56 protein-coding genes and 1 pseudogene (2 of these 57 only partly in view) are annotated in these 54,223 nt (G+C 62.6%); 30 read left to right on the top strand and 27 right to left on the bottom strand.

All coding sequences use genetic code 11. The features are described 5' to 3' along the window. Nucleotides 1-133, top strand: partial view of an ArsR/SmtB family transcription factor gene (locus ACZ9EJ_RS04465; protein ID WP_046631233.1) — the final stretch only. 188 nt of this gene lie to the left of the window's left edge; only the last 133 of its 321 coding nucleotides appear in the window; its start codon lies beyond the left edge, outside the window; its stop codon occupies nt 131-133. Nucleotides 134-268: 135 nt separating this feature from the next. Here the strand turns inward: ACZ9EJ_RS04465 and ACZ9EJ_RS04460 are convergent, their stop codons facing one another. Further along, a complete protein-coding gene (locus ACZ9EJ_RS04460) occupies nt 269-649 on the bottom strand; it encodes a response regulator (protein WP_046638967.1) in 381 nt (126 codons plus the stop codon). 4 nt (nt 650-653) lie between these two features. After that, nucleotides 654-2,657 carry a GAF domain-containing protein gene (locus tag ACZ9EJ_RS04455; RefSeq protein WP_052764523.1) on the bottom strand — a complete coding sequence of 668 codons (2,004 nt, stop codon included), beginning with the start codon at nt 2,655-2,657 and terminating at the stop codon, nt 654-656. 341 nt (nt 2,658-2,998) lie between these two features. Here ACZ9EJ_RS04455 and aptA point away from each other — a divergent pair, with 341 nt between their 5' ends. Then, nucleotides 2,999-4,327, top strand: coding sequence for an omega-aminotransferase AptA (aptA, locus tag ACZ9EJ_RS04450; RefSeq protein ID WP_037078034.1), 1,329 nt, complete (start codon nt 2,999-3,001; stop codon nt 4,325-4,327). 238 nt (nt 4,328-4,565) lie between these two features. On the opposite strand, the gene ACZ9EJ_RS04445 is transcribed toward aptA, so the two are convergent. After that, the gene (locus tag ACZ9EJ_RS04445) at nt 4,566-5,405 is read right to left on the bottom strand and encodes an alpha/beta fold hydrolase (protein ID WP_046638966.1); all 840 of its coding nucleotides are present in this window, start codon (nt 5,403-5,405) and stop codon (nt 4,566-4,568) included. A gap of 273 nt (nt 5,406-5,678) precedes the next feature. Between ACZ9EJ_RS04445 and ACZ9EJ_RS04440 the strand changes: the two genes are divergently transcribed. Then, nucleotides 5,679-6,119, top strand: a complete 441-nt coding sequence (locus tag ACZ9EJ_RS04440) for a MarR family winged helix-turn-helix transcriptional regulator (RefSeq protein ID WP_046638965.1) — start codon at nt 5,679-5,681, stop codon at nt 6,117-6,119. A gap of 281 nt (nt 6,120-6,400) precedes the next feature. Continuing rightward, nucleotides 6,401-7,507: a branched-chain amino acid ABC transporter substrate-binding protein gene (locus ACZ9EJ_RS04435; protein WP_046638963.1), complete on the top strand. Its 1,107-nt coding sequence runs from the start codon at nt 6,401-6,403 to the stop codon at nt 7,505-7,507. 61 nt (nt 7,508-7,568) lie between these two features. Here ACZ9EJ_RS04435 and ACZ9EJ_RS04430 read toward each other — a convergent pair whose 3' ends face one another. From ACZ9EJ_RS04430 to ACZ9EJ_RS04420, 3 genes are all read right to left on the bottom strand, one after another. Next, on the bottom strand, nt 7,569-9,191 hold the full coding sequence (locus tag ACZ9EJ_RS04430; RefSeq protein ID WP_046638962.1) for a saccharopine dehydrogenase family protein: 1,623 nt from the start codon (nt 9,189-9,191) through the stop codon (nt 7,569-7,571). Next, nucleotides 9,188-9,598: a thiol-disulfide oxidoreductase DCC family protein gene (locus ACZ9EJ_RS04425; protein ID WP_046638961.1), complete on the bottom strand. Its 411-nt coding sequence runs from the start codon at nt 9,596-9,598 to the stop codon at nt 9,188-9,190. The genes ACZ9EJ_RS04430 and ACZ9EJ_RS04425 overlap by 4 nt, the downstream gene beginning before the upstream one ends. A gap of 69 nt (nt 9,599-9,667) precedes the next feature. Then, nucleotides 9,668-10,129 carry an Lrp/AsnC family transcriptional regulator gene (locus tag ACZ9EJ_RS04420; protein WP_046638960.1) on the bottom strand — a complete coding sequence of 154 codons (462 nt, stop codon included), beginning with the start codon at nt 10,127-10,129 and terminating at the stop codon, nt 9,668-9,670. A gap of 100 nt (nt 10,130-10,229) precedes the next feature. On the opposite strand from ACZ9EJ_RS04420, the gene ACZ9EJ_RS04415 reads away from it, so the two are divergent. The 3 genes from ACZ9EJ_RS04415 (at nt 10,230) to ACZ9EJ_RS04405 (ending at nt 13,512) form a co-directional block, all read left to right on the top strand. Then, nucleotides 10,230-11,189, top strand: a complete 960-nt coding sequence (locus ACZ9EJ_RS04415; protein ID WP_046638959.1) for a threonine ammonia-lyase — start codon at nt 10,230-10,232, stop codon at nt 11,187-11,189. An 82-nt stretch (nt 11,190-11,271) separates the two neighbouring features. Beyond that, nucleotides 11,272-12,969 (top strand): adenine deaminase, encoded by a 1,698-nt coding sequence (gene ade, locus ACZ9EJ_RS04410; protein WP_046638958.1) that lies wholly within the window; start codon nt 11,272-11,274, stop codon nt 12,967-12,969. A 342-nt stretch (nt 12,970-13,311) separates the two neighbouring features. After that, a complete protein-coding gene (locus ACZ9EJ_RS04405) occupies nt 13,312-13,512 on the top strand; it encodes a hypothetical protein (RefSeq protein WP_046638957.1) in 201 nt (66 codons plus the stop codon). Nucleotides 13,513-13,529: 17 nt separating this feature from the next. On the opposite strand, the gene ACZ9EJ_RS04400 is transcribed toward ACZ9EJ_RS04405, so the two are convergent. Together ACZ9EJ_RS04400 and ACZ9EJ_RS04395 are read right to left on the bottom strand one after the other, a co-directional pair. Further along, nucleotides 13,530-13,898, bottom strand: coding sequence for an Atu4866 domain-containing protein (locus ACZ9EJ_RS04400; RefSeq protein ID WP_080955644.1), 369 nt, complete (start codon nt 13,896-13,898; stop codon nt 13,530-13,532). After that, entirely contained in the window at nt 13,891-14,028 is a 138-nt protein-coding gene (locus tag ACZ9EJ_RS04395) for a hypothetical protein (RefSeq protein ID WP_251089912.1), read from the bottom strand. Before ACZ9EJ_RS04395 ends, ACZ9EJ_RS04400 begins: the two co-directional genes overlap by 8 nt. A gap of 209 nt (nt 14,029-14,237) precedes the next feature. On the opposite strand from ACZ9EJ_RS04395, the gene ACZ9EJ_RS04390 reads away from it, so the two are divergent. From ACZ9EJ_RS04390 to ACZ9EJ_RS04375, 4 genes are all read left to right on the top strand, one after another. After that, nucleotides 14,238-15,140, top strand: a complete 903-nt coding sequence (locus ACZ9EJ_RS04390; protein WP_046638956.1) for an AraC family transcriptional regulator — start codon at nt 14,238-14,240, stop codon at nt 15,138-15,140. A gap of 77 nt (nt 15,141-15,217) precedes the next feature. Continuing rightward, entirely contained in the window at nt 15,218-15,643 is a 426-nt protein-coding gene (locus ACZ9EJ_RS04385) for an ArsR/SmtB family transcription factor (protein ID WP_080955643.1), read from the top strand. Continuing rightward, the gene (locus tag ACZ9EJ_RS04380) at nt 15,640-16,173 is read left to right on the top strand and encodes an SRPBCC family protein (RefSeq protein ID WP_046638955.1); all 534 of its coding nucleotides are present in this window, start codon (nt 15,640-15,642) and stop codon (nt 16,171-16,173) included. The genes ACZ9EJ_RS04385 and ACZ9EJ_RS04380 overlap by 4 nt, the downstream gene beginning before the upstream one ends. A 106-nt stretch (nt 16,174-16,279) precedes the next feature. Continuing rightward, nucleotides 16,280-16,693, top strand: coding sequence for a GFA family protein (locus ACZ9EJ_RS04375; protein ID WP_046638954.1), 414 nt, complete (start codon nt 16,280-16,282; stop codon nt 16,691-16,693). A 7-nt stretch (nt 16,694-16,700) separates the two neighbouring features. On the opposite strand, the gene bglA is transcribed toward ACZ9EJ_RS04375, so the two are convergent. Then, nucleotides 16,701-18,350 carry a beta-galactosidase BglA gene (gene bglA / locus ACZ9EJ_RS04370; protein ID WP_046638953.1) on the bottom strand — a complete coding sequence of 550 codons (1,650 nt, stop codon included), beginning with the start codon at nt 18,348-18,350 and terminating at the stop codon, nt 16,701-16,703. A gap of 351 nt (nt 18,351-18,701) precedes the next feature. Between bglA and ACZ9EJ_RS04365 the strand changes: the two genes are divergently transcribed. Then, the gene (locus tag ACZ9EJ_RS04365; RefSeq protein WP_046638952.1) at nt 18,702-19,616 is read left to right on the top strand and encodes a sugar kinase; all 915 of its coding nucleotides are present in this window, start codon (nt 18,702-18,704) and stop codon (nt 19,614-19,616) included. 154 nt (nt 19,617-19,770) lie between these two features. Beyond that, entirely contained in the window at nt 19,771-20,289 is a 519-nt protein-coding gene (locus ACZ9EJ_RS04360; protein WP_046638951.1) for a hypothetical protein, read from the top strand. Between the two features lie 32 nt (nt 20,290-20,321). On the opposite strand, the gene ACZ9EJ_RS04355 is transcribed toward ACZ9EJ_RS04360, so the two are convergent. Further along, nucleotides 20,322-20,729: an OsmC family protein gene (locus ACZ9EJ_RS04355; RefSeq protein WP_046631270.1), complete on the bottom strand. Its 408-nt coding sequence runs from the start codon at nt 20,727-20,729 to the stop codon at nt 20,322-20,324. 165 nt (nt 20,730-20,894) lie between these two features. On the opposite strand from ACZ9EJ_RS04355, the gene ACZ9EJ_RS04350 reads away from it, so the two are divergent. Further along, nucleotides 20,895-21,956, top strand: a complete 1,062-nt coding sequence (locus ACZ9EJ_RS04350; RefSeq protein ID WP_046638950.1) for a glycosyltransferase family 4 protein — start codon at nt 20,895-20,897, stop codon at nt 21,954-21,956. A gap of 245 nt (nt 21,957-22,201) precedes the next feature. Here ACZ9EJ_RS04350 and der read toward each other — a convergent pair whose 3' ends face one another. Together der and ACZ9EJ_RS04340 are read right to left on the bottom strand one after the other, a co-directional pair. Beyond that, complete coding sequence (der, locus tag ACZ9EJ_RS04345; protein WP_046638949.1) at nt 22,202-23,623, bottom strand: ribosome biogenesis GTPase Der; 1,422 nt, start codon at nt 23,621-23,623, stop codon at nt 22,202-22,204. Between the two features lie 31 nt (nt 23,624-23,654). Next, nucleotides 23,655-24,326 (bottom strand): tetratricopeptide repeat protein, encoded by a 672-nt coding sequence (locus tag ACZ9EJ_RS04340; RefSeq protein WP_046638948.1) that lies wholly within the window; start codon nt 24,324-24,326, stop codon nt 23,655-23,657. A gap of 265 nt (nt 24,327-24,591) precedes the next feature. On the opposite strand from ACZ9EJ_RS04340, the gene ACZ9EJ_RS04335 reads away from it, so the two are divergent. Beyond that, a complete protein-coding gene (locus ACZ9EJ_RS04335) occupies nt 24,592-25,578 on the top strand; it encodes a polysaccharide deacetylase family protein (RefSeq protein WP_046638947.1) in 987 nt (328 codons plus the stop codon). A 618-nt stretch (nt 25,579-26,196) separates the two neighbouring features. Here ACZ9EJ_RS04335 and sbmA read toward each other — a convergent pair. Beyond that, nucleotides 26,197-27,468, bottom strand: coding sequence for a peptide antibiotic transporter SbmA (gene sbmA, locus ACZ9EJ_RS04330; RefSeq protein WP_046638946.1), 1,272 nt, complete (start codon nt 27,466-27,468; stop codon nt 26,197-26,199). 129 nt (nt 27,469-27,597) lie between these two features. Then, nucleotides 27,598-28,776: a YbfB/YjiJ family MFS transporter gene (locus tag ACZ9EJ_RS04325; RefSeq protein ID WP_046639284.1), complete on the bottom strand. Its 1,179-nt coding sequence runs from the start codon at nt 28,774-28,776 to the stop codon at nt 27,598-27,600. A 202-nt stretch (nt 28,777-28,978) separates the two neighbouring features. On the opposite strand from ACZ9EJ_RS04325, the gene ACZ9EJ_RS04320 reads away from it, so the two are divergent. Continuing rightward, entirely contained in the window at nt 28,979-29,194 is a 216-nt protein-coding gene (locus ACZ9EJ_RS04320; RefSeq protein ID WP_046631286.1) for a hypothetical protein, read from the top strand. Between the two features lie 47 nt (nt 29,195-29,241). On the opposite strand, the pseudogene map reads toward ACZ9EJ_RS04320, so the two are convergent. Both map and ACZ9EJ_RS04310 read right to left on the bottom strand, forming a co-directional pair. Continuing rightward, a pseudogene (gene map, locus ACZ9EJ_RS04315) lies at nt 29,242-29,998 on the bottom strand (type I methionyl aminopeptidase). Nucleotides 29,999-30,067: 69 nt separating this feature from the next. After that, entirely contained in the window at nt 30,068-31,111 is a 1,044-nt protein-coding gene (locus ACZ9EJ_RS04310) for an LLM class flavin-dependent oxidoreductase (RefSeq protein ID WP_046639283.1), read from the bottom strand. Nucleotides 31,112-31,363: 252 nt separating this feature from the next. Between ACZ9EJ_RS04310 and ACZ9EJ_RS04305 the strand changes: the two genes are divergently transcribed. After that, nucleotides 31,364-32,728 (top strand): GGDEF domain-containing response regulator, encoded by a 1,365-nt coding sequence (locus ACZ9EJ_RS04305; RefSeq protein WP_046631290.1) that lies wholly within the window; start codon nt 31,364-31,366, stop codon nt 32,726-32,728. 122 nt (nt 32,729-32,850) lie between these two features. On the opposite strand, the gene ACZ9EJ_RS04300 is transcribed toward ACZ9EJ_RS04305, so the two are convergent. After that, on the bottom strand, nt 32,851-33,321 hold the full coding sequence (locus ACZ9EJ_RS04300) for an SRPBCC family protein (protein ID WP_046638944.1): 471 nt from the start codon (nt 33,319-33,321) through the stop codon (nt 32,851-32,853). 152 nt (nt 33,322-33,473) lie between these two features. Here ACZ9EJ_RS04300 and ACZ9EJ_RS04295 point away from each other — a divergent pair, with 152 nt between their 5' ends. Beyond that, nucleotides 33,474-33,773 (top strand): DUF1905 domain-containing protein, encoded by a 300-nt coding sequence (locus tag ACZ9EJ_RS04295; RefSeq protein WP_046638943.1) that lies wholly within the window; start codon nt 33,474-33,476, stop codon nt 33,771-33,773. A 178-nt stretch (nt 33,774-33,951) separates the two neighbouring features. Here the strand turns inward: ACZ9EJ_RS04295 and ACZ9EJ_RS04290 are convergent, their stop codons facing one another. The 3 genes from ACZ9EJ_RS04290 to ACZ9EJ_RS04280 form a co-directional block, all read right to left on the bottom strand. Further along, nucleotides 33,952-35,205, bottom strand: a complete 1,254-nt coding sequence (locus ACZ9EJ_RS04290; RefSeq protein WP_046638942.1) for an RNA polymerase sigma factor — start codon at nt 35,203-35,205, stop codon at nt 33,952-33,954. Further along, entirely contained in the window at nt 35,202-35,591 is a 390-nt protein-coding gene (locus ACZ9EJ_RS04285) for a YciI family protein (protein ID WP_046638941.1), read from the bottom strand. Before ACZ9EJ_RS04285 ends, ACZ9EJ_RS04290 begins: the two co-directional genes overlap by 4 nt. A gap of 73 nt (nt 35,592-35,664) precedes the next feature. Next, nucleotides 35,665-36,528, bottom strand: a complete 864-nt coding sequence (locus ACZ9EJ_RS04280; RefSeq protein WP_046631301.1) for a helix-turn-helix domain-containing protein — start codon at nt 36,526-36,528, stop codon at nt 35,665-35,667. A gap of 135 nt (nt 36,529-36,663) precedes the next feature. Between ACZ9EJ_RS04280 and ACZ9EJ_RS04275 the strand changes: the two genes are divergently transcribed. The 4 genes from ACZ9EJ_RS04275 (at nt 36,664) to ACZ9EJ_RS04260 (ending at nt 39,339) form a co-directional block, all read left to right on the top strand. Continuing rightward, complete coding sequence (locus tag ACZ9EJ_RS04275; RefSeq protein WP_046638940.1) at nt 36,664-37,524, top strand: N-acyl homoserine lactonase family protein; 861 nt, start codon at nt 36,664-36,666, stop codon at nt 37,522-37,524. An 85-nt stretch (nt 37,525-37,609) separates the two neighbouring features. Beyond that, nucleotides 37,610-38,317 (top strand): glutathione S-transferase N-terminal domain-containing protein, encoded by a 708-nt coding sequence (locus ACZ9EJ_RS04270; protein WP_046638939.1) that lies wholly within the window; start codon nt 37,610-37,612, stop codon nt 38,315-38,317. A 46-nt stretch (nt 38,318-38,363) separates the two neighbouring features. Then, nucleotides 38,364-38,819, top strand: coding sequence for a GFA family protein (locus ACZ9EJ_RS04265; protein WP_046639282.1), 456 nt, complete (start codon nt 38,364-38,366; stop codon nt 38,817-38,819). Nucleotides 38,820-38,910: 91 nt separating this feature from the next. After that, nucleotides 38,911-39,339, top strand: a complete 429-nt coding sequence (locus ACZ9EJ_RS04260) for a VOC family protein (protein ID WP_046638938.1) — start codon at nt 38,911-38,913, stop codon at nt 39,337-39,339. 54 nt (nt 39,340-39,393) lie between these two features. Here ACZ9EJ_RS04260 and ACZ9EJ_RS04255 read toward each other — a convergent pair whose 3' ends face one another. The 3 genes from ACZ9EJ_RS04255 to ACZ9EJ_RS04245 form a co-directional block, all read right to left on the bottom strand. Continuing rightward, entirely contained in the window at nt 39,394-40,668 is a 1,275-nt protein-coding gene (locus ACZ9EJ_RS04255; protein ID WP_046631517.1) for a D-alanyl-D-alanine carboxypeptidase, read from the bottom strand. A 119-nt stretch (nt 40,669-40,787) separates the two neighbouring features. After that, a complete protein-coding gene (gene glpK, locus ACZ9EJ_RS04250) occupies nt 40,788-42,281 on the bottom strand; it encodes a glycerol kinase GlpK (RefSeq protein ID WP_046638937.1) in 1,494 nt (497 codons plus the stop codon). Nucleotides 42,282-42,413: 132 nt separating this feature from the next. Next, entirely contained in the window at nt 42,414-43,340 is a 927-nt protein-coding gene (locus tag ACZ9EJ_RS04245) for a manganese catalase family protein (protein WP_046638936.1), read from the bottom strand. A 211-nt stretch (nt 43,341-43,551) separates the two neighbouring features. On the opposite strand from ACZ9EJ_RS04245, the gene ACZ9EJ_RS04240 reads away from it, so the two are divergent. From ACZ9EJ_RS04240 to xdhC, 5 genes are all read left to right on the top strand, one after another. Beyond that, nucleotides 43,552-44,328 (top strand): 3-hydroxybutyrate dehydrogenase, encoded by a 777-nt coding sequence (locus tag ACZ9EJ_RS04240; RefSeq protein WP_046638935.1) that lies wholly within the window; start codon nt 43,552-43,554, stop codon nt 44,326-44,328. A gap of 205 nt (nt 44,329-44,533) precedes the next feature. Further along, nucleotides 44,534-46,006 (top strand): xanthine dehydrogenase small subunit, encoded by a 1,473-nt coding sequence (gene xdhA, locus ACZ9EJ_RS04235; protein ID WP_046638934.1) that lies wholly within the window; start codon nt 44,534-44,536, stop codon nt 46,004-46,006. 253 nt (nt 46,007-46,259) lie between these two features. Continuing rightward, complete coding sequence (xdhB, locus tag ACZ9EJ_RS04230) at nt 46,260-48,596, top strand: xanthine dehydrogenase molybdopterin binding subunit (protein ID WP_046638932.1); 2,337 nt, start codon at nt 46,260-46,262, stop codon at nt 48,594-48,596. Nucleotides 48,597-48,606: 10 nt separating this feature from the next. Continuing rightward, the gene (locus ACZ9EJ_RS04225; protein WP_046638931.1) at nt 48,607-48,978 is read left to right on the top strand and encodes an endonuclease domain-containing protein; all 372 of its coding nucleotides are present in this window, start codon (nt 48,607-48,609) and stop codon (nt 48,976-48,978) included. A gap of 192 nt (nt 48,979-49,170) precedes the next feature. Continuing rightward, nucleotides 49,171-50,004 carry a xanthine dehydrogenase accessory protein XdhC gene (xdhC, locus tag ACZ9EJ_RS04220; protein WP_046638930.1) on the top strand — a complete coding sequence of 278 codons (834 nt, stop codon included), beginning with the start codon at nt 49,171-49,173 and terminating at the stop codon, nt 50,002-50,004. Here xdhC and ACZ9EJ_RS04215 read toward each other — a convergent pair. Further along, nucleotides 49,978-50,211 carry a hypothetical protein gene (locus ACZ9EJ_RS04215; RefSeq protein ID WP_046638929.1) on the bottom strand — a complete coding sequence of 78 codons (234 nt, stop codon included), beginning with the start codon at nt 50,209-50,211 and terminating at the stop codon, nt 49,978-49,980. The two genes, xdhC and ACZ9EJ_RS04215, sit on opposite strands and share 27 nt — an antisense overlap. A 56-nt stretch (nt 50,212-50,267) precedes the next feature. Between ACZ9EJ_RS04215 and ACZ9EJ_RS04210 the strand changes: the two genes are divergently transcribed. Next, on the top strand, nt 50,268-51,251 hold the full coding sequence (locus ACZ9EJ_RS04210) for a LysR substrate-binding domain-containing protein (protein WP_476098729.1): 984 nt from the start codon (nt 50,268-50,270) through the stop codon (nt 51,249-51,251). Here ACZ9EJ_RS04210 and ACZ9EJ_RS04205 read toward each other — a convergent pair. Together ACZ9EJ_RS04205 and ACZ9EJ_RS04200 are read right to left on the bottom strand one after the other, a co-directional pair. Beyond that, entirely contained in the window at nt 51,232-51,540 is a 309-nt protein-coding gene (locus tag ACZ9EJ_RS04205; protein WP_251090842.1) for a nuclear transport factor 2 family protein, read from the bottom strand. The genes ACZ9EJ_RS04210 and ACZ9EJ_RS04205 overlap by 20 nt on opposite strands. 190 nt (nt 51,541-51,730) lie before the next feature. Beyond that, on the bottom strand, nt 51,731-51,958 hold the full coding sequence (locus ACZ9EJ_RS04200; protein ID WP_046638926.1) for a hypothetical protein: 228 nt from the start codon (nt 51,956-51,958) through the stop codon (nt 51,731-51,733). A 117-nt stretch (nt 51,959-52,075) separates the two neighbouring features. On the opposite strand from ACZ9EJ_RS04200, the gene ACZ9EJ_RS04195 reads away from it, so the two are divergent. Then, a complete protein-coding gene (locus tag ACZ9EJ_RS04195) occupies nt 52,076-52,972 on the top strand; it encodes a LysR substrate-binding domain-containing protein (protein ID WP_046638925.1) in 897 nt (298 codons plus the stop codon). Between the two features lie 74 nt (nt 52,973-53,046). Here the strand turns inward: ACZ9EJ_RS04195 and ACZ9EJ_RS04190 are convergent, their stop codons facing one another. Beyond that, nucleotides 53,047-53,406 carry a hypothetical protein gene (locus ACZ9EJ_RS04190; protein WP_046631340.1) on the bottom strand — a complete coding sequence of 120 codons (360 nt, stop codon included), beginning with the start codon at nt 53,404-53,406 and terminating at the stop codon, nt 53,047-53,049. Between the two features lie 303 nt (nt 53,407-53,709). Between ACZ9EJ_RS04190 and puuD the strand changes: the two genes are divergently transcribed. Then, nucleotides 53,710-54,223, top strand: the 5' portion of a protein-coding gene (puuD, locus tag ACZ9EJ_RS04185; RefSeq protein ID WP_046638924.1) for a urate hydroxylase PuuD. Its footprint extends 713 nt past the window's final position; the window shows 514 of its 1,227 coding nt (coding positions 1-514); the start codon lies at nt 53,710-53,712; the stop codon falls past the right edge of the window.

Here is a 54,223-nt window from a genome sequence, read left to right as displayed (position 1 = left end):
GAAGCTGGTGAAGACCCGCCGCGATGCGCAGACTATCTATTACTCCAGCTCGTCGGAATCGGTGATCAAGGTCCTCGAGACCCTGGAAGAAATCTACTGCACTCCGGTGCAGGCGAAATCAGCAGCCGCGTGAGAATGACAGCGCTGACATGACGTCACGCTGCCCTGCCCCGGCCTCCACTATGACGGTCGGGGGCTGGGGCATTTCCATCAAGGGCCAGCCGACCCGCTTTCGGGCCTGCAGGCGCAAAGCCTGAGCATCCATGTGTCAGTGTGTGGCCATGCGATGCAACGTCGCGGTCACTTTCTGCCAGTCGTAGGGTTTGGAAAAGAATACGCTGCGCTCGGGCATATCGCCTTCGCTCAGACGGACCTGCCCCGACACGATGATGATCTCGATCGGCGGCCAGCGGTCGCGTACGGCAGCCGCCAGCTTGATGCCGTTCATGCTGCCGGGCATATCGATATCGGTAAAGACGATGCGGATATCGGTGCGGGTTTCAAGGATCGCCACGGCCTCGTCGGCATCTGCCGCTTCGACCGCATGGAACCCCGCCTCCTCCACGAGGTCCATTGCCATCATGCGCAGAAGGGGCTCGTCCTCGACCACGAGGACAGCCTGTTTTCTTGGCGGTGCCAATTGTCCCATCCGGTCAGTCTGCCTGTGCTAGCTGAAGGAGCACAGCTGTCATCTCAGCGCTGAACCCCGGATGATCATAACTAACGAGGACACCGCCGGTTCCGATCAACCCCATCCGAATAAGCTTGGACCCGAAACCCTTGCGCTCCGGTTCGTGCGTAGGCGGGCCGCCGGTTTCCCGCCAGGAGAGGTGAAAGATCGCGCCGTCTCCGGTACCTTCGATGCGCCAGTCGATCGCCACCCGCCCCGTATCGTTGGAGAGCGCCCCGTATTTCACCGCATTCGTCGTCAACTCGTGCAGGAGCAGGGAAAGCGAAAGTGAGCCTTTCGGACCGAACCGCACATTGGGACCCTGCGCATCGATCCGGTCACGCATGCCGATCCCGTTCATGGTCCGGTCGACGACCGCGTAGACCGAGGCACTCGTCCAGTTCTGCTCGAACAGGATGTCGTGGGCGGTACTGAGCGCATGCAGGCGCTTTTCGAAGGCTTCCACAAGGCCTCGCTCCGCCACCGGCCGGAGCGTCTGGGTGGCGATCGCCTGCACCATCGACAGCGTATTCTTCAGCCGATGGCTCATTTCCCTGTTGAGCATCTGCTGCTCCCGCTCGGCCTGAACCCGCGACATCGCGATCTGGATGCGATTGCCGAAGCTGCGGACGAAGGAAATCTCCTCCTCGATCCAGGGGTAAGGCTGGTCGTGATGTATGAAGGCAAGGAGCCTGAAGCGCCCGAGTTCGAAGATCGGCACGTTGACGAGCACACGGATGCCAAGCGCAAGAAGCGCCGGCGCGCTGTCGCGGGTGCGCGGGTCGGCGGCGACGTCGGTGATGACAACGGTTTCGCCGCGCTTCAGCTCATCGATGAACGCCCCGTAGTCCCGGAAGTGGTGCAGCCCGGCAAGGCTCTTGACGCCGGGCGCGCACCATTCGGGCGGTACCGACACCGTCTCATCCGCTACGTTGACGATGCCAAAACCGGCGCGCGTCGCGTCGAGCGCCCTGGCCATCAGGTCGCCGGCGGCGATCGCCATGGATTCCATGTCACTGAGGTCGCGCAGGCGGTCGCCGACATCGAGCAGGGCCTGCACCCGGGCGGCTTCCCGTTTGGCAGCGGTCACGTCCCTGACCGTGCCGATCATCTTGACCGGCCGGCCCTCCTCGTCATGGCGAAAGCTCGCATTGCGCGCGATCCAGCGCACGCCGTATCCCGGCACGCGAATGCGGTATTCGACGTCGAGCGGCGCATCCCCCTGCTGCCGCGACGTATCGTCGGAGGGGAGGCCCTTGTCCTGCGGCAGCACCATGTCCTCGAAGACCTTGGCGGGATAGGTCTCGGCGATGGGCACGTGGAAGATCCGGCAGAATTCCCGCGAGACGCGCATCATCGACGTGGCTATATCGATCTCGAATGTGCCGATCCGTCCTGCCTCCTGGGCCGCAAGGCTTGCATTGACGCTGGAGCGGATATTGGCGCTGATGGTCTTCTGGCGCCGGAAGAGGTCGTCCTTGCGCTGCAGGATCCGCCGCATCTCGAGAAGCGCGACGACCTGCCGGGCAAGCGCCTGCAGCGCCGCCTTCTGCCCCCCGTCGAGCCCCTGGGGCCGGGGCTGGATGTCGATGACGCAGAGAGTGCCGATCACCACCTCGTCCGGCGTGATCAGCGGCGCGCCGGCGTAGAAGCGGATATGCGGTTCGCCGGTGACGAGCGAGTTCGCGCGGGTGCGGTGGTCGAGCTGCAGGTCGGGAATGACCAGCACGTCGGAACTGCCGAGCGCATGAGCGCAGACGGACTGCGCGATCGGCGTTTCGCATGCCTCGAAACCGACGCGCGCCTTGAACCACTGCCGGTCCCTCTCGACCAGGCTGACGAGCGCCACGGGCGTGCCGCAGAGCGTGGAGGCGACAAGCACGATATCGTCGAACTCCGGCTCCGGCTCGGTGTCCATGATATTATAGGCATCGAGTGCTTCCAGCCGCTCAAGATGGATTTGTTCGTTCGGATCGGGATCGGCCAATGACGGTCTCGGAATTGAAGTTTTACGCGATATTGGCAGCTTTCGCCAAAAGACCAGAGAGACGCAATCAAATTTCACGACAGGCGGAAACCGCGTTGAAACCTCGAGCCCTTGTTGAAAACCGAAGGCTGGGACCGCCGGCCCCGTCGCGATCGCCTCGACCCGCAAGGGCCGGTCCGGACCATTTCTGTCGGGACGCGGGAATTCGAGGCCGCCCTCGCTCCGAAGGCGGTTGACGCCTCCGATCCCCCTGATAATTTGACCATGCAGTCAAAACTTGGTGCAATGACGCCGACCGGGAAATGGCCACCCGAAGAAACCGAATGGCCATGGAGAATGTCATGTCCAATCGCCTGAATACCACGCCCAACGACCTGCGGGCGTTCTGGATGCCGTTTACGGCAAACCGCCAGTTCAAGCAGGAACCACGCCTTTTCGTCGCCGCCAAGGATATGCATTACACGACCCATGACGGCCGCCAGGTGCTCGATGCCACCGCCGGCCTCTGGTGCGTGAATGCCGGCCACTGCCGCCCGAAAATCACCGAGGCGATCCGCGAACAGGCCGGCGAACTGGATTACGCGCCCGCCTTCCAGCTGGGCCATCCGAAGGCTTTCGAACTCGCCAACCGCCTCGTCGATATCGCGCCCGAAGGCATGAACCACGTTCTCTACACCAATTCCGGCTCGGAATCGGTTGAAACGGCGCTGAAGGTGGCACTTGCCTATCACCGCGTGAAGGGCAACGGCTCGCGCTTCCGCCTGATCGGCCGTGAGCGCGGTTATCACGGCGTCAATTTCGGCGGCATCTCCGTCGGCGGCATCGTCTCCAACCGAAAAATGTTCGGCACGCTTTTGACCGGCGTCGACCACCTGCCCCACACCCATCTGCCGGGCAAGAACGCCTTCACCAAGGGCGAGCCGGAACATGGCGGCGATCTGGCGACCGAGCTCGAGCGCATCGTCACCCTGCATGACGCCTCGACCGTCGCCGCCGTCATCGTCGAACCCGTCGCCGGCTCCACCGGCGTGCTGATCCCGCCGAAGGGCTATCTGCAGAAGCTGCGCGAGATCTGCACCAAGCACGGCATCCTGTTGATCTTCGACGAAGTCATTACCGGTTTCGGCCGCCTCGGCGCCCCGTTCGCCGCCCAGTATTTCGACGTCAAGCCGGACATCATCACCACCGCCAAGGGCCTCACCAACGGCGTGATCCCGATGGGCGCCGTCTTCGTGACCTCCGAGATCCACGACGCCTTCATGACCGGCCCTGAGCACATGATCGAGTTCATGCACGGCTATACCTATTCCGGCAACCCGATCGCGTCGGCTGCCGGCCTTGCGACGCTCGAAACCTACAAGGAAGAAGGCCTGTTCGACCGCGCCCGCGACATCGCCCCCTATTGGGAGGAAGGCCTGCATTCGCTCAAAGACCTGCCTAATGTCATCGACATCCGCAACCTCGGCCTGATCGGCGCGATCGAACTCGACCCGATCGCCGGCGAACCCACCAAGCGCGCCTTCACGGCCTTCCTGAAGGCCTACGAAAACGGCCTGCTGATCCGCACCACCGGCGACACGATTGCCATGTCTCCGCCGCTGATCGTCGAAAAGCATCATATCGACGAGATCTTTGGGAAATTGCGCGAGATTTTGACGAGCAATATCTGAGGCAGGCTATCGCATACGGAATGACGGAAAAGGCGGCTCTCGGGCCGCCTTTTTCTCTTCCCTCATTCCTGTGCTTGTCACAGGAATCCAGCCACCGCGCGTCTGCGCGGTGAAAAGAGTCTTTTGCGCTCAAGGACTTGAGCGCACTGGATCCCTGTGACAAGCACAGGGATGAGGAATGGAAGGTTACCACACCACCATCCGCAGGAACCCGGCGGATGGTGGCATTAGCCAAACCTCAGCCCTTGAAGAAAGCCAGCAGGTCCGCGTTGATCACGTCCGCATGGGTCGTCGCCATGCCATGCGGCAAACCTTCATAGACCTTCAGCGTCCCCTTCTTGAGCAGCTTGATGGCAAGGTGGGCCGAGTCGGCGATCGGGACGATCTGGTCGTCGTCGCCATGCATGACGAGAACCGGCACGTCGATCGCCTTCAGGTCTTCGGTGAAATCGGTTTCCGAAAACGCCTTGATGCAGTCATAGTGAGCCTTGGTGCCGCCCATCATGCCCTGCCGCCACCAATTGGCGATCACGCCTTCCGAAACGGTCGCGCCTTCCCGGTTGAAGCCGTAGAACGGGCCGGCCGGCACGTCGCGGAAGAACTGCGCCCGGTTGGCGGCGAGCGCTGCGCGAAAACCGTCGAAGACCTCGATCGGCAGGCCGCCCGGATTGTTTTCGGTCTTCAGCATGATCGGTGGCACGGCGCCCATCAGTACGGCCTTGGCCACCCGGCCGCCGCCGCCATACTGTGCAACGTAGCGGGCAACTTCGCCGCCGCCGGTCGAATGGCCGACATGGATGGCGTTCTTCAGGTCGAGATGGGCGGCGAGCTCGGCAACGTCGGCAGCATACGTATCCATTTCGTTGCCTGTCTCGGTCTGGCTCGAACGGCCGTGGCCGCGGCGGTCATGGGCAATGACGCGAAAACCCTGGTGCAGGAAAAACAGCATCTGGGCGTCCCAGTCGTCGGCCGAGAGCGGCCAACCGTGATGGAAGACAATCGGCTGGGCGTCCTTCGAACCCCAGTCCTTGTAGAAGATCTGCGTACCGTCCTTGGTGGTGATGAAATTGCTGGTCATGATTCTCGTGTCCTTTCGAAACTGCTTTTTCAATGACTGTGACATGAATGGTGGGCGCGGCAGTGGAAATGGCCGGCCTGACATTCATAGTACCGTTGCGTGTCGTTCCTTTGAACCGACCCTTCGGACTATCGCGATCTTCATACCTCGATATTTGTTATCGCGATAACGATATGAGTAACGACATTTTCCAATCCTGTCTACAAAAATATTTATCGCGATATCAAATTGTGCTATACGTCGCCACGAACCTGGAACAGCATCGGAGCAAGCATGCCCGCCTCCCCCCTTCCGCCGCTCGACGAGCAGCTCTGCTTTTCGCTCTATACGGCCCATATCGCCATCAATCGCGCCTATAAGCCGATGCTCGACGACATGGGCATCACTTATCCGCAATACCTCGTGCTAAGCGTGCTCGGCGAACAGGACGGCTCGACGATCGGCACGATCGCGGAAAGGCTCGGCCTGGAATCGAGCACCATCACCCCGCCCGTAAAGCGGCTCGAACAGGGCGGACTGCTGGAGCGCCGCCGTAGCAAGACCGACGAGCGCCAGGTGCATGTCTGGCTGACCGACACCGGCCGCGCCCTGATCGCGAAGAGCAAATGTCTGGGCGACACGCTGATGGAACGGTCTGGCATGGCGCCGAAGGAATTCCAGGCTTTCAACCATCAGGTCCGCGCCTTCCTCGGCGCCCTGGAGCGCAATGCCTGATTTCGCAGACGTCACTGAATTTGGCCGATCTCCGAAATTTTCGCGCATTTCTTGGTGAAAATCACAAAAATCCATCCCGTTTTGTTATCTTCTTGCGCAATCCCGGCGGAATTCATACAGAATTGGCGGCCGGTCGCCGAAAGCCAAACATGGCTCGGCACGGTATCGACCGTATCGCCTTCCCGTCCTTGGCACGACCGCGCCCGGCGCGACATCGAAGACGGAAGGCAGGGGATGCGGCGTTCACCGCGGGGCTGAAGCCCCCACCCAAGGAGACCAAGATGAACCTCAAGACGTTTCTGGGGGCAACAGCACTCGCCTCCCTGACTTTCGCTCCGCTTGCCCAGGCCGATATCGTCATCGGCCTGATCGCCCCGCTTACCGGCCCCGTCGCGGCCTATGGTGACCAGGTCAAGAACGGCGCCGAAACCGCGATTGCCGAAATCAACAAGAAGGGCGGCATTCTCGGCGAAAAGGTCGTCCTCAAGACCGCCGACGACGCCGCGGAACCCAAGCAGGGCGTTTCCGCCGCCAACCAGCTGGTCGGCGAAGGCATCCGCTTCGTGGTCGGCCCGGTGACGTCAGGCGTCGCCATGCCGGCCTCTGACGCGCTTGCCGAAAACGGCGTGCTGATGGTCACCCCGACCGCCACCACCCCGGCGCTCACCAGCCGCGGCCTCACCAACGTGTTCCGCACCTGCGGCCGTGACGACCAGCAGGCCGTGGTCGCTGCCAACTACGTCCTGAAGACCTTCAAGGACAAGAAGGTCGCGATCATCAACGACAAGGGCGCCTATGGCAAAGGCCTCGCCGACGCCTTCAAGGCTGCGCTGAACGCCGGCGGCGTCAAGGAAGTTCTCGACGACGCAGTCACGCCCGGCGACAAGGATTTCAGCGCGCTGACGACCCGCCTGAAGTCGCAGAATGTCGATGTGATCTATTTCGGCGGTTACCACCCGGAAGGCGGCCTGCTCGCCCGCCAGCTCGCCGATCTCGGCGTCAAGGCGACGATCATCGGCGGCGACGGCCTCTCGAACAGCGAGTTCTGGAACATCGGCACCAAGGCCGCGGCCGGCACGATCTTCACCAATGCCTCCGATGCGACCAAGAACCCGGATTCCAAGGCAGCCGCCGAAGCGCTCGCCGCCCGCAAAATCCCCGCCGAGGCCTTCACACTGAATGCCTATGCCGCCGTCGAAGTCATCAAGGCCGGTATCGAAAAGGCAAAGAGCGCCGAGGATACGGAAGCGGTCGCCGCGGCGATCAAGTCCGGCGAACCGATCGCCACCGCCATCGGCAAGCTCACCTATGGCGAGACGGGCGACCTCACCTCGCAGAGCTTCTCGCTCTTCAAGTGGCAGGACGGCAAGATCGTCGCCGCCGAGTGACATCCTTCAAATCGCTGACCGGCGGGCGCCTTCGGGCGCCCGCTTGTTTTGGCGAACCCGCCTAGATGCGTCGAAGCCGGCCCCGATAGTGAACGACCTTGCCAATCAGCGGCAGCGCGATCGGCACATCGAAGCAGAAATCACCACCCTCCGCCCATTCCCGCGCCTCGCTTTTCGGTGCAAGAACCAGCGGCATCGGAACCGAGAAGACCGACCACCGACGCATCGCCATCGTCAGCCCGGAAGCGTCCGACGGCAGATCGAAATAAAATCGCATCTGCCCGAAACGCTCGCAGACATGGCGCCCGCGCTGGCTGAGCTCGCTGCTGAAAACATGCCCGCCGAAATCACGCGTCCAGCGTTCGACGCCACGGTTTTCCGAGAAAGCGACATGCAGCGCATGCTCCCCTTCCGGCGGAAAACGCATGATTGCCGCGACGAGTCGCGCCGGAAGTGACCGCCCGCGCTCCACCGTGGCGGTGCCGGCCGCTCCGACATCTCCGAAAACACTATGCATTTCCCGCACCGGCCCCGGCAGCATATGAAACGCCTCGCCCATTGCCCGCAGATAGAGCGGCAGATAGGGGCTGCTCTCGATCTCCCGGTAGATCGCAAGCCGGTCGAATTGCGGGGTGAACGCTGCCAATGACAGCTCTCCCGCAGCCGGCCGGGCACCGGGAGCTACCGTCCCCTCCGCTATCGTATTCGCGATCAGCTGCGCCGCCATCGTCGGGATTTCCGGCCCGCAGCCGTCTTCGGCGATCAATGTCCAGCGCCGGCTTTCGCACGCACCGCCAAGTAAACCCTTGACCTCGATCGCCATTGCCGAACGATCCGTCCCGAACTGCGTGCTGAGCTTCTGCAGCGGCAGCAGCCAGCGGGCAAGCGGCCTGAGCGACGCGAACCATCCCCATTTCACCGGCCAGCTCAAAATCCAGAGCGTCAGCAGTTGAAACGAAAACTCCGGCCCGGCACGGAAGATGGTTGCCGGTCGGCCCGGCACCCTTGCCGGTACAAGATCATGATCCGGCACATCCGACAGCGCGACCAGCCGCGAAATGGGCGCCTTGCCGCGTATGCCATAGTGTACGCGCTTCAACCGATGCCAGCCGGTCTCCTGCCGCCAGCGCCGGCCTTGCCAGAGCCGCACGGGCTTGCCCACATAGCTGAGGATCGCTGCCGCAACGGACGAACCTGCCGCCGCACGGTTCGAGGCGCTGATCGACATTTCGACGGAGCGCACCTCCTCCATGTCTTGCGAAAGTTCATCAATAACGGCACCGGACATGGCAGGTACGCTGGAGGCACCGGCCATCGCCACGACGCCGCGGGCACGCGCCGTCTCATCCAGCGCCGAAATGCCGTTGACGAAATCCCGCGCATCGGCGAGATCGATGTAGTGGACCCCACAGGCGATGCAGGCCTGCGCCACCTGATAGCCGCTGCCCTGAAACGGCCCGGCTGCATCGATGAGTAGAAACGGCCGATGTTCCTCAAGGATCGGCCTCAGATCCCCATTCCGATCCGCCACGAGCGGCATCGCATTCGGCAGATCCTCCGCAAATCGCCTGGCGGCCTCGCCATTCCGGCCAGCCACCAGCACAATCCAACCATCAGCGGCGAGCCGCAGCGAAAGCCGGGCGCCGAAACCGCCATATCCGCCAAGAACGATGACCGTTTTCACAGCACGCGATCTGCATAATCCGCCGGCGGGACCCAGCAGGTCTCGCGCCGCCCAAAAATCCGATAGCGGTTGCGGGCAATCCAGAGATAGAGCGGATCGCGCAGGAAAGGCGGCACCAGCCTCAGAACGGCAAGCACCTTCCAGGGCCAGCCAAGCCCGGCATAGATCGCCAGCACCGCATCACTGTCGCGCAGCGCCTCGTCACCCTGCACCACGATCAGCGTTTCCGGATTGGCCGGATCGATGCCGAAGCGGCGATAGAGCGCAGCTCCCGTTTCGTTCTGCATCGAGGCGAGACGGAACCGCCGCGCCCGGTCGTAACGCAGCACGAACTGGGCGTTGGCCGAGCAGAGAATGCATTGCGCATCGAAAATGATAATCGGGCCGGAGAGGTCTTTGGCGCTCATGGCGCCACCTTATTCCGACAGATCAAAGCCAGGCAATCGATATCGGTTTGCAGACTTAACGTTGCTTCCTCACTCCACATGCACCGCCAGCGTCCGCTTCAACGTCTTCAGCACGACACTCGTCGTGAACTTGCGAATGTTCGGGTTCATCTCCATCATCCGGTCCGCCAGCACGTCGAAATGTTCGACGGACTGGACAAGGATCACCAGAGTGAAATCGCCCCGGCCTGACGTGCCCCAGGCCTCCTGCACTTCCGGCGTATCCGCCAGCCAGCGCAGGAAAGGCGGCATGAGCTCCGGCCGGTCGCGCTCCAGCTCCACCTCGACCAGCATGGAAACGGCCGTGCCGACCTTTTTGGGATCGACGATCGAAACGTCCCGCAGGATCACCTTGTCCTCGCGCAGCTTCTGCAGCCGCCGCTGTGCCGAGGATGGCGACAGGCCCACACGCTCGGCAAGCTCGTTCAGGGTAATGGTCGCATCCTGCTGCATGAGCTTGAGGATTTCACGGTCAGCTTTCGTCAATGCCATTGAGAGAATTTCCCGGCTATCAAACAAATTCCGGGAGATATTCCTGATTAGAAGCATAACTTCAGGAATCCTGCCGGTTTTTCGTTGGCATCTTAACGCCATGACACAGAACCAGCCACACCCTTCCGCCGACGGTATTCTCGCCGCTTCGAAAAGCATCGATCCCGTCTTCACCAACAGCCCGCTGATCGAGCAACAGACGGCCAACACCGTGCTCGGCCTTCGCCTCCTTGCGAAGGTGGAGACGCTCAATCCGATCCGATCCTTCAAGGGACGCGGCACCGATTGGTGGATGCGGAACGAACCGGCCGGCGACCATCCCGTCGTCTCCGCCTCCGCAGGCAATTTCGGCCAAGGGCTCGCCTATGCTGGCCGGGCGCAGGGCCGCAAGGTAGTGATCTTTTCCGCCACCACCGCCAATCCCGGCAAGATCGAAGCCATGCGCCGGCTCGGCGCCGAAGTGCGGCTGGAAGGTACCGATTTCGACGCCGCCAAGGCCGCCGCGCGTGCCTATGCGCAAGCGAATGGCTGCCCCTTTGTCGAAGACGGCGCCCTACGGACCATCGCCGAAGGCGCTGGCACGATCGCGCTGGAAATCACCGAGCACCTCTCCCGTGATGCCGTCGACCTCGACGCAATCCTCGTGCCGCTCGGCAATGGCGCCCTTCTGACCGGGATCGGCACCTGGATCCGCGCCAGGGCACCGAACTGCAAGGTCATCGGCGTAGTCGCCGCCAATGCGCCCGCCATGAAACAATCCTGGGAAACCAACCGGCTCATCTCCACGAAGACCGCAGCGACCGCAGCCGATGGCATCGCGGTTCGGGAATGCGTTCCCTACGCGCTGGACTGCATGAGGACGACGGTCGACGAGGTCTGGGAAGCCAGCGAGGCGGCAATCCGCCAGGCGCGGGATTTCTGCCGCATCCATTACGGCCTCGTCGTCGAGGAAGCCGGTGCCGCCGGCATTGCAGGTCTGCTGGAAAAAGGCGCGAACCTCAAAGGCCGAACTGTCGCCACCATCCTCTGCGGCGGCAATGTCCGCACGGATATCGCATGACATCTCACCTGCATCGATCACCTCTCCCCGTTTCCTCATGGAACGGCTAGGTTAGGCGATCGATTCAGCGCGAGGAGCCGCCATGACCACCCGCCTCGAAACCCTCATCGACCAGGGCACCGGCCGCCAACCCGCAGACATCGTGCTGAAGGGCGGAAAGTTCTTCGATCTCGTCACCGGCGAGCTCGTCGCCTCCGACATCGCCATCTGCGGCGACCGCATCGTCGGCACCTGCGGCGACTACACCGGCAAGACCGAGATCGACATCTCCGGCAGGATCGTCGTGCCCGGCTTCATCGACACGCATCTCCACATCGAGAGCTCGCTGGTCACCCCGCACGAATTCGACCGCTGCGTCCTGCCCTACGGCGTCACCACGGCGATCTGCGACCCGCACGAGATCGCCAACGTGCTCGGCACGCAAGGCATCCAGTTCTTCCTGGATTCTTCGCTGGAAACGATCATGGACATCCGCGTCCAGCTCTCCTCCTGCGTGCCCGCCACGCATCTGGAGACGTCCGGCGCCGATCTGCCGATCGAAAAGCTGCTGCCCTTCCGCGACCATCCGAAGGTCATCGGCCTTGCCGAATTCATGAACTTCCCGGGCGTCATTTATAAGGACCCGATCTGCCTCGCCAAGCTCGACGCCTTCTACGGCGACCATATCGACGGCCACGCACCGCTGCTGCGGGGCAACGATCTGAACGGCTACCTCGCAGCCGGCATCCGCACCGAGCACGAATGCACCACCGCCGAGGAGGCGCTCGAAAAGATCCGCAAGGGCATGCATATCCTGGTGCGCGAAGGCTCGGTCTCCAAGGACCTCCACGCCCTGATGCCGCTCCTCACGGAGCGGCTCTCGCCCTATCTGGCGCTCTGCACCGACGACCGCAACCCGCTCGACATCGCCGAGCAGGGCCATCTCGACTACATGATCCGCACCGCCATCGCCCATGGCGTCGAGCCGATCGCGGTCTACCGCGCCGCCTCGATTTCCGCCGCAAGGGCCTTCGCCCTCCGCGACCGCGGCCTCGTCGCCCCCGGCTGGCGCGCCGATCTCGTCGTTATCGACAGCCTCCAAAACTGCAGGGCCGAGATGGTCTTCTCCGCAGGCCGCAAGGTGACTGACGAACTCTTCGCCACCCGCAAACCGGTCGCCCCGGTCGGCCTCGACAGCGTCAAGGCGCGTCCCGTCCAGGCCATGCATTTCGGCGTGCCGGTGAGCGAGGACGAGACACCCGTCATCGGCGTGATGCCCGGAAAAATCATCACCGAACATCGCCGCTTCCGCCTGCCCTCGGCAGGCAACCAGACCGGCGTCGATCTCGACCGCGACATCATCAAGGTCGCGGTCATCGAGCGCCATGGCAAGAACGGCAACCATGCCAATGGTTTCGTTCAGGGTTTCGGATTGAAGAAGGGCGCGATCGCGTCGACGGTCGGGCATGACAGCCACAATATCTGCGTCGTCGGCGTCAGAGAGGACGACATGGCGATGGCCGCCAATCGCTTAAGCGAAATCCATGGCGGCTTCGTGGTGGTGGAAGATGGAAAAGTCACCGGCGAAATCGCCCTCCCCGTCGCCGGCCTGATGAGCCTCGAACCGTATGAAACGGTTCGCGATACCCTCCACCACCTCCGCCAGGCCGCCTATGCGCTCGGCACCACGCTCCAGGAACCCTTCCTCCAGGTCGCCTTCCTGCCGTTGCCCGTCATTCCGCACCTGAAGATTTCCGACAAGGGCATGGTGGATGTGGACAGGTTTGCGCTGATCGGGTGAGGTTTGCGCCTTCGCGTCCGGTCCTCTTCCTCATTCCTGTGCTCGTCACAGGAATCCAGTGACCCGATGTCTATCGGGTCGAAAGACCCCTTCAGCCCAAGGACTTGGGCTGGCTGGATTCCTGTGACAAGCACAGGAATGAGGGAGAAAATACACTCCTGCCCGTCAAAGCCACTCGCTTCAACAGCCGTGTTCTGTCTGCTATTATCGGGCTCGTCATCGACAATCGTTCTCTGATCAAGCGCGCATGGCGTGAGTATTTCGGCACCTGAGGTGAAATTCGAAGGGCGCGGCGACAGGACGGTGAAACGTCCTGCCGCATAAATCCTGTCAGGATCGTTCATGACAAAGCTGGAGCAGATCGAGAAAGCCGTTGCCCAACTGGACCGACAGGAACTGGAAGCATTCTCGCTCTGGTTCGAAGAGCTTCAGGTTGAACGCTGGGATCGCCAGATCGAGAAGGACGATGCGGAAGGCAAATTCGACCGTCTGGCAGAGGATGCCTTGACAGAGTTCCGTGCGGGCAAGACACGGTCGCTTTGAGTGGGCGCCGCCTCCCCTTACCGCCGCCTCAGCACCATCCCCGCATGATAGAGCACCCCATCGCGGAAATCGCCGTCGGCGGTAAAGCCTGTGTCGTCCTTGTAGTCGATATGATTGCCGGTCACCCAGTAGCGGCCCTCATAGGCCTTTTCGCGGGTGCCTCGCGCTTCGACATAGCGGCCGTTCGGCAGCAGTTCGTGGCGGATGTGGTTGTCCTCGGTCACCCACATTCCGGCATAGGGATGTTCAGCCATGGTTTTCTCCTCTTGTCTGATGTCGTGTGCAAACGCCGCAAATGTCGCGACGACGGTGAAAGCCGCGGCAAAGGCGGCAAACGCGAGCGGGGCTCGCAAATCCGAGGGGATGCGGAAAAGCCGGTCAGCCATTGAGATATTCCCTCCTGAGCATCCGTTCGCGGCGGCGTCTTTCCGTGCCGCGGGAACGTCGGAGGAAGCCACCGGCAAAATCGGCGGCCCAATGGAAGGGGCTTTCAAGTAAGCGCTGGAAGTTGCTCATCACCATCTCCATTTGCGTCCGGGCTGGTTCGATCGGACGAGCCGAATATGGTGGAAAGCAGCGGGCAAGCGGTAGACCAGTCCTCCGGCATGATTGCACAATCCTCCGAAGCTCAATTGAAATGGCCGGCAACGCCACCATATGATGCCCGCACAAAACCGCGAACGCCCTGTGTCCCAAGACATTCGAACCTCCGCACGAGGCCCAAGATGGACAAACTCGATCAACTTGCTCAACTGATTGCACAAAGCACCGACGGTGACGGCGTGTTCGAAACCGCGATCCCGCGCCTGGCGGCGATCCGCATGTCGAAGCCGACCGAGCCGCTGCACGCCATCCACCAGCCGGCGGTGTGCATCATCGCGCAAGGGGCAAAACAGGTCATGCTGGCGGACGAGATCTTTCGCTACAGCCCCGGGCAGTATCTGGTCGTCTCGGTCGACATGCCCGTCACCGGTCAGGTCATCGAGGCGACGGAGCAACAGCCCTATCTCTGCCTGCGCCTCGATCTCGACCTGAAGCTGCTCAGCGAAATGCTGGTGGAGATGCCGGCGGCGCCAGGTGTCCCGACCATGCGCAAGAAATGCATCGGCCTCAGTCACACCACGCCAGAGTTCCTGGATGCCGCACTCCGCCTCGCCCAGCTTCTCGATAAGCCCGACGAGATCGCCTATCTTGCGCCGCTGGTCGAGCGGGAACTGATGTTCCGCCTGCTGCGCGGCGACCAGGCCGAGATGATCCGCCAGGTTCTCGCGCCTGAAAACCGGCTGCAGCAGGTCAACCGGGCAATCTCCTGGATCCGCCAGAATTTTTCCGCCCCCTTCTCGATCGAGCAGGTCGCGGTCGAGGCGCGCATGAGCACATCGTCGCTACACCAGCATTTTCGCGAGGTGACGGCGATGAGCCCGCTGCAGTACCAGAAGCAGTTACGCTTGCAGGAAGCCCGACGCCTCATCCTCGGCAAGGCCATGGATGCCGCCACCGCCGCCCATCAGGTCGGCTACGACAGCCCCTCGCAGTTCAGCCGCGAATACCGCCGCCTGTTCGGCGCTCCACCGATCCAGGATATCACCCGGCTCAGAAGCGAACCCTCCCGCTACGCCGAGGCCTGAACCGCCCAATTCTCCCTTCCCGAAAATATTCAACCGATCGGTTGACAATAAAAACGCATGCGCGCATATTCAACCACATGGTTGAATTACAAGCACATCCGATCGATACGGTCTTCCACGCCCTTAGCGACGGCACGCGCCGCCGCATGCTCCGTGAGTTGGCGCAGGGCGAGCGCACGGTCAGCCAGCTGGCCGAGCCGCACGACATGTCGCTCGCGGCGGCCTCGAAACACATCAAGGTGCTGGAAGGCGCCGGACTGATCCGCCGCGAGATCCAAGGCCGCACCCATCTCTGCCGCCTCGAACCCGGCCCGCTCGCGACGGCCCATGAATGGCTGACATTCTATGAACGCTTCTGGACCAGCAGGCTCGATATCCTGGAACGCCTTCTCCGAGAGGAGGACGCTCAAAAGAGCGCCCGGGACGAAATCCGGAAGAGCCCGCTGAAATCCCCTGCCCCACGGAAGTCTGAAACTGAACCTGAAACGGGAGAAGACCAATGAACGATATGACATCGTTGAACAAATACGGCGCTGTGGCCGAACCTTTCACCTTCACCATCCAGCGCCGGTTGCCAGGCCCCATCGAGAGAATCTGGGCCTACCTCACCGACAGCGATCTGCGCCGCCAGTGGCTCGCATCGGGCATCATACCGGCACAGGCAGGCAGTTCCTTCGAGCTCACCTGGCGCAACGACGAACTGACCGGCTCGGCCGAAGGCAGGCCGGAAGGCTTTCCCGCCGAACACAGTATTCAAAGCGAAGTGATCGCCTTCGAGCCTCCGCATCGCCTCGTCTTCTCCTGGCCGCCGCGCGGCGAGGTCAGCTTTGAACTACAGCCGGCCGGCAGCGAAATCCTGCTCACCGTCACGCATCGGCGGATCTCCGATCGCCGCAACATGGTTATGGTCGGCGCCGGCTGGCACATGCATCTCGACATCCTGGTTGCCCGGGCGACCGGCGCCAAGCCTGAACCGTTCTGGGAAGGCTGGAGCCGCCTCAAGGAAGAATACGACCGCCGCATCCCGGCCTGAAGCACCGTTGTCGCCTCCGCCCATGGTCCCGAGACGCCTCGGCCCCTGGGCGGAAGTCTCAGCCGAACCCTTCCATCCTCGGTTGGGCACCCCAAGGAGACAAGATATGAGCACCCCCTTTACGGGCGGATGCGCCTGCGGCGCACTTCGTTATGAAATCTCCGCCGAACCGGCGGTCATGGTCGACTGCCAGTGCCGCCAGTGCCAGCGCGAAAGCGGCACCGGGCACGCCTCCCACCTCACCTTCCCAAGCGCTGCCGTCAAGGTCGAGGGCAAGGCGACCCATTGGGAGGCGACCGGCGACGGCGGTACCGTCAAAAGGCGGGCCTTCTGCCCCACCTGCGGTTCGCCGGTCTACATGACATTCCCCGCCATGCCGGACTATTTCGTCATCCGCGCCGGCAGCCTTGACGATCCGAGCCGGTACAAGCCGCAATTCGTGACCTGGCACGCCGCCGGCCACGCCTGGGACCGTCTCGATCCGGCTCTGCCGAAATTCGAGAATATGCCGCCGGCTTGAAAAACCTTCACACCCGGGCGCAGAACACGTCGAGCGCGTCGAGCTTCACCACGCCCTTTTCGAGCCGCGACACGAAACCCGGCAGGTTAACCGGCAGGATTTCGCCGAGCCGTTTCGGCAGGGTGAAATCCTGTGTTCCCCGGGTCAGGTTGAAGATGAACAGCAGCTTTTCGCCGCCCTTTTCGCGCACGAAGGCGAGCAGGTCCTGGTTGGTGTCGAGGAAGGTCATGTCGCCATCGACGAGAGGCGGATGCGCCTTGCGGAAGGCGAGTGCCGCCCGGTAGTGGTGCAGCACCGAATCCGGGAGCCCCTCCTGCGCATCGACGGCTCGCGCCGCATGTTCGCCCGGAACCGGCAGCCAGGTCTTCGAACCCGTGGTGAAACCGGCATGCGGTTCGCTTGCCTCCCACACCATCGGCGTCCGGCATCCGTCGCGGCCCTTGAAGGCCGGCCAGAAGCGGATGCCGTAGGGGTCGCGCAGATCCTCGAAGGTGAGTTCCGCCTCTGTCAGCCCCAGTTCCTCGCCCTGATAGAGGCAGATCGAGCCGCGCAGGACCGAAAGCAGCGTGATCGACAGTTTTGCAACCCGCTCCTGTTCGGCAGGAGACTCGGCGAAACGGGTCACATGGCGCACCACGTCATGGTTGGAAAAGGCCCAGCAAACCCAGCCATTGCTGACGGTATCGGCAACCGTCGTCATCACCTTGCGGATATAGGCGGCATCGAAGGCGGGGCCGAGGAAATCGAAGGTGTAGCACATGTGCAGCTTGTCGTTGCCGGTCGTGTAGAGCGCCAGCGTCGAAAGCGAACGCGGACCATCGCCGACTTCGCCGACGGTCGCACGGCCTTCGTAGCTGTCGAGCAGCGCCCTCAGCCGCTTCAGGAAGTCGATATTTTCCGGCTGCGTCTTGTCGTAGAGGTGGTTCTGCATGGAATAGGGATTGGTGTCCGTCTCCATGCCCGCCCCGTCGGTGTCGTAGACCATCGGCGGGTTGTTGCGCAGCTGCTTGTCGTGGAAATAGTAGTTGACCGTATCGAGCCGGAACCCGTGCACGCCGCGGTCCAGCCAGAAGCGCACCGTGTCCAGCATGGCGGTCTGGACCTCCGGATTGTGGAAATTGAGATCCGGCTGGGCGATCAGGAAGTTGTGCATGTAATATTGCTTGCGAACCCCGTCCCATTCCCAGCCCGGCCCGCCGAAGATGGACAGCCAGTTGGTCGGCGCCGTGCCGTCCGGTTTCGGGTCCGCCCAGACATACCAGTCGGCCTTGGGATTGGTGCGGCTGGAACGGCTTTCGACGAACCACGGATGGCGGTCGGACGTGTGGGAAATCACCTGGTCGATGATCACCTTCAATCCCAGGCGTTCCGCCTCGGCCATCATCTCGTCGAAGTCGGTGAGCGTGCCGAACATCGGGTCGACATTGCAGTAGTCGGAGACGTCATAGCCCATATCGGCCATCGGCGAAGTGAAGAAAGGCGAGAGCCAGATCGCGTCGACACCGAGCGAGGCGACATGCGGCAGGCGTGCGGTAATGCCCTTGATGTCGCCGATCCCGTCGCCGGTCGAGTCCTGAAAGGAGCGCGGATAGATCTGGTAGATCACCGCGCCGCGCCACCAGTTTGCATCGACTGCCTTCACCGCCTGCGTCGCCATATTCCGACTCTCCTTCCTCAAATGTTCCAGCCGAACCTAGAGCCATGGCGGTAAAAGACAACGCAAAAGCGGCGCGGACACACTCTTGTCATGAGGCGAACTTCGGCCTATGCGACAAGACCAAGTACGATAGGCGATAGCGGCTGTTGTTGTGGTCTGAGGACGCCCGCCATCCTCATCCCTGTGCTTGTCACAGGGATCCAGCAGCGCCGCGTCTGCGGCGCGATAGACTCTTTTCAGCCCAAGGACTTGGGCTGGCTGGATTCCTGTGACAAGCACAGGAATGAGGATATGTTCCGACCTGCCAACGAGGCTACCTCGTAAAGCTGTGAATATCCGGAGGGACGGGAATTGGGCGGAAAACTTCTTTCGATCGGCGAGTGCATGGTGGAGTTGTCGCAGGCGGGCGAAGGCCTGCTGCGCAAGGGCTTTGCCGGCGATACGTTCAACACCGCCTGGTATGCGCGCGCCTGCCTGCCGGCCGAATGGTCGGTGGATTATTTCACCGCGGTCGGCGACGATCCCCTGTCGACCGAAATGCTGTCGATGATGAGGGATGCCGGCATCGGCACGAGCTTCATCCGCCGCATCGAAGGCAAGACGCCCGGCCTCTACCTGATCACGCTGAAGAACGGCGAACGCACCTTCAGCTACTGGCGCGACACCGCCGCCGCCAGGAAGCTCGCCGACGGCGCCGACCATCTGCGCGCGGCAATCGAAGCCGCCGACATTCTCTATTTCTCCGGCATCACGCTGGGCATCCTGAGCCCCGAAGCGGTCGAGACGCTGCTGTCGGAACTGCGCCGTGCCAAGGCCTCCGGCAAGACGGTCGCCTTCGACCCGAACATCCGCCCCCGCCTCTGGCCGAACAGGGATTATATGCTCAAAACGATCGAGGCCGGCGCCCGGGCAGCCTCCCTCGTCCTGCCGAGCTTCGACGACGAGACCACCCATTTCGGCGATGCGACCGTCGCAGACACTATCGCCCGCTACCACGCGCTCGGCGTCGAGAACGTGGTGGTCAAGAACGGCGCGGATGGCGCGACGCTGAGCTTCGCCGGCGCCGCCCCCGTCCACGTCCCTTCGGTCAGGGCAGCCCAGCTCGTCGATACGACCAGCGCCGGCGACAGCTTCAACGGCGCCTTCCTCTCCCGCCTCGTCCGCGGCACCCCGCCGGCGCAGGCCGCCGCCTATGGCGCCTCGGTCGCCTCGGTCGTCATCGGCCACCACGGCGCGCTGATCAGCCCGGCGCTGCTGCCGGGATAAACCGCCGCCGGACGTATCTGGACACGACGGACAAGGACGCCGAGATCGACGCCCTTTGTCCGCTTGTTTTTGGGCGGCGCGTCATACATCAATTTTCAGTCATTATCTGAAAGAGTTGGGGCGGCTTACGATTGCTCCCAACGAGGAAATGAAAATGCGTATCGCTCTTGCCTTCCTGACCGTCCTCTCCCTATCCCAGGCTGCGTACTCAGCCCCGATCGACGCCCTGACCAAGGCGGAGGAAAAGACTTATGAGGCATGGGGAAAGCTCGGTCTGACGGAGCGCCTGGTGACCTTCGTCACCGCGCCCTCCACCGGCTACGGCATCTACCAGGAAAAGCAGTCCAGCATTTTCAAGCAGGGTGAAAAGGTCATCACCTATGTCGAACCGATCGGATTTGGCTGGAAAGAGCTTCCGCACGACATGTACGAACTCAACTTCGTGTCGGACCTGAAGATCAAGGCGGCGAACGGCGACGTCATACTCGACAAGAAGGCCTTCTCCACCAATGTTCTGCAGAGCCACAACGCCAACATGGAATTCTCCATGGACTTCACCCTGACGTTGACGGGCGCGCCGGCCGGCAAATATACCCTAACCTATACGATCCACGACATGAGCGGCGACCAGACCTCCACATTCGACCAGGAATTCACCATCGCCGCGGATTAACCGCTCCCGGCGTCGGCGGCCTCGCTCGGAGGTCAGCCGGCGACCCGGAACGACACCGGAAACCCCCGCATCACCGAATTGGCGACCGTGCAGACGCTTCTGGCCCGTTCGATCAGTGCCCTGGTGTCGGAGCCATCGCCCGAGGTGCAGATGACGTCGAGCTCCGCACCCACGGCCACCAGCGGCGTGCCGTCGAGCTCCAGCGTGACGCTGACCGCGATATCCTCGATGTCGATATTCATCTCGTGCGCCGCGTATCTCAGATCGTTGCAGAAGCATCCGCCGATCGCAAGCGCCAAGAGCTGCCCGCCATTGAACCCGAGATTGCGCCCGCCAGCCTTCCCCTCCGGCCGGTCGACGACAATCGTATGGCTGCCGGCCCACCCCAGCGCCGCCTCGGTTCCGGCCACGTTGCGAAGCTCGACGGTCGACGAGATCATAGGCAGTCCTCCTTGGCCGATCGATGATCCCATCGATCTGACATCTGTTCAACTGCCCCCGGCACGCTCCCTTCATCAGCCTGTAACAAACTTTTCCGATAGAGGGCCGACAACGCTCCGTCACGCGCGAGTCGTGGATGGATCGGCAACCGGGTTCGGCCTTCCATGACAAGAATAACCATCGTGACGGATGCCTGGTACCCTCAGGTGAACGGCGTCGTCCGTTCGATCGAGAATACCAATCGGGAACTTGCCCAGATGGGCGTCGACGTGACGATGGTGACGCCGCAGGATTTCACCAGCGTTCCCTGCCCCACCTATCCGGAAATCCGCCTCTCGGTCGCCACCTACTGGCAGATCGCCAGCGCCATCCAGGCGTCGATGCCGACCGCCGTGCATATCGCAACCGAGGGCCCGCTCGGGCTGCTTGCCCGCCGCTGGTGCCTCAAGAACCACATCCCGTTCTCGACCAGCTACCACACCCGCTTTCCGGAATATGTGTCGGCGCGCTTCCCCATCCCGGTCCGCTGGCTGCATGGCTTCGTGCGCTGGTTCCACAATGCCGGCAACGGCTGCATGGTGGCGACCGCCAGCCTCGAACGCGAGCTCTCGAAGCTCGGCTTGAAAAACCTCTTGCGCTGGAGCCGCGGCATCGACCAGACCATGTTCCACCCGATGGATCTCGACGAGCGGCCCTTCGACCTGCCGCGCCCGATCTTCATGACCGTCGGCCGCGTCGCGGTGGAAAAAAACCTGCCCGCCTTCCTCGATCTCGACCTGCCCGGCTCCAAGGTCGTGGTCGGCGACGGCCCGGCCCGCGCCGATCTCCAGAGACGTTATCCGAACGTGCTCTTCACCGGCATGAAGACCGGCGAGGACCTCGCCCGCGCCTATGCCCAGGCGGACGTCTTCGTCTTCCCGTCTAAGACCGACACGTTCGGCAACACGATCCTTGAGGCGCTGGCGAGCGGCGTCCCCGTCGCCGCCTACCCGGTCACCGGCCCGATCGACATCATCGAGGAAGGATCGGGCGCAGGCGCACTCAACGAAGACCTCCGTGTGGCCTGCCTTGCCGCGCTGAACTGCTCGCGCGAAAACGCCCGGACACTTGCCCGCAACTTCACCTGGGAAGCGGCGTCGAAGCAGTTTTTGAACAATGTGATGATTGCGCAAGGGCGGCCGAAGCTGCCGGCACCACGTGGTGGAATTCGGCCTTCGACGGTGTAGCGTCGGAGCCAAGCTCTGCCCCTCATCCGGCTGCCGCCACCTTCTCCCCGTTCTGACGGGGAGAAGGACGCAAGACGCACGCTCCCTATTCCCCAGGAAGAGCGCCCAGAGCGAGACGCCATTTACAGCGATGAGAGAGGCGAAAACGGCGCGGCATATCCCTTCGCCCCGCAAGCGGGGAGAAGGTGGCGGCAGCCGGATGAGGGGCCGCACCAGGCAAGCAGCCAAACGAGGGCCGCAAACCCCTACCGCTTCTTCTTGCGCCCCTCGAACGGGTTCTCACCCGCCTTGAAATGCATGCGGATCGGCACGCCCGGGATATCGAAATCGGCGCGCAAACCGTTGATCAGGTAGCGGATATAACTTTCCGGCAGCGCGTCCGGCCGGGTGCAGGACACCATGAAGGCCGGCGGGCGGGCTTTCACCTGGGTCATGTATTTGAGCTTCAGGCGGCGGCCGGAGACGGCCGGTGGCGGGTGCTGGGTCTGCACGCCGTCGAGCCAGCGGTTGAGCCTGGCCGTCGAGATGCGCTTGTTCCACACCTTGTCCGTGTCGATGATGCTCTGCATCAGCTTGTCGAGCCCGTAGCCCGTCTGGCCGGAAATGGGCACGGCGCGAAGCCCCCGCGCCTGCGGCAACAGTCGCTCGGTCTTTTCGCGCAGATCCGCGAGCACCGCCTGGGTGTCCTCGACGAGGTCCCACTTGTTGAAGGCGAGCACCGCGGCCCGGCCTTCGCGCAGCACCAAGTCGACGAGCTGCAGGTCCTGTTTTTCGAACGGAATGGTCGCGTCGAAAACGATCACCACCGCTTCGGCGAACCGGATCGAGCGCAGCGCATCCGCAACCGAGAGCTTTTCGAGCTTCTCCTGGACGCGGGCCTTCTTGCGCATGCCGGCGGTGTCGAACATCTTGATGGTGCGGCCGCGCCATTCCCATTCGACCGAAATGCTGTCGCGGGTAATGCCCGCTTCCGGTCCGGTCAACAGCCGGTCCTCGCCGAGAAACCGGTTGATCAGCGTCGACTTGCCGGCATTCGGGCGGCCGATAATGGCGACGCGCAGCGGCTTGGTCTCGTCGTATTCCGGCTCGGCCTCGTCCTCATCCGCAAAATCGGAATCGCGGACGTCGATATTGGTCTCCGCCTCATCGACCTCTTCTGGAAACGCCCGCTCCTCGCCGAGCGCCTCGACGATCGCGTCGCGCAGGTCGATCATGCCCTGGCCGTGCTCGGCGGAGATCGGCACCGGTTCGCCCAAGCCCAGCGTGTAGGCGTCATAGAAACCGGCGTCGGAACCACGCGCTTCCGACTTGTTGGCGACCAGCACGACCGGCTTGCCGCTGCGGCGCAGGAGCTCGCCGAACGTCTTGTCGAGCGGCGTCAGGCCCGACTTCGCATCGACCACGAACAGCGTCAGGTCGGCGTCGTCGACCGCGGCCTCGGTCTGGGCGCGCATCCGGCCTTCGAGCGTCTCCGGCCCCGCCTCTTCGAGGCCGGCGGTATCGATGATCGTGAATTTCAGGTCGATAAGCTTCGCGTCGCCCGGTCGGCGGTCACGGGTGACGCCCGGCGTGTCGTCGACAAGCGCCAGCTTCTTTCCAACCAGGCGATTGAAAAGCGTGGACTTGCCGACATTCGGGCGTCCGACGATGGCGACGGTGAAGCTCATTCTGTATCCTTAAAGCCCTGGGCGAAAACCGTCAGGGCGCCTTGCCGGAAGAGGTGATGTTGTCGAGCATGATCTGCGCGCGGTTGGCGACGTTGCGCGGCGCAGAGGCATCATTGGCGATCTGCTGGAACCATTCCTTGGCCTGCGCGATATTGCCGGCCTTGTAGGCGGCAAGACCAAGCGCCTCGCGGGCGGAATTGGCAAGCGGATTGGCGGGCACCGCCATCGGCTGCACTTCGGCGGCCACCTGTTCGTAGGTGCCGTTGTCGATCAGCAGCCAGGCGGCGCGCATCCGGGCGAGGTCGCGCATCGACTGCGGCGCCTTGGCATCCTTGCCGACAGCCGAGAAGGTGGCGATCGCGCCGGCCGTGTCGCCCTTGGACTGCTGCACCGAGCCGGCACGCAGCTTGGCGAGCACGGGATAGGCACCGGTTCCATCCTTTTCGAGCGCTTCGAAGGCGGCGAGCGCCTCGTCGTTCTTGTTGTCCGAGGCAAGCTTCAAAGCCGCCAGGAAACGGTCGCCGGATTGCGAGGAATTATGCGTGTCCCAGTATTCGTAACCGCGATAGGCGGCCGTACCGACGACGATCAGCACAGCAACCGCGATCACGACCCTGCCGTAACGCTGCCATGCACCCCTGAACTGATCGGAGCGAAGTTCCTCGTTCACTTCGCGAATAAAACTGTCGTCGTCCTGCGCCATCAAAGTCTCCGGCCCAACCGGCCCATCATGCGGAAAAGCGCCTTCTAGCCTATTTTCCCGGAGATGTAAGGCCCCCCTTAACGCCTGTCGCGCAAAAGTGGCCGCCGGTTTTGCAAAGGCGGCAAGCGCATAACGAAAAACATACCCCGTGAACGCTGTTTGGCGGCCTTCCGGCGGGAATTCGCACTTAAACCCAACCGCTCAAAGCTTTGCCTTATTCAGCGGCCACAAAGCCGGCTGCCCTTTGCCATGATTCAGGTGCCTGATGCGTTCGCTTGCCCTTTCCCTCGCCCTCTGTCTTCTCGCCGCCCCTGTCGCGGCGGATGCCGCGGACAAGCCGAAACAGTTGCTGATAGTCTCCTTCGACGGCGCCGGCGCCAACAATCTCTGGCAGCGCAGCCGCGATCTCGCCCGGCGCACCAATGCCCATTTCACCTATTTCCTCTCCTGCACGCTGGTGATCGAGCGCGCCAACGCCAAAAGCTATCAGGGGCCGAACGAGAAGCCGGGCAAATCGAATATCGGATTTGCCCAGACGGCGGCCGAGGCTCGCGAAAGGCTCGGTCACATCTGGCAGGCGCATCTGGAGGGCCACGATCTTTCCAGCCATACCTGCGGCCATTTCGACGGAAAGGATTGGACGGCCGCCGATTGGACCGCCGAGTTCAACACCTTTCGCGATGTGCTGACCAATGCCTGGAAGACGTCAGGCGCCGCATCGCAGGAGCCCGCCGGCTGGAAGGATTTCGTCGCGACCGGTATCACCGGCTTCCGCGCGCCCTATTTTTCCGTCAGTCCCGGCCTGGTCGAAGCCGAAAGGCGGGCAGGCATCCGCTATGACGCCAGCCTCGTCACCAAGGGACCGATGATGCCGGAGGAAAAGGCCGGCCTCATCCGCTTCGGCCTGCCGCTTATCCCGGAAGGCCCGTCCAACCGGCCGATCATCGCCATGGACTACAACCTCTTCATCCGCCATTCCGGCGGCATCGACAATCCGAGCAGTTCCGCCGAATTCGAGGACCGCGCCTACTCCGCCTTCAAGGCCGCCTTCGACAAGGAATATGACGGCGACCGCATCCCCCTCCAGATCGGCCTGCATTTCGTCGAGATGAACGGCGGCGCCTATTGGAGGGCGATGGAACGGCTGGTCACCGAAGTCTGCGCGACAGAGGACGTTGCCTGCGTCAGTTATTCGGAGGCGATCAGGCTGATCCGCGAACGCGAGAAACCGCGGGTGGCGTCGGGGCTGTAAAGTTTCGATTGACCTGGGAGTTTTGCGTAAAAACCCCTCCCGGCCTGCCGGCCACCCTCCCCACAAGGGGGAGGGATATATGCGGCACGCTCGCCGCTCCAAAAACGTACCCCCTATCATTCACCGAAACGATCACCACGATGATCGTGGGGAAGATGGAGTGCGGTGACATGCGCTATTTGGCGCCGACATCGCCGCGGGTCTCCCTCCCCCTTGTGGGGAGGGTGGCCGGCAGGCCGGGAGGGGTCTTTGCCGGGGACGATTTCCCCCACCCACAAAAAACGCCCCAACCTCATCAACCCCTTACCAGCATTCACGTCCCCTTCCATCCCCGGCGATCCGAAGCCGCTCCATAATCGCCCCCGTCATCGGATGGGAAACCGGGTTCGCGAACCGGCATTCTCCATCAAGGGTTTTCGGACCCCGGTTTCCGATGATGGCTGTCGAACGTGGTCGAACGGGAACTGACAAAACCCGGAAGCTGCAAGAACCAGTCGGGGCAGGCAAAACCAACTACCTCCCGCATACCCGATACCGCCTGCCCCTTCCCAAAAACAGAACCGCGCCGGACAAGACGCCCGGCGCGGCCAAAACTGCTGTTCCAACCTGTTGACGAAATCAGTATGGGCGGTCGGCCGCAAGTTCGCCGGCTTCGGCTTCCCGCTCCAGGTAGTGCTGGTCGATGGTCGGCAGCGGCTGATCGTCGATGGCCGCTTCGAAGGCCTTGAGGCGCTTGTGAATGGAGAGCAGTTCGATGATCGTCGTCCAGGAATTGACCAGATACTGAAACGAGTTGCTCACCTGGCCGAAGGCGGTGGCGATCTGCTGATAGATACCATAGGTGATCTTGCCCGCGACGATCGTCGGCACCAGCATCAGCAGCAGGAACACGGCGTCGGCCTGGATGTAGAAATAACGCGCCACGTTGAAATAGAGATAGTGGAAGTACATGCGGAAATAGTTCCTCCGCACGTTGCTGTAGAGCTCCCGGATGGTCGCCGGCTGGGCGCGGTCGGCATGGTCCTCGCCATAGACCAGTTCCTTGCGGTAGGCTGCCTCCACGCGCTGGTTGCGGAAGTTCAGCCCCGGCAGCTTGACCCCGACGGTCGCCAGAAGGACCGTGCCGAAGGCCGACCAGAAGATCGCCAGCCAGAACAGCGCATGCGGTACCTCACCGATCAGCGGCAATTCGGAAACGTAGCCCGACAGCGCGAACAGGATCGGCAGGAAAACGACCAGCGTCATCACCGCATTGATCAGGTTGATGCCGAGGCCCTCGAGCGTTGCGGAAAACCGCATCGTATCTTCCTGGACACGCTGGGACGCGCCTTCGATATGGCGCAGCTTTTCCCACTTCGACATGTAGAAGTCGTTCATCGCCGTGCGCCAGCGGAAGATGTAGTGGCTGGTGAAAAAGTCCGTCAGGATCGAGACGGCCATGCTGAGGAAGACGATCTGGGCGAAGACGATCTGAAGATCGTAGAAGTTCCAGGCGGTAATACCCGGCTGCTTGGAAAGCGCATTCTGCAGCAGATCGCCGAACGGTCGACGCCAGTTGTTGATCACCACCGAAACCTGCACCCCGAAATAGGTCACCGCGATGATTAGCAGCGACCCCCAGATCGACCAGCTTTTCCAGGGATGATCCTTGGCAATCACGGTCCAGATACCGCCGAAAAGCCCAAGGCAGACCGCCAGATACGCGTAGAACCAAAGGTTCGCCGGCACCAGGAAATAGGAAAGATCGTAGGGTTCTTGCTCCGGCATCACATATCCGAGTGACGCGCCAAGACCCTCGAAGACGAAATACCAGGCCAGGATGGTAACGATGGCCCAAACGACGCCGGACAGGAAGAACGGCTTGGGCCGGGGAAAGAAGGAATGGAACACGGAGCTTTGGCTTTCCTGAGTTCGAGTCGGCAGGATGTCGGAAACGACTGTTGAGCCGGAAACTAAGGCAGTTCCAAGAGAGCGGCAATGGCCCCGTCATTTTGTTACGCAATTGTAACCGCGGGATTATTAGGAAGCGCTGCGCGCAACCGGGAGTGCGAGCAGGACGCAGACGACAAGAGCCGCCGCCGCGATCAGCGTCGGGGCGACAAAGCTGCCGCCGCTTGCTTCAGCGATCCAGCCGGCCGCAAGCGGTCCGATGATCTGGCCGGTGCCGAAGGCCGCGGTGGCGGAGGCGAGCGCGCGGCGCGGGCTTTCCGGCGAGAGTTTCCGGCCGATCTGCAGCCCATAGGCGGTGATCACCATGAACGTGACGCCGAGCAGCAGCCCTCCGACAAGCGCCCCGGCGGTCGGCGGCAGCACGACCGAGCCGAGCACCCCGACCATCTGCAGCCCGAGCGCGGCGGTATAGGCCTTGGCGAGCCCGAAGCGGTTGACCACCGGCCGCCACAGGATCAGCGAGACGGCGGCCGCCGAACCGGTCAGGAACCAGGCGAGGAATTCGACGACCGGGCCGGCATTGCCGATCCGCGCGATGGTGACGAGGAAGGTCGCGGTGATCACGTAGCCGAAGCCGAACAGGCCGTAGGAGGCGGTCAGCAGCACGAGCGGCCTGCGCCATTTGAGCGGCGGCTCGAACGTCGAGCCGGTGCCGATCGCCTGTTTCGGCAGGATCCAGGCGACCACACCGAGCACGACGAGCACGATCGCCGCACCGGCGAGCCAGTTCATGCGCCATCCATGTGCGCCATCGCCGGCCATCGCGTTGACGAGGAAGACCAGCGCCGAAGACAGCGCGATCCCGAGCCCGACACCGCCGAAATGCAGGACGTTCACATTGTCGCGGCCGACCGCATAGGGCAGCACGATCGACGAGGTGAAGATCATCGCAAGCGCGCTCGCAAGGCCTGCCATGAACCGGATGACGATGAAGGCTACGACGGACTCGGTCGCCGCCATGGCAGCGAGCAGGATCGCGGTCGCCAGAAGCCCGCCGAGCGCCACATTGCGCTCGCGCCCGGCCGCCCAGCCATAAGCCGAGAGGATCGCGCCGGCGAGGTAGCCGGCGAAATTGCCCGCGGCGATATAACCTGCGTCGGCTGCCGAGAGCGGGATGCCCGTCATCATCCCGGGCAGGATCGGCGTGTAGAAGAAACGCCCGAAACCCATCGCCGCCGCCATGGCGATCGAGCCGGCAAAACCGATCAGCAGGGGGCGGTGCGAATAACTCGTATTGATCTGCAGCATGACGCGGTTATCGCAGCCGCGCCCGGTCGCGGCAAATGAGGAATTTTCATTGCAGCGATGCACCGGAATGATGGATCGGTATGCAAGCGATCGTGCATGTGCCGCGACGATTTGGTGCAGCGCAAGACCGAAACCGTCTTGCTGCTGACATGAAAGAGAGCCAATCTCCGAGCCATCGCCATCGGGGCGCGGAGGCATGCGCATGGAACATGACCTGACCCTATCCGAAGTACTCGTCGATCCGTTGATCACCCAGCTTCGCCAGGCCGACGCTGTCGGTTACGCCGCTTTTGCACAATTGCTGCAGAGCGCGGCCCGCGTCCATACGCGCCAGATGCTTGGAAACCTTCAGAGCGAGCGTACCGACGCCTTCTATCGTCGTGTCGATGCGGCGTCTGGCGGCAACAAACACAACTGACCGATCTTCCGTAACGGCAGTCTTTTCCGTAACGGCAGAGGTCTCCCTCAATCGGCCAAGGTCAGGATCAGCGGTCCGTTGCGGGTCGCGACGATCGTATGCTCGTATTGCACGGTAGGTGCCTTGGGATCGCTGTAGAGCGTCCAGGGATCGCCATTGCCGCCGTCCTCGGCCCAGTTGGCGCCCAGCGACAGGAACGGCTCCACGGTGAAGACCAGCCCGTCTTCCATCGAGCGCGTCTCGTGACGGTCCGGCCAGGTCGGGATTTCCTTCGGCTCGTCATGCAGCGTCAGCCCGATGCCGTGGCTCGAAAGATTGGTGATCAGCGTATAGCGGTTCTTCTTGGCGAAGGTCCCGATCGCATTGCCGATGCCGGACAGCGGCTTGCCGGCCCTTCACCTGCTGCAGCCCGGTCCAGAGTGCCCGGCGCCCGTCGCGGCAGAGTTTTTCGATCTCGCGCTTGACCGGGGGAACGGCGTAGGAGGAGCCCGTATCGCCGAAGAAACCGTCCTTGACCGCCGACACGTCTATATTGACGAGGTCGCCCGCCTGGATCACCCGGTCGCCCGGAATGCCGTGGGCAACTTCCTCGTTGACGCTGATGCAGGTGGCGCCCGGGAACTGATAGCAGGTCTCCGGCGCCGATTGCGCGCCGTTGTCCTCCAGGAATTTGCGGCCGATCGCGTCGAGCTCGCGGGTGGTGATGCCCGGTTCCAGCGCCTTCGCCATCATCTCCATCGCCTGCGCGCAAAGCCTGCCGATATCCTTCAGCTTGGCCAGTTCGTCTTCGGTGGAGATAACCATGGTCTGCTTTTCGTCCTAATACGTCAGAAATCGATCAGGCGGCCGGTTTCGCGCCATCGGCCGAGCCCGTCAATTCTTTTCTGACGTCCCCAGTTCTTTTCTGACAAGCGGCGCCACTTTCGTGCCGTAGAGTTCTATGCCGCGCATCACCTGGGCGTGCGGCATCGGGCCGATCGCCATCTGCAGCAGGAACCGGTCCATGCCGAACACCTGATGCGCCGCGATGATCTTTTCGGCCACCAGTTCCGGCTCGCCGAGGAAGAGATTGCCGAGCTTCGAGCGCGCCTCGTCGAAATGCGCCCGGTTGGTCGGTCCCCAGCCGCGTTCGCGGCCGATGCGGTTCATCACCTCCGCCTGCGGGCCGTAGAACTGGTCGGCGGCCGCTTCCGTCGTATCGGCGATGAAACCGTGCACGTTGATGCTGGTCTTCAGCCTGGCCGGATCCTGGCCGGCGCGGCGGGCAGCCTCGCGGTAGAGGTTGAAGAAGGGCGCGAAACGCGGATATTCGCCGCCGATGATGGCGACCGCGAGCGGCAGGCCCATGGCCCCTGCCCGCGCTACCGATTGCGGCGTGCCGCCGACGGCGATCCAGATCGGCAATTCCTTCTGCAGCGGACGCGGATAGACGCCGCGGCCGTTGATCGGCGCCCGCTTCTCGCCCTTCCAGGTGACGATCTCCTCGTCGCGGATGGCAAGCAGCAGGTCGAGCTTTTCGGTGAACAGCTCATCGTAGTCGCCAAGGTCGTAGCCGAACAGCGGATAGGACTCGATGAACGATCCGCGGCCCGCCATGATTTCCGCTCTCCCATTCGAAATGAGATCGACGGTCGAAAATTGCTGGAAGACGCGCACCGGATCGTCGGACGAGAGCACCGAGACGGCGCTGGTCAGCCGGATGTTTTTGGTGATCGCCGCAGCCGCGGCAAGCACGGTCGACGGCGACGAGACCACGTAGTCCGGGCGGTGGTGTTCGCCAAGCCCGAACACGTCGAGCCCCACCTGATCGGCAAGCGCGATCTCTTCCAGGAGATCCTTGATGCGCCTGGCACCTTCCGCACCCTTGTCCAGTGCTGCGGCATCGACATCGCCAAAAGTATGAAGCCCGAGTTCCATCTTGCAAAAATCCATTCGTTGATGCCCGTCAGATAGTTATCGGGCGCGTCCGGCGCAAATGCTAATCTTTCGAAGGAAACGTTCGATGGAATGGATGGGTCGGGTCCGACGGGCGTCGCCTGCGCCCAGACTTGGCAACCTCCACGGGACTACGAAATATCAGGCACAAACATAGGTTCAGTTTCTAAGAGAATGGTAATCCATCTGGCATATTCTTCGCGGCCAACAGGAACAACAGTTTAGGCAAACCGAATGAATGACGGCACCGGAAAGCGGCCGGACTTGGACGTTCCGAACCTGCAATCATCGAATGACATCCTTATCGTCGAGGATTCCGCCGCCCTTTCGGCTCTGCTGCGGCAGCGGCTCGAACGGGAGACGACCGGCAGAACCTTTTGCTGCGCGAGCCTGGAACAAGCCCGCATGCTGCTGGCGGGGCAAAAGTTCACCCTGGCCCTGACGGGCCTCAACCTGCCTGATGCGCCCAATGGCGAGATCCTCGCCCTGCTTGCAGAATACGCGATTCCGACCATCGTCTTCACGGCAACCTCCGAGACGGACGCTACGATCCGCTACACCGAGCGGAAGATCATCGACTATATCGTCAAGAGCGACAACAGGACGGTCGACACGGTTGTCAAGACCGTAAACCGCATCCTGACCAACAGCGCCTTTTCCGTTCTGGTCGTCGATGACGCGAGATGGGCCCGCTCCGGTCTGGTCGAGATCATGCAGCGGCAGAACTTCCGTGTCCTCGAAGCGCTTTCCGGCAAGGAGGCACTGGACATGCTTGACCAGAATCCATCGATCGAACTGGTCATCACCGACTACAACATGCCCGACATGGACGGACATGAACTCACGAGGCGCATTCGCGCAACCCGGCCTTCGGACGAACTGCGCATCATCGGGGTTTCGTCTTCGTCCGACCGCGGCCTGTCGGCGAGCTTCCTGAAGGCCGGCGCGTCGGACTTCATCTACCGTCCCTTCGTTCCCGAAGAGCTGCAATGCCGCATCGACAACAATGTCGAAACGCTGACCCAACTGAAGCGGCTGCGTTACCTGGCGGAACGAGACCATCTGACGGGTCTTGCAAACCGCCGCTTCTTCTTCGAGAAGAACCCGGCCCTCAAGCCCGCACCGGCAAACGACGCGGTCGCGATCCTCGACATAGACCATTTCAAGTCGGTCAACGACACCTACGGCCACGAGGCCGGCGACCAGGTGCTGAAGCGGCTTGCCGGCATCCTGAGCGAGATGACCGTGGACAGGCGATATCTCGCCGCCCGCCTCGGCGGCGAGGAGTTCGCGATCTACATGAAGGATACCAACGCCTTCCAGGCCCATTCGTTCTGCGAGGAGATGCGCGCCCGCATCCAGGCCACCAGCATCCCGGTGCAGGACAAGAGCATATCGGTGACGATCTCGATCGGCGTCATGGAAATGGAGGAGCGCGAGAGCTTCGGCAACCAGCTCAACGCCGCCGACCAGCTTCTCTACATGGCGAAAAAGAACGGCCGCAACCGCGTCTATTCAAGCCTGACGATACCGGAAGCGCTGATCCCGCAGCCGCAGGAACCCCGCACCCGAGTGACCCGGCGCCCCGGCACCAGGTAACTTGCCAAACGACGTTCCGAATCCGTTTTCAAGGACTTCGGGCGGCTTTTTGAATCGATGCAGAAAGCGTCCCGAAGCGGGAAAAGAACCGCCCGAGCCTGACCCCGGGCGGCCCTCCTGCTTCAGAACGTCCTGGCGACCTGTTCGAGTTGGCCGGCGACGATGCCCCAGCCTTCCTCGAAGCCCATCTGCTGATGAGCGTTCTTGTCTTCCTCCGTCCAATGATAGGCCGTCGCGGTATATTTCGTGCGGCCGTTGCCAAGGTCTTCGAATTCGACGACCGCGGTCATGAACGGCTTTTCCGACGGCACCCAGGCGCTCGTATAGGCGTCGGTGAAGACCAGCTTCCTGTTCGGCACGACTTCCAGGTAGATCCCGTAATTGGGAATCTTCTCGCCGTTCGGCCCTTCCATCATGATGAAGCTCGATCCACCGGCCCGCAGGTCCATCCTGGCTTCGGTCACCTTCCACGGAAGCGGGCAGAACCATTCGCCCATGCGTTCGGGCGTGGTCCAGGCCTTGTAGAGCTTGTCGGCCGGAACGTCCATTTCGCGGACGATCTGCAGGGCGTGCTTGGCGGTATGGGCGGTCATTGTCTGTCTCCATTGAGGTTTCACGAAACATCTGATCCGATGTTGAACCCAGGACGTGTGGCGAGCACGATATCCGACAAGTGTCATGGAATTTTTTCGGCTCATGGGCCAAATATTCTCGGTGACGGGATGGCAGGCATCGGGAGGGAACCGTGACCGAGTTCAGATTCGCGGCTGAAATCATCCATTGGCGTGGACCCTCGCCCTTCTTCTTCGCGCCGCTTCCCCTGGACCAAGCCGAGGAAATCAGGCGACTGTCGAAGCTTCTCACCTATGGCTGGGGCGTGATCCCAGTCGACGCGACGATCGGCGGCGTTTCGTTCTACACCTCGCTGTTTCCGAAGGACGAGACCTATCTGCTGCCGCTGAAGGATGCGGTGCGGAAAAAGACCGGTATCACGGCGGGGGATATGATTTTCGTCGAGATGGCACTACGGCCGCCGCGGCGGTAGCGGAGGGCATTGCCTATGGAACGTGGGGCGGTGCGTGGAGCCCCTCCCCCTTGTGGGGAGGGGTTGGGGAGGGGTCTTCACTCCGCATCAAAACCCCTCCCGCTTGCCGGCCACCCTCCCCACAAGGGGGAGGGTTAAGAATGCCGCACCGCCTCACGTTTCATATGCAATGCCCGCCCTACACCGCCGGCGGCGTCACCGCGCCGAGCTTGTCGATCTGCTGGCGGATATGGGCGCATTCGGCCGGCGAGTTGGCAAGCGCGATAGCCCGGTCGAAGGCTTCGCGGGCTTCGGGCCTGCGACCTGCCTGCATCATCAACCCGCCCTTGACCCCGTGGAAATAGAAATAGCCGTCGAGCTTTTCGGCAAGCGGCGCGATCATCTCGAGTGCCGCCTCCGGCCCTTCGAGCTTGGAGACCGCGACGGCCTTGTTGAGCGTCACTACCGGCGACGGCTGGATGCGCTCCAGGAGGCCGTAGAGCATGGTGATCTCCTGCCAGTCCGTCTCCTTCGGCGTCGGGGCGCGGGCATGCAGCGCCGAGATCGCCGCCTGGACCTGGTAGGGACCGGGCTTGCGGTGCCGGATCGCCTTGTCGAGCAGTGCCAGGGCCTCGTTGATCAGCCTGCTGTCCCAGCGGCCGCGGTCCTGGTCCTCGAGAAGCACGATCTGGCCGTTGGTGTCGATGCGCGTTTTGGCGCGTGAATGCTGCAGCAGCATCAGCGCCAGCAGCCCCATGATTTCCGGCTCGGCCGGGAAGATGCGCAGCAGCAGGCGCGCGAGCCGAATCGCCTCGTCGCAGAAGGCGGCGCTGTCGGGATTGGTGATGCCGGCGGAATAGCCTTCGTTGAAGACGAGATAGATCATCGCCGAGACGATGCCGAGACGCTCCGCCCGTTCCGCCGGCCCCGGCGTCTCGAAGGGCACGCCGGCCTTGGCGACACGCGCCTTGGCGCGGGTGATGCGCTGTTCCATGGCGCTGTCGCCGACCAGGAAGGCGCGGGCGATCTGGGCGACGCTGAGGCCCGAGACGATCCTGAGTGCCAGCGCGATCTGCTGGGTCGCCGGCAGGTCCGGATGGCAGCAGATGAACATCAGCCGCAGGATGTCGTCGCGGTAGTGGGAATTGTCGAGCCGGTCGGCCATGTCGCCTTCGGCATCGGACAGATCGGAGAAGGCTTCCTCCTCCGGCAATGGATCGTTCTTGGAGCGCTTGCGGACCGCGTCGATGCCGCTGTTGCGGCCGACGAAGATCAGCCAGGCGGCCGGATCGCGCGGCGGCCCCTTGTCCGGCCAGGTCCGGATGGCGCGCAGGCACGCCTCCTGGAAGGCCTCTTCCGCGGTATCGAGATCGCGGAAATAACGAAGGAGCGCACCGAGCGCCTGCGGCCGGGCGGCCGTCAGGGCAAGCTCGATCCAGGCAATATCTGTCATGTCTTGGTCTCGCTATGTTTGATCTCTCCGGGACGGAAAACGAGGAAGGGCCGGATTTCATAGGAACTGGAGCCGGGATTGACCGCGGACAGCGCCTTCGAGAAGGCGACCGCTTCTTCCAGCGTCTCGACGTCGAGCGTGTAGAAACCGAGCAGCACTTCCTTGGTTTCCGCAAACGGACCGTCGAGCACCAGCGGTTCGTGGCTGCCTTTCCGCACGGTGGTGGCCGCCGTCGTCGGCATCAGCCGTCCGACCGGGCCGAGCTTGCCGGCCTCAGCATAAGGCGTCTGCACCTCGATGAGCTTCGCCATGACGGCTTCCTCTTCCTCCCTGGACCAGGCGAAGACGGTTTCCTCGTGGGCGTAGCAAAGGATGGCGTAAAGCATGCGTAGCTCCTTCTCCTAATGAAGACGAAGGATTAACGCGGGTGCCGACAGGGCGCAGCAAATTTTTGATGGATCAGCGCCGCCCGGTGGGGCTGGTGCCGAACGTTTCGCGGAAACGGCGCGAGAAATGCGACCGCGACGCATAACCGGCGGCCTCAGCCGCAGCGATGCTGGAGGCGCCCGAGGATATCGCGTTCTGCCCCGCCTTCAGCCGCTCCCGGCGCAGGATGGCCCGGAACGAGGCGCCCTCTAAGGATAGCCGACGTCGCAACGTCGAGGCGCCGATCCCCAGCTGTTCCGCAACGTCGGCAACGCTCCAGGGCTCGGAGGGTGCGGTAGCGATCAGCCAGGCGATCTCCTCCGAAAGGCTCTGGCGGAACAGCATCCGCGCTTCCGGCAGCGGCCGCAGCAGGGCCAGGACCTCGGTCATGCGCAGCCGCTTGATCGTCTCGCCGATCGTGCCGTCGGCAATCGTGGTTGCCGCATGGCAGAGCGCTTCCACCAGATCCTCGCTGAGCGGCAGGCCGAATGAACCCGCCTCGCCGCCTTCCATTCGCTCCGTTGCCGAAAGCGGCGCAATCCCCTCCGGCAGCGATGGAACGTCGAGCCGCAGCGCGACATAGAGGCCGTTGGTTTCGTCCGGTATGTTGACGACATCCATCGGCACTCCGCCGGGCAGGACGAACACCGACCCGGCCGGAAAGACCTGCGTCCGGTCGCCGAGCCAGACTTCCTTCTGGCCGTGGAGAACGATGCAGACCATCGGGCAGTCCAGTTCCAGCGCCTTCACCTTTTCCCGGTCGAAACAGCAATAGATGAACAGCTGCTCGGCATAGGCGTTCATGCCGGGCTCGAGCTTGCCTGCCACCATCGGGCGCAGGCGGTCGAGCAGACGGCGGGAAAAATCGGGAAAGCGCTGGGTGACGATCAGGTTCATGGCCGCAGTATAGCGCAGGATGCGAAACGAAAAACATGCCTGGTGAGCGTTTCGGGCTCAAGCCGGTAAAAATCCGGCACGGACGGATGACGGAAAGTGGGCAGAAGGCGGTGACTTCAACCGAGGAGATTTTTAATGAAGACCTTCGCCACTCTTTCCACCCTGGGCACGTCCCTTGTCGCCGCTGGCGCCGCCCTGTTTGCATTCTCCGCCCCTGCCCATGCCGCAGCCGATCTCGAACTCTGGCGGCTCGATTGCGGCTCGGTCGTGGTCAAGGACCTATCGTTCTTTTCCGATACGTTCGCTTATAAAGGGGAAAGCCGCACCCTGACCGACAGCTGCTACGTGATCCGCCACGGCGCGGACTACCTGCTCTGGGATACCGGCCTGCCGGCAGCCCTGATCGGCAAGGCGCCGGACCTCGCCCAGCCGCTGGCACCGTCGCTCACCGTCGACATCCCGACGCAGCTCGCAAAGATCGGCCTCAAGCCGGACCAGATCGGCCTCGTCGGCATCAGCCACAACCACTTCGACCATCTCGGCCAGGCGACGACCTTCCCGAAGGCGACGCTGATGATCGGCGCCGGCGACTGGGAAAGCCTGCACGAAAATCCCCTGCCCTTCGGCGTCATGCCGGCGCTCGTCCAGCCCTGGATGGACGGCAAGGCGAAGGTGGACCCGGTCTCGGGCGACCGCGACGTGTTCGGCGACGGTTCGGTGACGATGCTGGCAATGCCCGGACACACCAAGGGCGAGACGGCGCTTCTCGTCAAACTGCCACAGAGCGGACCGGTGCTGCTCTCCGGCGACGTCGTGCATTTCGAAGAGCAGATCGCCAATAACGGCGTGCCGCCCTTCAACATCGACCGGGCCGAAAGCCTCGCCTCGATGGAGCGTTTGAACCGGATCGCCAAGCAACTGAACGCAAAGCTGGTCGTCCAGCACGATGCAAACGATATCGGCAAGCTGCCGGCTTTCCCGGCCAGCGCCCGCTGACTTCGATGAGATCGCCACTGGCGCATCGCGCGCCGGTGGCTATATTCCGCGGGAACAAAAACTCTGCCTCCCAAGGAACCCCTACATGGCCGATCTGTCCGCCTTCCCGATCACGTCCAAATGGCCCGCCGAAAACCCGGACGTGCTGCAGCTCTATTCGACGCCGACGCCGAACGGCGTGAAAGTGTCGATCATGCTGGAAGAGATCGGCCTCCCCTACGAGCCGCATTTCATCAATATCGGTGCCGACGAGACCTGGGGTCCGGAATATCTGTCGCTCAACCCGAACGGCAAGATCCCGGCAATCCTCGATCCGCATGGCCCCGGCGACAAGCCGCTGGCGCTGTTCGAGAGCGGAGCCATCCTGATCTATCTCGCCGAAAAGACCGGCAAGCTGATCTCATCCGATCCGGCCAAGCGATACGAGACGATCCAGTGGGTGATGTTCCAGATGGGTGGCCTGGGGCCGATGTTCGGCCAGCTCGGCTTCTTCCACAAGTTCGCCGGCAAGGACATCGAGGACAAGCGCCCGCGCGACCGCTACGCCAAGGAATCGCACCGCATCATCCGCGTGCTCGAAACCCGGCTTGAGGGCCGCGACTGGATCATGGGCGACGAATATTCGATCGCCGACATCGCCATGCTCGGCTGGGTCCGCAACCTGATCGGCTTCTACGGCGCCGGCGAACTCGTCGAATACGACCAGCTGAAGCGCGTGCCGGAATGGCTGGAACGCGGCCTCGCAAGGCCCGCCGTCCAGCGGGGCTTGGATATTCCGAAGCGCCCGGCCTGATCAAACACCGCAAGCGGCCCTAGTTCATGGGGAGATGGAGGTAAAGATGCCCAAGCTCACTCTCCCCATGCAGGGCGGCTGCCGTTGCGGACAGGTACGTCTGAAGATCAGCGCACCGCCGATCCTGACCATGGCCTGCCACTGCACCGGCTGCCAGAAGATGAGCGCCAGCGCCTTCTCGCTCTCCGCCGCAATCCCCTCTCAAGGTTTCGAGGTGACGCAAGGCGAGCCGGTGATCGGCGGCTTGCATGGCGACAACGCCCATCACTACCACTGCCCGCATTGCAAGAGCTGGATGTTCACCAGGCCGGAAGGCATGGACTGGTTCGTGAACCTGCGTCCGACCATGCTCGACGATGCGCGATGGTTCGTGCCCTTCATCGAGACATATACGTCTGAAAAGCTGCCCTGGGCGACCACGCCTGCCGTATACTCCTACGAGACGTTCCCGCCCATGGAGGCCTATGAGGACCTGGTGAAGGAATTTGCGGGGCGGGACTGATTTTTTCGTCGCGCCTGTCGGTATCCCAATTCCTCCTTCGTCCTTGTGTCGTCCGGCATGGACGAGAACGACCCGAACAGGAGGGAAAATCATGGATACGAGTGCCCAGACGAACGACAACCAGGCAGCTTCACCCGTCCGCGGCGGCGTGGTCGCCTATCTTCAGGTCGACGGTGCGATGAAGGCTGCCGAGTATTACAAAAAGGCCCTCGGCGCCGAGATCGAGTCCTTTCATCCGGTGGATGACAAGGGCCGCACGATGCACATTCATCTCTATGTCAACGGCAGTTCGGTGATGCTCTGCGATCCCTATCCGGACTACGGCCACCCGCTCGAAAAGCCGCAGGCCTTCACCATGATGCTGCCGGTCGATGACATCGATTTCTGGTGGAAACGCGCGGTCGATTCCGGCATGACGGTGGAGACGGAGCTGCAGGTAATGTTCTGGGGCGACCGCTACGGCCAGGTCCGCGACCCGTTCGGCGTCGCATGGGCTATGAACGCCCCGGTCAAGGGCTGAACCAGCTGCGAAACCAGCACGCCGCCGGTGATCCCGGCGGCGGACGTTATCGGCCTACCGCACCACGAAACAGGTGATCGCCTTGGCCTGCAGGGCCGAGCAGGCGCGCGTCGCGGCGTCGCCATCGGCAAAACCGGCGAAACGGGCGCGGAAGATTTCCTTGCCGCCTTCGGCATAACTTTCGACGCTCGGCGCAACACGGCCGTACCCTTGAGCGAGCAGCGGCATTGCCTTTTCGAGCAGCGCGGATGCCTGATCTCGGCTGGCGGCTGCGGCGATCTGGATGCGCCAGAGCGACCCGGCCGGCTGCGGCGGTGCCATTGTCTGAGACGACGCGGTCCGGGATGGCGCAGTCGGGGCCGGCGCAGTGTTCGGAACAGTGGCCCGGGGCGTTGCATAAAGATTGGCGAGCGCAGTCTTGGGCGCAACGCCGAGCGTGATCTCCTTGCGCGGAGAAGGCGTCGCGAAGGCGAGCGGCAGCGTGTCTTCGGCCGGCCGTTTCTGCGTCTCGAACGCCACCAGACCGCCGGACGCCGCATTGTTGCCGGGTACGTAGCGATCGAGCAGCGCCGCCATCTGGTCGTCGCGCTTGCGGGCGCTCTTGCCGCCCATGACGACGCCGATCACCCGCCGGCCGTCGATGGTGACGGCACTGGCAATATTGTAGCCGGAAGCGTTGGTAAAGCCGGTCTTGACGCCGTCCATGCCGGGATAGCGGTACATGAGGTTGTTGTGGCCGCGCAGGCGCTTGCCCCGGAACTCCATGTTCCTGGCTGAAAACAGCTGGTATTCCCGGGGAAAGTCGCGGATGAGCGCAAGAGCCAGCTGGGCCATGTCCCGTGCCGTGGTCACCTGGGAGGCATCCGGCAGGCCCGATGCATTGCGGAACACGGTACGGCTCATGCCGAGCGCGCGGGCCTTCCTGGTCATCATCTCCCCGAAACGGTCTTCCGAACCGCCGAGATAGTCGCCCATCGTCGCCGCCGCGTCATTGGCCGAGCGCACGATCATGCCGTTGACGGCCTCTCGCACGGTAATCGTCCGGCCGGCGGGCACGCCGAGCTTGGAGGGGATCTTGGACGCGGCATTCGGCGTCATGGGGATGTCCTGGTCCCATTTGAGGCGACCCTCGCGCAGCGCCTCGAAGGTCATGTAGAGCGTCATCATCTTGGTGAGCGACGCGGGGTGGTTGATCTCGTCGGCACTCTCCGACGCCAGAACCTTGCCGCTCTTCACATCGTAGATGAAATGGGCATAACCGGCCTCGGCCGTGCCGCCGACCGCCAGAGAGGCGCCGAGCACCAAGAGGAAAGCCAAAATCTGCTGAATTCGAAACATGCCGCCCTCTCTAAGTCGCCGGCGAAGATAAGGCAACGAACATGGTGCGAAAATGACGCATTGCGGATTTAAATCTAATTTTAACAAGATGGTTAATTGAAAATAAGGACTTAGGCATTTGTCAGCGTTCTCCTGACCGCATCCTTCCAGCCGCGAATCTTCGCAGAACGCGTCTTTTCGTCCATCTGCGGCTCGAATCGCCGCTGCCGCGCCCAGCTTTTCGCGAACGCCTTCTGGTCGGGCCAGACGCCCGCCTTCGAGCCGGCGAGCCAGGCGGCGCCAAGCGCCGTCGTCTCGAGGATGGTCGGCCGGTCGACGGGGGCGTCGAGGAGATCGGCGAGCCGCTGCATCGTCCAATCGGAGGCGACCATGCCGCCGTCGACACGCAGCACCGTGCTGCTGTTGGCGTTGCGCCAGTCCTTCTGCATCGCGTCGTAGAGGTCGCGGGTCTGGTAGCAGACCGCCTCCAGCGCGGCACGCGAGATTTCCGCCGGGCCGGTCGCGCGCGTCAGGCCGAACATGGCGCCGCGCGCCTCCGCATCCCAGTAGGGTGCGCCGAGCCCGGTAAAGGCGGGCACCAGGTAAACTTCCTGCTGAGGATCGGCTTCTTCCGCCAACTCCCCGGTTTGACTCGCTTTCTCGATGATGCCGAGCCCGTCGCGCAGCCATTGCACGGCGGCACCGGCGATGAAGATCGAACCTTCGAGCGCATAGGTCGTCTCGCCGTTCAGGCGGTAGGCAATGGTGGTCAGCAGCCGGTTCCTGGAGCGGACCATGTCGGCTCCGGTATTCAGTACTGCAAAGCAGCCGGTGCCATAGGTGGATTTCATCATGCCCGGTTCGAAACATGCCTGGCCGATGACCGCCGCCTGCTGGTCGCCCGCGACGCCGAGGATGGGAATCGCCGCGCCGAACAGGCTTTCGTCGGTGATGCCGAAGTCGTCGGCGCAATCCTTGACCTCCGGCAGCATGGCGGCGGGAATGCGCAGGATTTCGAGAAGATCCTCGTCCCAGCAATTATCGGCGATGTTGTAGATAAGGGTGCGCGAGGCATTGGTCGCATCGGTGACGAAGCTTTTTCCCCCGGTCAGGCGCCAGATCAGGAACGTGTCGATCGTGCCGAAGCAGAGCTCGCCCTTGGCCGCCCTCGCCCGCGCGCCCTTCACGTTGGCGAGCATCCAGGAAAGCTTGGTGCCGGAAAAATAGGGATCGAGCAGCAGGCCGGTGCGGCGGGTGAACAGCTTTTCGAGGTCCTGGCGCTTCAGCTTCTCGCAATAGCTGGCGGTGCGGCGGTCCTGCCAGACGATGGCGTTGTGGATCGGTTTGCCGCTTTCGCGCTCCCAGACGACGACCGTCTCGCGCTGGTTGGTGATGCCGATCGCGGCAATCTCGGAGGCCTTGAGCTTGGCTTCCTTCAACGCCTGCTTGACGGCCCACAGAACGGTTTCCCAGATCTCCTCCGGATCATGCTCTACCCAGCCGGATTTCGGAAAAATCTGGGTGAATTCCTTCTGGCCGATCCCGGCAATCCGCATGTCGCCGTCGAACACGATCACCCGCGTCGAAGTCGTCCCCTGATCGATCGCCAGAACATAACCCGCCATGCCGCTCCTCCCAGTCCATGCAATGCGCCCGCACGGTTTGAGCAGAAGGAGCGGAAAGGGTCAACGGAAATGGCGGTCTTTGAAATGGGGGCACGCTGTTTGCGTGCCCCCGGCAGAGGTCATCGGCAGAGGTCAACGCGATTTTTTGTAAAGCTTCTGGGCGATCTCGAACATCTCCTCCGGCGCGTAGTCCGGCGTGAATGCGGAGGGCACTCCAACGAGCTGATGGATCTTGCCGCCCTCCGGCATGCCGTCGACGACTTCAAGCTCGCCCGGAGGATCGAGCGGAAGGGCGACTTCGCCATTGCCCCAGATGCCCGCCATTTCCTTGTAGTCGCTCGGGCTGAAGGTATAGAGGCGACGATGCGAACCCTCGTCCAGATACTTCTGGCATTCGGGGATATTGCCGAGCGGGATGTTGGGGGTCGGCAGGAACTTCTTGATGTCGACGCCGGTGACCTTTTCGAGTGCAAGCGCATAGGCGTGCGCGTGGACCGAGCCACGAACGAGAAGGTAACCGCAGACTTCGCGGCCTGTCGGATCCGTCAACGTTTCATAGACGCGCAGCTTGTGGAGCCGGGCTCCGCATTCCAGGTGGAAATTGTGGAGCAGATCGACCACGACGTTGCCCGTCGTGGTGATGAAGTCGTTGTTCCAGGACACGCCGTTGCTGTTGACCGGCATCGCGCCGCCGGCCCCGGAGAGGAAGGCGGCCGCAAGGCGAATGTCCTTCATATCCTCGAAAGGCGCTCCGGAAATGTCGCCGCCGTCTCCGGCATCGCCGTCGGGAATGTCAGGGCCGTTGTTGAGCATCGCCACGCCGTTGCTGACAAGCTCGACATGGCCGAGTTCCTCGGCCGTGATGCTGGCCACGAGACTGTAGAAAGGACGCAGCTTCTCCTTGGAGCGAAAATTGAAGCTCTGGAACATATAGTTCCCGAGCGTGGACATTTCCCCGTATTTACCGCCCAGGAGCTCCTGGAGGGCAGCGGCCGCATTGGGATCGGCCCGCTTGGGCGCAGGAAGCTCCGCCTGCAGCTTGTCGACGCGCATGAACATTGAGTAGTCCTTTCGTTGGAAGATATTGTCGAACCGGGCGCTTGCTCGAATGTTCCCCGCCATCTCAACGAAAGGCTGCTTTGGCCCGCAAGGCTCTCGGGACGGTCGACGATGCCGATTGCCATCCCGCGGAATTTGCGCATAACCTGCCGTGATCATCGCGGCGCACAAGAACGCCGCCCGAGAAGGCTGGATCGCAGGGAGATTGGGCATGAGCAGAACCGTCGTCGTCACCGGCTCCACGAGCGGCATCGGGCTCGGCGTTGCAAAGGCATTCGCGGCCGAGGGCGCCAATGTGATCATCAACGGTTTCGGACCGGCCGACGCGATCGAGGCCGCCCGCCGCGAGCTTGATGCGCTGGGGACGGGCACGGTGCTTTATCACGGCGCCGACATGACAAGGCCCGCCGAGATCGAGGACCTCATCGTGACCGCGGTCAAGAATTTCGGCACGGTCGACGTGCTGGTCAACAATGCCGGCATCCAGCATGTGGCGAAGATCGAGGAGTTCCCGCCGGAAAAATGGGACCAGTTGATCGCCATCCTGCTGACATCGGCCTTCCACACCATGCGCCATACGATCCCGCTAATGAAAGCGGCTGGCAAGGGCCGCATCATCAACGTCGCGTCCGCCCATGCGCTGGTCGCCTCACCGTTCAAATCCGCCTATGTGGCTGCCAAACATGGTATTTTGGGGCTAACCAAAACGGCGGCCTTGGAACTTGCGGAATTCGGGATTACCGTGAATGCGATATGTCCGGGCTACGTGCTGACGCCGCTGGTCGAAAAGCAGATCCCCGACACCGCCCGCGAGCGCGGCATCACCGAGGATCAGGTAAAGACCGAGGTGATGCTGAAGCTGCAGGCAACCAAGGAATTCGTTTCGATCGAAGAAGTCGCGCAGGCCGCAATCTATCTCGCCAGCGATGCGGCGAGGAGCATTACCGGCACGCATATCTCGATAGACGGCGGCTGGACCGCGCAATAGAATACCCTCCTCATTCCTGTGCTTGTCACAGGAATCCAGCCCCCCAAGTCCTTGGGCTGAAAGGGTCTCCGACCCGACAGACGTCGGGTCACTGGATTCCTGTGACAAGCACAGGAATGAGGATAGGAGATACTTCCGCCAACCTGGCAAGGCAGTCAGGGGGCACCCGTAATATGGAGCCGGCAACGGCGGACGAAGGAGAGAAATGAGCGAAGCCATCCGCTTCATCGTGAATGGAGAAGAGGTCACCCTTGGAGATTTCGGACCGACGGAAACCCTTCTCGACTATCTTCGCCTGAGGCGGCGGCTGACAGGTACCAAGGAAGGCTGTGCGGAAGGCGACTGCGGCGCCTGCACTGTTCTGATCGGGCGATTGACGGAACACGGCCTGCGCTATGAAAGCGTCAACGCCTGCATCCGCTTCTTAGGCTCCCTGCACGGCACCCATGTGGTGACCGTCGAGCATCTTGCCGGCCGGGACGGCGCGCTGCATCCGGTGCAGCAGGCGATGGTCGATTTCCACGGCTCGCAATGCGGCTTCTGCACCCCCGGCTTCATCATGTCCCTTTACGGCCTGTGGCTCTCCAACGGCACGCCGACGCGCGCCGATATCGAAAGCGCGCTGCAGGGCAATCTCTGTCGCTGCACCGGCTACGAGCCGATCGTCAAGGCGGCCGAGCATATCTCCATCAACCGGCCGAGCTCGCTCTTCGACCCGCTGGAAAGCGAGCGCATCCAGGTCATGGCGAAACTCTGGGGCATCCATTCCGGCAACGACACGATCGTCATCGAGAAGGATGGCGCCCGCTCGATCGTCCCGGCATCCGTCGCAGTCTTTGCCGATATCCTCGCCGACGAACCTGAGGCGACGATCGTCGCCGGCGCGACCGATGTCGGGCTGTGGGTCACCAAGCAGATGCGGCTCCTGAACCCGGTGATCTTCATCAACCACCTGACCGAACTGCAGTCGATTACGGCGGACGAGACCGGCATCTCCATCGGCGCAGGCGTCAGCTATAGTCAGGCCTTCGACGTGCTTCGCGACGAAATCCCGTCGCTCGGCCGGCTGATCGACCGGATCGGCGGCCAGCAGGTGCGCAACATGGGCACGATCGGCGGCAATATCGCCAACGGTTCGCCGATCGGCGACACGCCGCCGCCGCTGATCGCGCTCGGCGCCGAACTGACACTGCGCTCCCATTCCGGCCGCCGGACGATCCCGCTCGAGGATTATTTCCTCGCCTACGGCAAGCAGGACCGCCTGCCGACCGAATTCGTCGAGAAGGTTTTCGTGCCGCGCCCGGCCGAAGGCAGCCATTTCGCCGTCTACAAGATCTCAAAACGCCGCGACGAGGACATCTCGGCGCTCTGCGGCGCCTTCCACCTGGTGCTCGATGCCGACGGCAAGGTCGCAAACATCCGCATCGCCTTCGGCGGCATGGCGGCGACCCCGAAACGGGCGAAACACGTCGAGGACGCGCTTCTCGGCGAGGTCTGGAGCTGGGCCACCGTCTCCGGCGTGCGCGACGCGTTCGCGGAGGATTACCAGCCCCTCACCGACTGGCGGGCGACCGCGGACTACCGCAGCCTGACGGCCAAGAACCTGCTCACCCGCTTCTTCCTGGAAACCGCCGGCGCGCCCGCTGAGCTGCGCCGGTTCGAGTTGGAGGAGGCGTGATGGTTAATAAAACAATGAACACCTTCTCGATCCGGAAGCCCGACATGCGTGTGGAAACGAGGTGGCGCGGCGCACTCCCAATAATCTCCCCCCTTGAGGGGGAGATGTCACCGAAGGTGACAGAGGGGGGTAGCGACCTCACGGCACGTCAAACCGCCCCCGTAGCATTCCGGGCCACCCCCCTCTGCCCTGCCGGGCATCTCCCCCTCAAGGGGGGAGATCGACATGCCGCAACGGTCGGAGGCCTCCGCTGATGGACAAGACCACGTTCGACAACAAGCCGATCATCAACGGCCGCATGCACGTCTCGCTGAAACATGATTCAGCACATAAGCACGTCACCGGAACCGCCGAATATATCGACGATATTCCCGAGCCCGCAGGGACCCTGCACGGGGGCCTCGGGCTTGCCGACCGGGCGCATGCGGAAATCGTCTCGGTCGATCTTTCGGCCGTGAAGACCGCACCCGGCGTCGTCTGGGTGATCACCGCGGAAGACATTCCGGGCTTCAACGACGTCGCCTCCACCGGCCAGCATGACGAGCCGCTGCTCGCCACCACCAACGTCCAGTTCCACGGCCAGATCATCTTCGCGGTCATCGCCGAGACCCGCGACCAGGCCCGCCGCGCCGCAAGACTCGCAAAGATCGAATACCGCGACCTGCCGCACTGGACCGATATCGACAGCGCCCGCGAAAACGACGCGCCTTACGTCGTCGAGCCGATGACGCTGAAGCGCGGCGAGCCGGAAACGGAGATCGAAAACGCGCCCCTGCGCGTCCAGAACCACATGTATATCGGCGGCCAGGAGCATTTTTACCTGGAAAGCCATATCGCGCTCGCCATCCCCGGCGAGGACGACGAGATCATCGTCTGGTCCTCCACCCAGCATCCGAGCGAAATTCAGCACATGGTGGCGCATGTGCTTGGGGTGGCCAACAACGCGGTGACGGTCCAGACACGCCGTATGGGCGGCGGTTTCGGCGGCAAGGAAACGCAGGGCAACCAGTTCGCGGCGCTCGCGGCCATCGCCGCCAAGAAGCTGAAGCGGGCGGTAAAGTTCCGCCCCGACCGCGATGAGGATATGTCGATCACCGGCAAGCGGCACGATTTCCGCGTCGACTACGACGTCGCCTTCGACGAGGAAGGCCGCATCCATGCGGTCGACGCGATCTATGCGGCGCGCTGCGGGTTCTCCGCCGACCTCTCCGGCCCGGTCACCGACCGCGCCCTCTTCCATGCGGATTCCAGCTATTTCTATCCGCATGTGCGCCTGACCTCGCAGCCGCTGAAAACCCATACCGTCTCCAACACCGCCTTCCGCGGTTTCGGCGGGCCGCAGGGCATGCTCGGCGGCGAGCGGATCATCGAGGAGATCGCCTATGCGGTCGGCAAGGACCCGCTCGAGATCCGCAAGCTGAACTTTTACGGCCAGCGCGGCTCCAATCGGACGATGACGCCCTATCACCAGGACGTCGAGGACAACATTATCGCCCGAATCGTCGACGAGCTGGAAACATCGTCGGACTACCAGGCCCGCCGGCAGGCGATCCTGGAGTTCAATTCGCACAGCCCGGTGATCCGCAAGGGCATCGCGCTGACGCCGGTGAAGTTCGGCATCTCCTTCACCATGACCGCCTATAACCAGGCGGGCGCGCTGGTGCATATCTACAATGACGGCTCGATCCACCTGAACCATGGCGGCACCGAAATGGGCCAGGGCCTCTATACCAAGGTGGCGCAGGTGGTGGCCGATACGTTCCAGGTCGATATCGACCGGGTGAAGATCACCGCGACGACCACCGGAAAGGTGCCGAACACCTCCGCCACCGCTGCCTCGTCCGGTACCGACCTGAACGGCATGGCGGCCTATGACGCGGCCCGCCAGATCAAGGAAAGGCTGATCGATTTTGCCATGCGGCAATGGAAGGTCGGCCGCGACAAGGTCGAGTTCCTGCCCAACCGGCTGCGCATCGGCGGCGAGATCGTGCCCTTCGACACGTTCATCCGGGCTGCCTATTACGACCGCGTGCAGCTCTCGGCCGCCGGCTTCTATAAGACGCCGCGCATCCACTGGGACCGGAAGGCCGGCCGCGGCCGGCCGTTCTACTACTTCGCCTATGGCGCCGCGGTGTCGGAAGTGTCGATCGACACGCTGACCGGCGAATACCTGGTCGACCGCACCGACATCCTCCACGACGTCGGCAAGTCCCTCAATCCGGCGATCGACATCGGCCAGGTGGAAGGCGCCTTCGTGCAGGGCATGGGTTGGCTGACCACCGAGGAACTGTGGTGGGACGACAAGGGGCGGCTGCGCACCCACGCGCCCTCGACCTACAAGATCCCGCTCGCCTCCGACCGGCCGAAGGTCTTTAACGTGCAACTCGCCGAATGGGCCGAAAACGCCGAACCGACCATCGGCCGCTCCAAGGCCGTCGGCGAACCACCCTTCATGCTGGCGATCTCCGTGCTGGAAGCGCTGTCGATGGCGGTGGCGAGCGTGGCGGATTATTCGGTCTGCCCGAGGCTGGATGCGCCGGCGACACCGGAACGGGTGCTGATGGCGGTCGAGCGGCTGAAGGCGATGTGATGGAGCGCGCATGCCGCATTTCCATGTCCGCGACGCCAATCGGAAAAACGCCCGGAACATGCGCCGGGCGTTGACCGAGGCGGAGCTGAAATTCTGGAACGCGGTCCGCGCCCATCGCCTCATGGGAATCGGCTTCCGGCGACAGATGCCGATCGCCGGCTATATCGTCGATTTTGCCTGCCCAGAGCATAAGTTGATCATCGAGGTCGATGGCGCGAGCCATTCATTCGATCAGAACATCCGCCGGGATTCGGCAAGGGATAAGAAACTGGCAGCGCTTGGCTGGCAGGTGATAAGATTTACCAATGACGAGGTGTACGGCCATATCGACGATGTGTGCATGCACCTTCTGCGGACTATCGGGATCGAGCGCTTTGAGTAGATGTTGCTACCCCCCTCTGCCCTGCCGGGCATCTCCCCCTCAAGGGGGGAGATCGGATGTGGCGCGGCCCCACTCCCTCTCGGGGGAAGTCGCTCACGTCGCAGATGAGGCTGAGGGCGGGGCAAGACATCACGTCTTACCGATCTCCCCCCTTGAGGGGGAGATGTCCGGCAGGACAGAGGGGGGTGCCTAGTGCGCGACCTCTCCCTGACTGCCTTCATCGCTAGCCACCCGGCCCTAATCCTCGTCGAAATCCACGAGGCGAAAGGCTCCACCCCCCGCGAGGCCGGCACCTTCATGCTGGTGTCCGACACGTCGATCTGGGGGACGATCGGTGGGGGGCAGTTCGAATATATGGCGATCGACAATGCCCGGGCGATGCTGTCGGGCGGTGGCGAGGCGGTGATGGACATTCCGCTCGGCCCGGAGATCGGCCAGTGCTGCGGCGGCCATACCCAGCTTGCATTCCGGCCGCTGACGCCGGAGCTTGCCGAGACGCTGGAACGGCGCCTGCGCGACGAGGAGGATGAGCGGCCGGCGGTGACCCTGTTCGGATCGGGCCATGTCGGCCAGGCGCTCGCCAGGGCGCTGGCTCCCCTGCCCTTTGCGGTGACCGTCGTCGAGACCCGCGCCGAGGCATTGGAAGACCTGCCCGAGGATGCGACAAAGCATCTGACCGCCATGCCTGAAGCCTTCGTCGAAAAGATCCCTGCCGGCGGGGCGGCGATCATCCTCACTCATGACCATGCGCTGGATTTCCTGATCGCCCAGCGCGCCCTGGCGCGTACCGACCTCGCCTATGTCGGCATGATCGGCTCGCTGACCAAACGCGCCACCTTCGCCAGCTGGCTGAAGCGAGAGGGCGGCGGTGATGACATGCTGCCCCGTCTCGTGCTGCCGATCGGCGGCACGACAGTCTGGGACAAGCGCCCGGCCGTGATCGCGGCACTCGTCGCCGCCGAACTGCTGGAAACCTACGCCGCCCGGCAGGCGCGGACCTCAAAGCGGCAGGTCCCGAGCGCCTGAGCGGCGTTTTCCGTCCCAGAATGCCGCCTCGCGGCTTCGCGGCCCGGCTTCCGGGAGCGCGAGATCACTGCGCAGGTCGTCCGGCAGCGCCGGAATGTGCCGGTTACCGGGTCGCACGAGGCGGCGGAAGAAGCGGCGCACCTGCCGCCACGCCAGGACCGGACGGGAGGGTTTCAAAGGCATGGCATCGGCGCTTGCGGACAGCATGGTTGCTCCACATCGACAGGAAGAGATTGTTTGGTTGCAACCATCAATGAGGCCGATTGCCGGGGAATTCCAATTCAAATACAGTCGGTCGCGATCAAGAGAACTTATCGATGAAATTATCACGCCGGTTTCCGCTGAATGCACTTCGGGTCTTCGAGGCCGTCGCACGCCTGGAAAACTTCACCCGAGCGGCCGAAGAACTCGGCATGACCCAGACGGCGGTGACCTACCAGATCAAGCTCCTGGAGGAGTTTCTCGGCGACACCGTTTTCCTGCGTCGCCCACGGGCGCTGAAACTCACCGAAACGGGTGAAAAGCTGCTTCCGAAGGTGGCGGAGGCTTTCACCCTGCTGACGGAGGCGGTGCAATCGACGCGGCACGGTGTCGAGGAAACGCTGGAAATCCACTCCCCGCCATCGTTTGCTGCGCAATGGCTGTCGCCGCATCTCCACATTTTCAAGGCCCTGCACCCGCAAATCGAGGTCCGCCTGCTGCGCCAGATGGATAACGACCACCACCATAGCTCGGCCGATATCACGATCCGTATCAGCGCCGGGCCCTCCGAGGGGTTGATCAGCCATCCTCTCTTTCGGCTCAACTATGCGCCCATGCTGTCTCCGCAACTGGCGGAAAGCGTGGGTGGCATACGGCAGCCTTCCGATCTTTTGAAACTGCCTTGGATCACCGACACCCGTGACGGGTGGCACGAATGGTTTGAGATCACCAAAATCGACTCCAGGCAGATCAGGCACACCAGCCTGAACGCTCTCGGCGCGCTCGACCTGGAAGCAAGGGCCGCCATGTCCGGCCATGGCGTGGCAATGCTGAGCCCGTTTCTATTCCGGGAAGATCTGGCATCCGGCCGTCTCCTCCAGCCTTTCGACGTCTGTGTCGGCGAGGGCAAGACCTATTGGCTGTGTTACGCGCCGGCGCGGCGAAATGCGGCGAAGATTACGGCCTTTGCGACCTGGATCCAGTCGGCCCTTGCCCAAGACCTCGCGGCCACGGGGACAATCGGTGCTAAACAACCGGCGACCTGAGCTCGGTGGCTTGCCCTTCACACCAGAGCCAGCGGTCCGCCTGTTTTCGGAAGATGTAGAGCGCCCGTTGGAGGCTGTTCGATTGCTCGCCCGCAAACTCGATTTCTTCCCGGCAGTCGAGCAGGACCGCGACGGCGTGATCGCGCGCGATGATCCGCACTATCTCCATCTCCTGCTTCAGGAAGCGCGGGCCGTTTCCAGAGCAATACCGATCCAGATACTGGCAACGGTCGCAGACCTCGCCGTGCGCGTTGATATAGGTAAACTCTCTGCCGAGGAGAGCTTCCATGTCCGCCCGGGACTGCCGCATGAGGGCGGAGGTCCTCGCCTGCAGGAGCTCGGCTATATGATCGTCGAGCTCCAAAGGCCGAGCTGTCATTCCACATCCCTTAAAGTCGAAGCAGGCCCGATCGGCCTGCACCGGATAGAAGCCCGCGGATGGCGTCCCGTCAAGCAGGCAGACCTCGTGGGCTGCGCGCTCAAAGATTGCGCTGCGACTGAATGAGCCTGGTCGCGCGAAAGGCGCCCTCGTCCTGCGGACCGCGCCTGTCGCGGCCGTCGAGCAGGCCGAGGTCGCGCTGCCATGATTGCGGCATTTCTTCGAGATCGAGATTGTTGCGGCGGACCGCCAGCCGGCGGCGGATGGCATCGATAATGCCGAACCTCGGCAGGAACTGCTCGAACGGCCGGGTGAGGATGGAAAACATCTCTTGCCTCCAACGGGGATACCCCGTTTTCATTTGATGATTGTGGAGGTAGATTGCGCCGGAAAATCTCGGTAATCCAATCGAATTACCGTCTGTACGGATCAAGAGAACTCATCCATGAAGATGTCGAAACAGTTCCCGCTGAATGCCTTGCGGGTGTTCGAAGCTGCTGCCCGGCTGATGAGCTTCACCCGGGCTGGCGAGGAACTCGGGCTTACCCAGACGGCGGTGAGCTACCAGATCAAGCTGCTGGAGGATACGCTCGGCGAACAGCTCTTCCTGCGCCGTCCGAGGCAGGTTTCGTTGACGGAGGCGGGAGAACGGCTGGCCCCGAGGATCGCGGAAGCATTTGCGATCATGGGCGAGGCGCTCTCCACCCTGCACGATGCATCGGAGGGCACGCTGATCATCCATTCGACGGCGACTTTTGCCTCGCGCTGGCTGGCGCGCCATCTGGGCACGTTCCAGCTCGAAAATCCGGGCATTGCCGTCAGGCTGGAGACATCGCAGGAGATGATCGATTTTTCGCGGGCGCAGGCGGATATCGCAATCCGCAGCGGCAAGGGCGAATGGCCGGGCCTGCGCCGGCATTTTCTGATGCGCAATCATTTCACGCCGATGCTGAGCCCGGATCTGGCCGCCACGATCGGCGGCGTGAAGACGCCGGAGGACATCCTGAAGCTCAGGATCATAGATCCCGGCGATCCGTGGTGGCCGTTCTGGTTCGCGGCAGCCGGCGTGCCGAATGTCGATCTCACCGGCCGGCCGGTAAGCAGGTACGGTGCGCAGGCCTTCGAGGCCGCCGCCGCGATCGCCGGCCAGGGGGTCGGAATCCTCCAGCGGGAATTTTATGCCGACGATATCGCCCTCGGACGGCTGGTCCAGCCTTTCGACATTCTCGGCTATGACGGCAGCGACTATTGGCTCGTCTACCCGGAAGGCCGCAGGAACTCCAAGAAAATCCGCGCCTTCCGCGATTTCATGCGGAAAACCATGCCGACGTTCCGGGACTAGCAGTCAGTTTTCTATCCGCCGCTTTGCTGGACGGAAAACTGGCTCGACATGTCGCTCCTGGCCGCTGGCAGCGGCTAATAGCTCATATCCGGCGCGTAGAAACAGCGCAGCGTATCTTCGGTCGGGTAGAGGCAAAGATGATATTCTTCGTCCTTGCTCCGCCTCGCCTGGCTCTGCGGCAGCTTGAAGTCATGCGGGCGGGTGATCAGCCGATGATCGCCGGGCCCCAGGATGATCTCGTAGCCACCTTCGATGATCTTGACGTTTTTGGTCGAGATCATCTGGCAGTCGCCGGTATGGTTGTCACCATTGCAGCAAAAGCCATCGTATTTCCACGTCGAGCCGTTCGCACTGTGAGCCTCGTGGGCACTGGCCGAACCAACATAGACGCAGGACGCATATGCAATCATCACACCTGTCAGAATACCACGCATGTGCTTAGTCTCCGTTGATGAATGCCCCCACCACCGGCTCAAACCGCACGCAATACCAAGCTTTCGCCGGCTGACTTGCAATTGTCACAATACGCGAGTCGCGTTACCTGGCCCAACCCTCATTTATTGCGATGCACAAGTGAGAATATCCTACTATTGTAATCTAAGAGCATGCGGGGGTGAACTGGAAGCGGCGGGCCACGGTTCCAATCGGCAGACAGCAATGTTCCCGGCTCCCCCTCTTCCCTTGGCCTGCTTTTTTCCCCAAAGTGACGAGTCGGGGGGCAAAAAGGGGAAGACTGAATGTACGAATACGCCATCGCCTGGGAGTGGCTGAGTTTTGCCGCCCGCTGGTTCCATGCCATCACGGCGATCGCCTGGATCGGCTCGTCGTTCTATTTCATCGCGCTCGATCTCGGGCTGACGAAGCGGCCGAACATGCCCGCCGGTGTCTATGGCGAGGAATGGCAGGTGCATGGCGGCGGTTTCTACCACGTCCAGAAATACCTGGTGGCACCGGCGCAGATGCCCGAGCACCTGACCTGGTTCAAATACGAGAGCTACTTCACCTGGATTTCCGGTTTCCTGATGCTCTGCATCGTCTATTACGGCGGCGCGGACCTGTTCCTGATCGACCGCACGGTGATGGACCTCGCGCCCTGGCAGGCGATCGCAATGTCGCTCGCATCCCTGTCGATCGGCTGGATCATCTACGACCTGCTCTGCAAGTCGCCGCTCGGGAAAAACACCTGGGGCCTGATGGGCCTGCTCTTCCTGGTGCTGATCGTCATGGCCTGGGGATATACGCAGGTATTCT

This window comes from Neorhizobium sp. USDA 3394 (assembly GCF_056280385.1).
This window is presented reverse-complemented; position numbering and strand designations above follow the sequence as displayed.

What these genes read in the sequence shown, in the direction of transcription:
- ACZ9EJ_RS04460 (WP_046638967.1), bottom strand. Translation starts at nt 649, where the DNA reads ATGGGACAATTGGCACCGCCAAGAAAACAGGCTGTCCTCGTGGTCGAG.
- aptA (WP_037078034.1), top strand. Translation starts at nt 2,999, where the DNA reads ATGTCCAATCGCCTGAATACCACGCCCAACGACCTGCGGGCGTTCTGG.
- ACZ9EJ_RS04445 (WP_046638966.1), bottom strand. Translation starts at nt 5,405, where the DNA reads ATGACCAGCAATTTCATCACCACCAAGGACGGTACGCAGATCTTCTAC.
- ACZ9EJ_RS04440 (WP_046638965.1), top strand. Translation starts at nt 5,679, where the DNA reads ATGCCCGCCTCCCCCCTTCCGCCGCTCGACGAGCAGCTCTGCTTTTCG.
- ACZ9EJ_RS04435 (WP_046638963.1), top strand. Translation starts at nt 6,401, where the DNA reads ATGAACCTCAAGACGTTTCTGGGGGCAACAGCACTCGCCTCCCTGACT.
- ACZ9EJ_RS04425 (WP_046638961.1), bottom strand. Translation starts at nt 9,598, where the DNA reads ATGAGCGCCAAAGACCTCTCCGGCCCGATTATCATTTTCGATGCGCAA.
- ACZ9EJ_RS04420 (WP_046638960.1), bottom strand. Translation starts at nt 10,129, where the DNA reads ATGGCATTGACGAAAGCTGACCGTGAAATCCTCAAGCTCATGCAGCAG.
- ACZ9EJ_RS04415 (WP_046638959.1), top strand. Translation starts at nt 10,230, where the DNA reads ATGACACAGAACCAGCCACACCCTTCCGCCGACGGTATTCTCGCCGCT.
- ade (WP_046638958.1), top strand. Translation starts at nt 11,272, where the DNA reads ATGACCACCCGCCTCGAAACCCTCATCGACCAGGGCACCGGCCGCCAA.
- ACZ9EJ_RS04405 (WP_046638957.1), top strand. Translation starts at nt 13,312, where the DNA reads ATGACAAAGCTGGAGCAGATCGAGAAAGCCGTTGCCCAACTGGACCGA.
- ACZ9EJ_RS04400 (WP_080955644.1), bottom strand. Translation starts at nt 13,898, where the DNA reads ATGGCTGACCGGCTTTTCCGCATCCCCTCGGATTTGCGAGCCCCGCTC.
- ACZ9EJ_RS04395 (WP_251089912.1), bottom strand. Translation starts at nt 14,028, where the DNA reads ATGAGCAACTTCCAGCGCTTACTTGAAAGCCCCTTCCATTGGGCCGCC.
- ACZ9EJ_RS04390 (WP_046638956.1), top strand. Translation starts at nt 14,238, where the DNA reads ATGGACAAACTCGATCAACTTGCTCAACTGATTGCACAAAGCACCGAC.
- ACZ9EJ_RS04385 (WP_080955643.1), top strand. Translation starts at nt 15,218, where the DNA reads ATGGTTGAATTACAAGCACATCCGATCGATACGGTCTTCCACGCCCTT.
- ACZ9EJ_RS04380 (WP_046638955.1), top strand. Translation starts at nt 15,640, where the DNA reads ATGAACGATATGACATCGTTGAACAAATACGGCGCTGTGGCCGAACCT.
- ACZ9EJ_RS04375 (WP_046638954.1), top strand. Translation starts at nt 16,280, where the DNA reads ATGAGCACCCCCTTTACGGGCGGATGCGCCTGCGGCGCACTTCGTTAT.
- bglA (WP_046638953.1), bottom strand. Translation starts at nt 18,350, where the DNA reads ATGGCGACGCAGGCGGTGAAGGCAGTCGATGCAAACTGGTGGCGCGGC.
- ACZ9EJ_RS04360 (WP_046638951.1), top strand. Translation starts at nt 19,771, where the DNA reads ATGCGTATCGCTCTTGCCTTCCTGACCGTCCTCTCCCTATCCCAGGCT.
- ACZ9EJ_RS04355 (WP_046631270.1), bottom strand. Translation starts at nt 20,729, where the DNA reads ATGATCTCGTCGACCGTCGAGCTTCGCAACGTGGCCGGAACCGAGGCG.
- ACZ9EJ_RS04350 (WP_046638950.1), top strand. Translation starts at nt 20,895, where the DNA reads ATGACAAGAATAACCATCGTGACGGATGCCTGGTACCCTCAGGTGAAC.
- der (WP_046638949.1), bottom strand. Translation starts at nt 23,623, where the DNA reads ATGAGCTTCACCGTCGCCATCGTCGGACGCCCGAATGTCGGCAAGTCC.
- ACZ9EJ_RS04340 (WP_046638948.1), bottom strand. Translation starts at nt 24,326, where the DNA reads ATGGCGCAGGACGACGACAGTTTTATTCGCGAAGTGAACGAGGAACTT.
- ACZ9EJ_RS04335 (WP_046638947.1), top strand. Translation starts at nt 24,592, where the DNA reads ATGCGTTCGCTTGCCCTTTCCCTCGCCCTCTGTCTTCTCGCCGCCCCT.
- ACZ9EJ_RS04325 (WP_046639284.1), bottom strand. Translation starts at nt 28,776, where the DNA reads ATGCTGCAGATCAATACGAGTTATTCGCACCGCCCCCTGCTGATCGGT.
- ACZ9EJ_RS04320 (WP_046631286.1), top strand. Translation starts at nt 28,979, where the DNA reads ATGGAACATGACCTGACCCTATCCGAAGTACTCGTCGATCCGTTGATC.
- ACZ9EJ_RS04310 (WP_046639283.1), bottom strand. Translation starts at nt 31,111, where the DNA reads ATGGAACTCGGGCTTCATACTTTTGGCGATGTCGATGCCGCAGCACTG.
- ACZ9EJ_RS04305 (WP_046631290.1), top strand. Translation starts at nt 31,364, where the DNA reads ATGAATGACGGCACCGGAAAGCGGCCGGACTTGGACGTTCCGAACCTG.
- ACZ9EJ_RS04300 (WP_046638944.1), bottom strand. Translation starts at nt 33,321, where the DNA reads ATGACCGCCCATACCGCCAAGCACGCCCTGCAGATCGTCCGCGAAATG.
- ACZ9EJ_RS04290 (WP_046638942.1), bottom strand. Translation starts at nt 35,205, where the DNA reads ATGACAGATATTGCCTGGATCGAGCTTGCCCTGACGGCCGCCCGGCCG.
- ACZ9EJ_RS04285 (WP_046638941.1), bottom strand. Translation starts at nt 35,591, where the DNA reads ATGCTTTACGCCATCCTTTGCTACGCCCACGAGGAAACCGTCTTCGCC.
- ACZ9EJ_RS04280 (WP_046631301.1), bottom strand. Translation starts at nt 36,528, where the DNA reads ATGAACCTGATCGTCACCCAGCGCTTTCCCGATTTTTCCCGCCGTCTG.
- ACZ9EJ_RS04275 (WP_046638940.1), top strand. Translation starts at nt 36,664, where the DNA reads ATGAAGACCTTCGCCACTCTTTCCACCCTGGGCACGTCCCTTGTCGCC.
- ACZ9EJ_RS04270 (WP_046638939.1), top strand. Translation starts at nt 37,610, where the DNA reads ATGGCCGATCTGTCCGCCTTCCCGATCACGTCCAAATGGCCCGCCGAA.
- ACZ9EJ_RS04265 (WP_046639282.1), top strand. Translation starts at nt 38,364, where the DNA reads ATGCCCAAGCTCACTCTCCCCATGCAGGGCGGCTGCCGTTGCGGACAG.
- ACZ9EJ_RS04260 (WP_046638938.1), top strand. Translation starts at nt 38,911, where the DNA reads ATGGATACGAGTGCCCAGACGAACGACAACCAGGCAGCTTCACCCGTC.
- glpK (WP_046638937.1), bottom strand. Translation starts at nt 42,281, where the DNA reads ATGGCGGGTTATGTTCTGGCGATCGATCAGGGGACGACTTCGACGCGG.
- ACZ9EJ_RS04245 (WP_046638936.1), bottom strand. Translation starts at nt 43,340, where the DNA reads ATGTTCATGCGCGTCGACAAGCTGCAGGCGGAGCTTCCTGCGCCCAAG.
- ACZ9EJ_RS04240 (WP_046638935.1), top strand. Translation starts at nt 43,552, where the DNA reads ATGAGCAGAACCGTCGTCGTCACCGGCTCCACGAGCGGCATCGGGCTC.
- xdhA (WP_046638934.1), top strand. Translation starts at nt 44,534, where the DNA reads ATGAGCGAAGCCATCCGCTTCATCGTGAATGGAGAAGAGGTCACCCTT.
- xdhB (WP_046638932.1), top strand. Translation starts at nt 46,260, where the DNA reads ATGGACAAGACCACGTTCGACAACAAGCCGATCATCAACGGCCGCATG.
- ACZ9EJ_RS04225 (WP_046638931.1), top strand. Translation starts at nt 48,607, where the DNA reads ATGCCGCATTTCCATGTCCGCGACGCCAATCGGAAAAACGCCCGGAAC.
- ACZ9EJ_RS04215 (WP_046638929.1), bottom strand. Translation starts at nt 50,211, where the DNA reads ATGCTGTCCGCAAGCGCCGATGCCATGCCTTTGAAACCCTCCCGTCCG.
- ACZ9EJ_RS04205 (WP_251090842.1), bottom strand. Translation starts at nt 51,540, where the DNA reads ATGGAAGCTCTCCTCGGCAGAGAGTTTACCTATATCAACGCGCACGGC.
- ACZ9EJ_RS04200 (WP_046638926.1), bottom strand. Translation starts at nt 51,958, where the DNA reads ATGTTTTCCATCCTCACCCGGCCGTTCGAGCAGTTCCTGCCGAGGTTC.
- ACZ9EJ_RS04195 (WP_046638925.1), top strand. Translation starts at nt 52,076, where the DNA reads ATGAAGATGTCGAAACAGTTCCCGCTGAATGCCTTGCGGGTGTTCGAA.
- ACZ9EJ_RS04190 (WP_046631340.1), bottom strand. Translation starts at nt 53,406, where the DNA reads ATGCGTGGTATTCTGACAGGTGTGATGATTGCATATGCGTCCTGCGTC.